This is a genomic window from Wolbachia endosymbiont (group A) of Sturmia bella (genome assembly GCF_964030905.1).
Lineage (GTDB): Bacteria > Pseudomonadota > Alphaproteobacteria > Rickettsiales > Anaplasmataceae > Wolbachia > Wolbachia pipientis.
The window spans coordinates 1,152,849-1,210,519 of the sequence record NZ_OZ034988.1 but is presented as its reverse complement, the minus strand read 5'-3'; the positions used below and the strand labels follow the sequence as shown (position 1 = coordinate 1,210,519).

The window sequence follows — 57,671 nt, the reverse complement described above, 5'->3', positions numbered from 1 at the left end:
ATTGCAGAACAAGGTGATATAATCATTCATCCTATTTGGGAAAATTTAGACATATTTTAAAGTTTTTTTTAGAGTATCTAAGCTTATTGTTATTATAATGATCCGATTAGGTCTGGTAGTATTGTGTTATGGAAGATAAATTGCTTGAATCAGTAAAAAACAAAAGTTATTTCAGTAAAGCAGTCGAATGGTACTGCCATAGGTATCTGTTTTGTGTAGCAGAAAGATCTTGGATGGCATTAATAGTATCGCTTCTCCTAGTATGCTTATGTTTATTAACATTAAACATATACCTGTTATTTCCTATTAAAAAAGATTTAAATTTTGTGAAGTATATGAACCACACAGAAGATGAGTTCTCTGCAATGCATAAGCTTAGTTTCAGTAAAAAGGAAGATGAATACACTTCCACAGCGAGGTACTTAATAAGTAAATACATTGAAATATACGAGTCCATTAAGATCGTTGAACCGAAGTACCAAGAAAATTTTATAAGAAACAATTCTATACATAAAATCTATCAAGGCTTTCAGGAAAAAACGAATAATGAAGCTGGTAATTTGTCTTTATCTAAAAGAAAAATCGCCAACATAAATGTAATAACATTATCTATTGATCGATCGACCAAGGACTTAGTTACATTTGCTGGAAATGCTACTGTAGTTTTTACAACCGAGCAAAATAAGGAGGATACTGTGGAGATTAGCTTCACTTTGTCGAATATAAAAGCAACTCTGGCTGGTATAATACCATTTAAATTTATTGTTAATGGTTATAAATACAGATTTTAAAATATTACTTGGTAGTTAAAAAAAATAACCAAAGTGCACATAGCAGTAATAACTGGAGGTAAAACTAGAAGAATTGGTGTTTTTTTAATAAAGTAATTCTGAGAAGGTTTTAAGAAAAAGGCGTTGTAAATTATCGGTAAAAAGTACAGAGCGTTGAGTATAGTACTAACAATTAACACTAGAGTTACAAACACAGAAAGTATTACATTGCCAGAGTTGAAAACAGCTTGAAAAATGAGAAATTTACCCCAAAAAGTCGGAGCAGGCGGCACCCCTATCATAGACAATGCACCTATAGCAAATGCTGTCATGCTAATTGGCATACTGCGTCCTATACCGTAAATCTTATCTATATATTTCTCACCTGCTCTCGTTATTATTGCTCCGGCAACGAAAAACAAAGTGATTTTTGCAAATGCGTGGCAAACTAATTGAAAAATTGCAACCCTCATGCTGAGATCACTAAAAATTGAAGCGAATAATATAATATACGACAATTGAGAGATGGTAGAGTAAGCAAGCAATTTCTTTAATTCTTTTTGCTTTAGTGCAATCAATGATGCAGTAATAATAGTAAATCCAGCAGCGTACGGAAGCCACCCTCCAGCAAACCAATTTTGCTGCACAAAACGTTGCATATTATCGACGCCGAAAGTGTATAATATAACTTTTATGATGATGAAAACTCCGGATTTCACAACAGCAACAGCGTGCAGTAGTGCACTCACAGGAGTTGGTGCAACCATTGCTTTTGGTAACCAAAAATGCATTGGCATTAATGCAGCTTTTCCTATTCCGTAAATCAGCATAGCAAAACACACTGCAATGAAAGTGATGAGTGAAGTATCAAATTTGAATATTCCACCGCTTACAAAGTCTAAAGTATGAAATTCATGATATAGAAGGCCTATTGCAGGAAAAAATAATACCAAAGAAGAGAAAAATAGCACGCCAAAGTAATAGCGTCCTGCAATCATTGATTCATTTGTTGAGTTGTAAGTAACCAGAGGGTATGTACTAATAGTTAGAAGCTCATAAAAGACAAATGTAGTGAGCAAGTCTCCAGAAAAAGCAATAAACATTGCACAGCCAATCGATATTGAAAAAAAGCATAGAAAACTTGAGTGATTGCTATCAGCATAGTTATTCTGCATATAACATATTGCATATATACTGGTCAGCACCCATAAAAACGATATTAATAAACTGAATATTACTCCGGTAGACTCTAGCTTTAAACTAATGTGCAAATTATTACCAAAATCCATGAGAATAAATTGAGAATGATCACCATATACCCAATATAAAGTGCACAGACACGTATACGTAAACAGAAGTACAGAAGAAGTGACAGTAATACTATTGTTCACTCCGGGCCATTTACCAGTAAAAAAAATAACTAACGCACTTAAAAGTGGAATCAACGCAGTAATTAATAAATAATTCTCAGTAATTGAAAATGGTAAGGAAAGAGACGTTAAAACACAGTCCATTAAATAATTCATCTTTTTGTTTAGGTAAAGCTAGAATTATACTAAAATCATAGAAAAACCGCTATGGTTTTTTGGCAAACTAGTCGTTTGTGTATGCTATAGCTATACTGCGATTCATTCCACAACTGTACGAACATTTGTTTTTGTTAAACACAACAAAGATGTCATCCCAGTGCCCAGACTACTTGGATCCAGGAAAGTTTGCTTGTGAGCAAGCAAACTAGCATAGAAAAACGTTTTCGATGAGATTGCAGAAAACCAGTGTCTGGGCACTGGGATGACAAAGGAGGACAGTGTCAAGCACTGACCATTTGCTGTGCAGTTTACCTTTAAAAATGAATGTTCATACAGTAAGCCATAAGATGACAAAAGAGTAAACTTTATCTGTGTGAGCTATAGACGCAAATTACAACAAATGCAGTAGCGTAATCTCCATCGTCACTTAAAGAAAGATGAATTTTGGAGATAAAATCCTTGCTAACGGTAAGATATGGCTTGCCTCTTACATCATTGTATATTTCTATATCTTTCATTGTAATACCCTGACCACTACCTCGTGCTTTAACAAAAGCTTCTTTTGCTGCAAAGCGTTTAGCAAAATACCTTGCTCGCATTTCTTGACTATTATACTTTCTACTTAGCTCTATTTCCTTTTCAGTGTAGATTCTATTGAGAAATTTTTCCCCGTATTTTTGTAATATTCTCAATATTCTTGGTATATATACTATGTCAGTGCCGATACCGTGTATCATTTTGCGCTAAAGTGATTTATTGCTTCCTCAATCTGCATTTCCTTTACCTCTCCAGTTGCTCTATTTTTTACTTCAACTATATTTTCACTTACTGCTTTCTTTCCGACAATTATTTGCCACGGCAAGCCTATCAGATCCATTCTAGAAAATTTTACTCCTACACTCCCTTCCGTATCATCGTAAAGCACTTCATCGCTCTTCAAAGCTTTGTATATTTTATCTGCAGCCTCCGTTACTTTCGTTTGTAAATTGATTAAACCAATTCTGAAAGGAGCTACCTCCTCCGGCCAGATAATTCCCTTATCATCATGAAAAGCTTCTATTATCGCACCAACAAGTCTTGAAACCCCAATGCCATACGAACCCATATGTATATTGACATTTTTTCCATCTTGAGAAGTAACACTTGCCTTCATAGGCTTTGAATATTTGTCGCCAAAATAAAAAATATGCCCTATTTCAATACCTTTACTAACATTTAACTGCTCTTGTGATATAGGGCAAGTCTCAGGATCATGCATATCATCTGCAACTGCGTATATACTCTTTAAACTTTCAATATCTTCACTCTCTAGTAGTTCAGAAAATTTATTGTCATAATATAAAGTGCTCTCACCAGTGTTTGCCAATATATGAAACTCGTGGCTCAAATTTCCTCCAATTGGCCCCGTATCAGCTCGAACTCCAATTGGAGTAAATCCCATGCGTTTGAAGATTTTTATGTAAGTTTTGTACATCAAATTATATGAATTCAGTGCACCTTCGTAATCTACATCAAAACTGTATGCATCCTTCATCAAAAATTCCCTGCCCCTCATAACACCATAACGTGGTCTTACCTCATCACGGAATTTCCATTGAATTTGGTATAAACAAAGTGGCAAATCTTTGTAACTTTTTACCACATCTCTAATTAAATCAGTTGCTATCTCCTCATGCGTTGGACCAAAAAGCATATCTTCCTCATGCCTATCCTTTATGCGTAGCATTTCCTTACCGTAATCATCGTAACGCCCTGATTCTCGCCAAAGACTTGCTGGTTGCACACAAGGCATTAATGCTTCAATAGCACCGGATTTGTTCATTTCATCTCTGATAATATCTTCAATATTCTTAAGCACTAAGAGACCAAGTGGTAACCACGTATAGATGCCAGATGCTATCTGCTTTATTAAACCTGCACGCAAAGAATATTGATGGGAGATAATTTTAGCATGGGCAGGCTTTTCCTTTAGAGTTGGCAGGTAATATTTGGATAAGCGCATATAATAGGTCTGATTGTATTAAGTAATCTTAATACAATCAGACCTGTAGGTAAACTTATTTTGAAAAGGAAGGGAAGTGCATGGCTGACCATTTCATAGTTATCATAGTCCTTGTACAACATTTTCCTTTTGGCATCGCAACGCTTTTCCACCAAACTGTGCTATGCGATCCTCAACAGAAAGAGGAGGTGAATCTTGCACCTCATTATCCACTGAGTCAACATTATTTACTTGTGGTGAATCAACACACGAACTTGGCGGTACCGGTGACTCCTCTTCACTATCTGAGAATTGCATGACTGCTGCTCTCTCCTTAAGTCTCTTTGTCCAATCTGAATCATTATCATCCGACTTCTTTCTCTCTGCTTGCTCCCTATCTATTCTTGCAGCAAACTCTTCTGGTGTTTCTTTTTTGTCAGTGCCCCACTACTTTCTAATTTTGCTTTCAATTCATTTGTAAAATTTTGTTGCTGCCCACTCTTTTTAACGTAGTACCTCCTCTTATCTGTTCAAACAGAGTAGAATGATTATTATTCTCAGGTTCACCAGCCTTCTTCGGTGCATCATTCTTAGGTTGCTCCGTACGCTTGGAAGCTGTAAAAAAATGCGGAGGCGGAGGTGGTAGTGCAGCATCTTGTGGCAATGGAGGAGGTGGCGGCGGTGGACTTGGATTTGGTTGTGTTCCAAACGTTACTGGAGGTGATTGAGGAGTAGGTACATTTGATTTATTCTCCAGATTAGTACAATTTTTACACACAAATTTTTGTGGTTCTTGAGATGGAGTATGGCCGAATTTCTGTCCATTAAGACCTACTTCTTTCTTATTATCATCTCTAGAAATAGCCAGTTTAACAAGATATGTCACTGAAATAAGTGCAACAACCGTAGAAACAGCAAAAATTGCTAAAGGAACTGCTGCAATAGGACCAGAACCAGAAACTGCTATAATAACATAAGGAAGATATTGACCAGATATGAAACTAAATATAGATAATAATGAAACAGCAATTAAAGGTTTCCATATAGTCTGCTTAGTTTTAGTAAGCTCCTGACTATCTTTTAGCAATGAAGAATTATTGGATATCATCATTTCTTTGCCTCACTTGTTAACGATAATTTAATAATAACCCAATTAATAATTTCTGTCAATAATTAATTATGAAAAACAAAGTTGCAATTTGAATAGATAAGCTATAAGTAATATACGACCAGCAATAGCCATACAATAGACTTCTTGTATAACCCACACTAAGTAGAAAAAAGGTGTCATCCAAGTAGCTGACACTGCTCTCCTTTGTCATTCCAGTGCTTGACACTGGAATGACACCGAAGGGGCTACTGCCGTCTTGGATGGAAACCAGTGTCAGAACTAGTTAACCATGGGGCTTCTTTTGCCTTTTTTTCCATTTGGTAAATTTCTTAAATATTTATGGCTAACATGAAGCTAAGTACGAACTTTGTTAAACATAACAAATGGTGCCATTCCAGTGCTCCTTTTTTTGTCATCCCAGTGCTTGACACTGGGATCCAGTTTTCCATATAATCTCATCGAAAATGTTGTAACCACTTTCTGTGCTAGTTTGCTTGCTTACAAGCAAACTTTCCTGGATCCCAGTGTCAAGCACTGGGATGACATCATAGGGACACTGGGATTACACCCTGACAATCGTCATCCAGCTACTTGTTAGCGGCTAAGAGATACCGCGAATGAATCGCGGTATGACGGTTCGTGGCGGCATGACGATAACCTCGTCTCACTGCCATTAAGTTAAGGAAAAAAGATAGATTTTATGGGATAATGATGTATACCAATAAGTTTAAAGGTAGTATGAGTAAAAAAGGCAGTAATAAAATTTATTCAAAATGAATTGGCAAGTCTAGAATTTATAGAATCCCATAAATCATCTTCAAAAGATTTTATGAGAAAGAGGAAGTTATCTTTTATTGACATATTTATCTTAATTTTAAGAAAAAGTGTAAAGTCGCTGCAAGTAATACTAAACGAATTTATTTTATATAGGAAAAAAGACTATACCGTTACTGCTAGTGCTTTTAGTCAAGCAAGAAAAAAAATGAAACACAGTGCATTTTCAGAAATTAACGAAGGTGTGGTTTCCTTGTACTACCAAGACCAAAAATTTAAAACTTGTTTTGGCTTTAGAGTGTTAGCTCTTGATGCCTCCAAAATCATTTTACCAACAAGCGTTGAAATAAAAAATGAATTTGGCTCAAGAAAAATACGTAACCAAAAACCAAAAGATTTAGGTGATTATGCAAGTGCAACCTTTGCGGTTTGTTAAGATGTGCTAAATAATGTTGCCATAAGGTCAGTGTTAGATAGAGGTAACACTCATGAAATTAACTTAGCAGATGGAATGCTTAAAGTTGTAAATACTAATGACTTACTGATTTGTATATTTATCTTATAAATTTCTTTCTAGCCTTACAAAAAGAAAAATTGCTTATGTCATTCGATGTCCCAGATCATCTTTTAATGAAGTGAATGCTATGTTTGAAGAAAAAAGCCCATCTAGTGTTGAGGTTACCATATGTGCTCAGCGTAAGATAAAACAAGAAAATAGTGGAATAACGCTTCAAAGTGGTACTGCCATCTGGTGAAATTGAAGTGTTAGCTACATCATTAATGGATGAACAAAAGTTTCAAACTGGAGGATTTAAGGAGTTATATTTTTTACGCTGGGGAGTTGAGACATTTTTTGCAAAACTCAAAGGAAGACTAAGTCTAGAAAATTTTACAGGAAAAAGTGTTGAGTCTGTTAAACAGGATTTTTGGTCAGCTATCTTTATTAGCAACCTAGAAAGTGTTATGACAGAAGATGTAGAAGAAGCGTTGAATATGGACTTAACCGATGATAAGCTTAAGAGGAGCATTAACAAATCTGTCTCATTTAACGCGATCAAAAACTTGGCTTTCGACATTTTTGCTACGGAATCAGATACTGACTGCATTATGGATCAATTATCAAAGCTATTTTTGATGAACACTTTGGCGGTAAGAAAGGGAAGGAAAGTTGATCGTCATAAGGTACCTTATCTTCGTTCGTTCAATTACCAAAAAAGGGTTAGAAAACACATATTTTGACTAGAGGTAGTATTCATATCTTCTGATAATAACTGGGTAGCTTATTGCCATAGCTCCTGTAAAATGACTTCTAAACAAACTATTTCTTAAGTAATTTACACTTCAGAGTTTATCTGCTTTAAAGTTTACTCTATTCTGTTTCAGTATTTGTCATAAATCCTTAATTATTTCTGACTTTTTAGTTCAGTTTTTAACCATTCTTTCCTTAACTTAATGGCAGTGAACCTCGTCATCCCGCTACTTGTTAGCGGGATCTCTTGTTAGCGGCTGAGATACCGCGGCGGTATGACGGTTCGCGGCGGTATGGACGTAGGAAAACCTTTCTTGGGTTAGCTATAGAGACTCTCATCTTTAGCGAGCTTCAAGGTAATTGGTTGCTATTTGCGAAAATATTCGCATAATTTAAGTAACATTACTTAATAAAAATTAACTATGGAGCTTAATAAGATTGCAGCATCGATTTTACTTTCTGGGCTAATCATTATGATAGTTAGTAATGTAGTTGATATGCTTTACAGTCCAGAAGAATATAAGATTGAACACCAAACGATAGTAGCTGCTGGCAGCAATGAGTTCCAGCAAAAAATCGAGCAAGTGGCGCTTGATATTGGAGCGCTCATGCAGAATGCTAGCTTTGAGAAAGGTAAATCAGCAGCAAAAAAATGTATAGCCTGCCATAGTTTTGAGAAAGGTGGAATGAATAAAGTAGGACCAAACTTATGGAACATAGTTGGAAATAAAAAGGCCCATCTTGGTAACTCATTCAATTACTCAAAAGCAGTGCTTGAAAGAGGTGGAAAATGGGGGTATGAGGAGCTATTTGCCTTTTTAAAGAACCCAAAAGCCTATATAAAAGGTACACGTATGGCATTTGCAGGTATTTCCAATCCACAAGAAATTGCAGATCTAGTTAGTTATTTGCGTCAATTGAGTGATAGCCCGGTTGCTTTGCCAAAGTAGTATGGATTATTGTAAATTGTTTGATGGAAATAATGGTCACATAGCATATCGAAAGCTACAAGGAAAGAAAGCTTCTGTAGTTTTTTTCGGTGGATTTGCATCCAATATGGATGGAACTAAAGCAACTGCTATTTACAAATTTTGCCAAGAAAATGACGTAGCACTTGTGCTATTTGATTATTTTGGTCACGGTCATTCAAGTGGTAATTTTATTGATTACACGATAAGTGATTGGCAAAAAAATTGTGCTAAAGTAATGAGTGAATTAACTAGCGATAAACAAATAATTATAGGTTCAAGTATGGGAGGATGGCTGATGTTGCTCACTGCCCTTCAATTTCCAGAAAAAATTGCAGCACTAATTGGTATATCGTCTGCTCCCGATTTTACTGAAGATTTGATATTCAAGCAATTGTCAGGCAAGCAAAAAGAAGAACTAGATTCTAAAGGTGTAATAGATTTTACTTCAGAGCATTGTACATACAAAATAACTAAAAATTTGATCGCAGATGGCAGAAAGAACCTTCTTTTAAACAAAAAGACAATAGATATAAACTGTCCTGTGCGCTTGCTGCATAGCATTAATGATAAAGATGTTCCTTATCAAACTTCATTGAATTTAGCTGAAAAAATTAAGTCAACCGATGTTGAAGTACACTTAATAAAATCAGCAGAGCACAATATGTCTGACAATCATTCACTGGAAGTTTTATTTAAGACCATTAGAGAATTTTGTAACCAGACTGCATTCTGTGATTTTTAGCAAAACACGATTTTTCATTTGAGCTTTCTTCAACTTAAAATAAATACAGAAAATTGCTGCCTATAGCTAAACTGACTTAGATTTACCGACAATTTGAAAAACCGTCATCCCGCTACGTGTTAGCGGCTGAGATACCGCGGCGGTATGACGGTTCGCACCATCACACTTTGGAACCTTACAGATATTGAGCAAATCCAATAATATCCTTGATTTCTTTTATATTATGGGTTGCAATTTCTGCTGCTTTCTTTGTGCCTTTTTTTAATATTTCATGTAAATGGAATTGGTCTTTTAAAAGATCATTCATTTTCTCACGTATGGGTGATATAACACTGATAATTAAATCAGCTAACTCTTTTTTGAAGTGCTTCATGTCATGTTTGTTCACTTCTTCACATACTTTTTTCACATTTACATTACTAAGCACTGAATAAATGTTTATCAAATTGCTTATTTCTGGTCGGCACTCTAAAGTAGCAAAGCCTAGAATTGAATCTGTTTTTGCTTTTTCTATTTTTTTGACAATTAAGTCATCCGTATCATCAAGGTTAATGCACGAATGTTCTGAAGGATCAGATTTACTCATCTTGCTTGTACCATCTCTTAAGCTCATTATCCTTGATGTGCAATCCAAAGTTAAGATTTCAGGTACGATGAAATGATACAGCTTATAATGATTGTTAAAAGCTGATGCAATATCACGTGCAAGCTCCAAATGCTGTTTTTGATCATCACCAACAGGAACGTATTTAGTTTGATACAACAATATATCTGCAGCCATAAGTACTGGATAACTATATAATCCAAGAGAGGCTTTTTGTTTATCGCTGCCAGCTTTATCTTTAAATTGAGTCATGCGATTAAGCCAACCAATTGGTGTATAGCACCCAAGCAGCCAGCCCAGTTCTGCATGACCACTAACTGTGGACTGATTAAAAATAATGGACTTTTCTGGATCTATTCCACATGCAATATAAGCTGCTGCTGTTTTGAAAATATTACTTTTTAATTCACTTGCGGGAAGCTTATTTGCTGTGATTGCATGTAGGTCGACAATACAAAAAAGAGATTTGTATTTATCCTGTAAGTCTATCCACTGTTTGATTGCACCAAGATAATTACCTAAATGTAGTACGCCACTTGGCTGGATACCTGAAAAGACAATACTTGTCATTATACATTTACCTCATGCTAATCGTTTCCACAATCAGCAGATTTCTTAGAAAGAATAACCATTGCAGGGCGGAGCAACCTATTTTTGATAGTATAACCAGTTTGTAGTACCTCTACAATGGCGCCAGGCTCTTTTTCATTGTCTTCTCTTTCCACAACAGCTTGGTGTAAATTACTATCAAAAAGCTCACCAAGTGGGTCTACTTCCTCTATTCCATGTTTTTTTAGATCATTTATAATTTTTTGATAAGCTACTTTAATCCCCTCATGAACAGGATCACCGTCTTTCAAAATTTCCATTACTCTTTTTAAATTGTCGCACGAGTCGATCATATCACGTGCAAGTTTTGTGACTGCGTAGTCACTTGCATCGCTAATTTGCTTTTGCATTATACGTTTGACGTTTTCATTATCTGCAACAGCACGGCGTAAATGATCTTCAAGCTGAACTGCACGTTCTTTTAATGTATTGAGATCTTCATTTAAATCATCAGTTTGCTTATGGTTATCACTTTGTTGGTCGTCACCTTTCTGCCTACTTACCATATCAGCAAACTTCTTCTTTTTCTCCTTACTGCTATCTGACATATCATTACCCTTAAGAATCTAATAAATATATAACAATTAATCTGAAAATATCAAGCGCCAGCTACATTCGTCTTTCTATGCTCGCATTTAAAAAGTTAATTAAAGTAGTTTTATAAAAAGAATCAGAAAAAGTACTAATATCATTTTGTGCCATATTAATGTAGTGTCTAGCTTTTTCCATAGAAAGCTGAATGGCATTATGGTGATTAATATAGTGTAATGCTTGGTCAAAATTGTGTCTAGCTGAAGAAAAGCATTTTTCCCAGAATTTTTGCTCTGCTGGACTGCCCTTTTCGTATGCTATAATAGCAGGTAAGGTGACTTTACCTTCGAAAAAGTCTTTTCCGACTTGCTTTCCAGAAGTGCCTTGATTAGCAGTATAATCGAGCATATCATCAACTATTTGAAATGCCATACCAAAATTAAAACCAAAATTCTTTAGCCTCTCTGTTTCGTCATTTGTTGCACCAGATACTGTTGATGCAGCTTCACAGCATGCAGAAAATAAAGATGCTGTCTTTTCTCCAATGATATCAAAATAATTTTCCCTGACTGTGTGGGGGTCAAAGCGTGCTGTCATCTGCTTTATTTCACCCTTCACAAGTAAATGCGATGCTTTAGATAAAATAGAGAGAATATTTAAATTTCCACACTCTATAAGCCATCTAAATGCTAGAGTCAACAATAGATCACCAACTAAAATGCTTGATTTATTTCCCCAAATCTTATTCGCTGTTTTAACTCCATGGCGTGCCTCACTTTCATCGAGCACATCATCATGAAGTAAAGTAGCATTGTGTATAAACTCTACCGATGCAGCAACGTTGATCCTATTCTCCCCAGAATAGTTTAGCATTTTACATATAATAAAAACTAGTTTAGGCCTTATTTTTTTTCCACCTGACCTAACAAGATGAGATATAATATCAGTAGCAAGCTTAGCATCTTCATCATTGACATTTTTGAAGACAAAGTCATTCATAGCTGACAAATCAGAAGATACAATATCGTCTAATTTATCGCTGTTTGTTAAATCAGTATTTAGCATTTTAAGAGACTTATGCCTCTTGCCCTTGTGCTTTCTCGTTCTCTACTTTCTTCTTTTCTGTTTTCTTTGGTTCTGTTTCTAAAGTTACTATGCCTTTTTTGATAAACCACAGTACTCTTTCAGTTGCCTGCGCGCCTACACTTAGCCAATGTTTTAATCTATCAGCTTTCACCACAACACGATTTTTATTGTCTTTTGGTAACATTGGATCATATTGTCCTATTTTCTCAATAAAACGCCCATCTCTTGGTGCTCGTGAATCAGCTACAACTATCCTATAAAAAGGGCGTTTCTTTGCGCCAAACCTCGCCAACCTTATTTTAACTGCCATGTTAACCTTTATTCATATATTAGCCACAATTTTATACAATGAGCCGTTTTAAGTCAAATGAATTATACAGCTTTTGCACCTTATAATATAATTACCAATAATGTAGGGCAGTGCCGGGCGCACAGCTATACGAACATTCATTTTTGAAGGTAAATTGCACAGCAAATGGTGTCATTCCAGTGCTTGACACTGGAATCCAGCCTTTTTTTAATCATTAAAACGTTGTATTTTAACATAAAACGGCTACTTTTATGCTTACCAACTTAATAAAATTCCTGGATCCCAGTGTCTGGGCACTGGATGCGTTTGAAGCAGCTTATAAGATTTTTGATTATATATCATCAAGTATAGCGTGATTAACTTCGACTTTATACTTTGATTCCAGATAGCTAATTAATTGCTCTTTTAGCGATATCATCACACGTTTTCCGGTGTCAAGCGTGTTTAATTTGCCATTTGATGAATGCATTTCTTTTAGAACACCTATTATAATTTCATTATTGTATTGAATAGGATCTGTCACTGAACCAGTTGTTTTCATATTGAAAATCTCTTCTACAAAAGAAAAGGGGTAGTTTTGTTGATCCACTTTATTGCGGTGCATCTGCTGACCTTTAACTAATTCCACACCTTGAATTTCTTCCAAATCTGTTTTTTCTCTTAGTTGAACTGCAACCTCTTGACCGAATTTAAACATTCTTTCTTTTATAAACTCACTACGCCAAAGCTCTACCGCTAATGCCTTGCCTTCTTCAAAACTTTGCAATTTGGGTGGAAAGATATCGACGATTTTTACACTAACAACGGCGTCCCCAACGCCCTTAAAATAACCTTTCTGATCCTTTTCTCGCGAAAAAATGAAAGAAATCAAATCACCAGAATCTCCTACGTTATTACCGCTTTGATCTTTTCCACTCGCATCTACTGGACCAATAGTTTGTATAGGTAAATTATATTCACTCAATATTTCTTCAATTTCTGAACCATTGTATATCTTATAGTTCACTTGGTTTATGAAATCATTGACTCTTTCAAAAGACTTTTGGTTAGTTAGAACTGACTTTATGTCTTTTTTTAAATCAACTAAGTCTTCATCAGAGATTTGATGCGCACTTTCCACTTTTACTATGTGCCAACCAAAACTGCTTGCTAAAACTTCACTTACTTCACCTACTTTAAGAGCAAATACCTTCTCTCTCACGTCTTCTGGTAAAAAATCCTTAGTTATATTATTTACTCTAGTTTCCTCAAGTTTTGCTTTGCCAAACTCTTCTACTATCTGTTCAAAGCTTGTTTTACCCTCCTCAAATGCTCTTCTTGCTGTCTCAGCTTCTTCTTTGGTAGAAAATATTGCATTGAATATATCTCTTTGATTTTTAAGTTCTTGTTGTTCTATTATACCATCAACTTCTTCATCTGAGATCTTGATTTGATCTTCAAAATACTTTTGGCCTAGGGAAATATATTGCGCAGTTCGATACTCAGGATAATAAAAATGGGATTTATTTCTTTCGTACAAATCAAGTAAGGCTTGATCATCTGGTTCAGGAATGTTTGTAACTGCATCTTCAGTTATTTTAACAATATCAACTACTCTAGTTTGGTAGCGACTTTTGTATATCTGCTCATCAATTTTCTCGCCAAAAGTTACTGGATAATTATCTTTAAATAATGAAGTCATGAACATCATTGCAGGCAGGACTTTCTCTAGCTTTGCTATATACTCTTTCTCTGTCATATGCAGGTCATTTAGCGTTTCATAGAATTTATTTTTGTCAAATTCACCTTTATCATTTTGAAAGTATTTGGTGTTTTTAATATGGTTTTTTATAGATTCTTCTCCAACTGTCAACCCCAGCTCACTAGTTAGGTTAAACAATAGTTTTTGCTCTATAAGTACGTTAAGCAAATCATATTTCAGCTTTTTTACTTGTTCTCTACTCGCATCAGATCCAGAAATTTGTTTTCCATAATTTTGATATAGCGACTTATACTCATCTGACGTTATAACTTCTTTTCCAACCCTAGCTACCTCTTCTTTTTCATCATCACCTGATAAAAGGTTGCCAATTCCCATGAAGATTAACAAGCAAGCTAAAAGGACAACGGTTACTTTAGTGAAAAAATTTTTAACATTCATTTTAAACCCAGTTAATTAATGATTAATTATAGAATAGTGATAATTTAATGCTTGTAAACCTGTTGCTTTATTAGCTAATATATATAATATTACAATATATTGACTTAAAATTTAACTCTCTAATCTTAAATAGGAACATATGTTTAACTGAGTTATACTATACCTTAGGAAGGGGAAATATTTTGTTTGAAATATGCTTAAAGGTAAGCGCATTTAATTAACTTAAGAGGTGGGAAGTGACAAACAAAAAGTTATTGAATGACAAAATTAATGCTTTTTTAGTTTTAATAGTTTATATTTTAGCTCTGTATAACAGTAAGGGATACTTTAAATGGGAGATGCTTTTTTGATGTCAATGGAATCTTCTAAGGGCAATAACGATAGAAATAAACAGTTTCTAGTGCAAATAGCTGCTTGGTTAGTAGACAACACTGGTTTAACTTTTAATCAAATAGCACAATGTTGCAGATTGGCCCTTGAAGAAGTACAAGACATAGCTGATGAGGAAATAGAAGTAGAAAAATATAACCCTATTATTTCTGGAATAATTACTGAAAAAGAAATCGATGATTGCAAAAAAAATCCAAATCGTGTACCAAATTTGATTATAAAAAATATAAAAAAAAGGAGTAAAGCGATTGGTAGCATTCTTGGCTTTGCCTCTACGGCAAGACGTAGAGATAAACCTGATGCGATTTATTATTTAGTAAAAAAATTTCCTATCTTGGACAATAACGTTATAGCTAAATTAATTAGTACAACAAATTACACAGTTGAGCAGGTAAGAGATGGATCTCATCATAACATGCAAAATATAAAACCCCAAGATCCTGTACTACTCGGCTTATGTAGTCAAGAAAATTTAGAAGCAGAAGTGGAAAAAGCAAAAGTAGAAGAGGAGAAGCAAGAAAGGTTAAAAAAATATAAAGAATAGCTATTGAAAATCCTCAAATTTTTGTGTTTTGTTAACATTAAATTAACTTGACTTGCTAGTGTTTATTAGTATAATGTAAGTAAAGTACGGGGTTTAATGATAATTAAGCTTAATACGCACTGAAACTAACTCAGCCTAATTTATTATCTTATAGTCACATTTTAGGTTAGTAAGCATCAATTAAAATTTTTGGAGGATTATGACAACAATCAATGAAGATGTTTTGGCAAAAGGAAAGGTTACAGCTCAACCTGAAAAAAGTGAGCAAATTTACAATAACGATACAGTAAAACAGATGGTCAATGAAGGTACTGAGAAAAACAGAAAAACATTAGATCTGAGCGAATTAAAAGAGAAAACAGCAGAAGAATTGTTAGAGTTAGCTGAAGAAAGAAAAATTTCAACTAACGGTAAAAGCAATGGTAGAATGCTAAAGCAGGAAATAATATTCAGCTTAATGAAAAAAATGAGTGAAGAAGGAGGCATAACCACAGGGAGTGGAATAGTGGAAATATTGCCTGATGGTTTTGGTTTCTTACGTTCAGCAAGTGCAAATTATGCCCCAAGTACCGATGATGTTTATATTTCTAACGGGCAAATAAAGAAGTTTAATTTACGTACAGGAGATATGGCATATGGAGAAATAAGGCCACCTGGTGATAAAGAGAGATATTTTACTTTAACTAAGGTTCAAAGTATAAACTCTACTGAAGTAAGTGAATTAAGAAAGTACGTCCATTTTGATAATTTGCTTCCTCTTTATCCTGAGGAAAGCATAGTACTTGAGTGTAATAATGGTGATGATAAAAAAGGCTTAAGCATGCGTGCTATAGATATAGTAGCTCCTCTTGGAAAAGGGCAAAGAGCGTTAGTAGTTGCTCCACCTCGCACAGGAAAAACTGTATTGCTTCAGCAAATGGCTAACTCTATAGCTATAAATCACCCTGAAGTAGAATTAATAGTGTTACTTATAGATGAAAGACCTGAAGAAGTAACAGATATGATACGTTCTGTAAAAGGTGAGGTAGTAAGTTCTACATTCGATGAGCCTGCTTACCGTCACGTACAGCTTGCTGAAATAGTAATAGAAAAAGCTAAAAGAATGGTTGAGCATAAAAAAGATGTGGTAATTCTACTTGACAATATTACTAGACTTGCACGTGCTTATAATGCGGTTATTCCTTCGTCTGGGAAAGTTCTAACTGGTGGTGTAGATTCAAACGCACTGCAGAGACCAAAACGCTTTTTTGGAGCAGCTCGTAATATTGAGAATGGGGGTTCTTTAACTATAATCGCCACAGCTCTTATAGAGACTGGTTCAAAAATGGATGAAGTTATTTTTGAAGAGTTTAAAGGTACAGGAAATGCTGAGATCATACTTGATAGAAAACTTTCTGATAAACGTATATTTCCAGCTATTGATATTACAAAATCCGGAACAAGGAAGGAAGAGCTATTAGTTGATAAGGCTATACTAAATAAAATATGGGTGGTGCGTAGGATACTCAATCCTATGGGACCCGTTGAAGCAATGGAATTTTTACGTGACAAACTACTTTTAACAAAGAGCAATGCTGACTTTTTTAACTCCATGAATCACTAAAAGTAAGCCAGTTATGATGGATATGCTGAGCAAAAAGTAAAACGCTCTTATAGCTAAAATAATTTGGATTTACCAAAATATATTTATAGTTAAGTTGGCAATTTACCTTAAGTTAGCGCGTGACACTGGAATGACACCCTTGGTGGCAGACAGCTAAAGGAAAATATCAACTAGGTTTATAATCTATCACTACCGTGTTTGCAATTTTGTCGTGAAAAGCTTGTTTATGTTCATCACCTACTGCACATACTAAAACTAAGATTAGTATAGCTAAGAATAAAATGGGATTACAAAGTGATATGCAATAAATTATAAAAAGAGCTATAGTCCTTTTCATTGCTTGCATTGTAGTGATTGACTCAAATGTATCTTTGTCTTTTACACGCATGCTAAATAACAAGTGTCCTGGAGTGCCGCCAAATTTTACTAGCATGAATATATGAAATATACATGGTATCATTAAAAATAAAGAAAATACAATCGTGGTGATTACAATTATTGCACCCATGATCCCTTGTATTGCGTGTGTAAGTGAGAAATCCACCGCCATTAAACCAAATGGTATTGCGATAAATAAAATACAATCAACTATAAATGCTAGAGTACGTCTTGTCATCGTTGAGTAGTTTACTTTTTTATCCATGTACTACCTATAAAGAAAAATATCAACTAGATTTATAGTCTATCACTACTGTTTTTGCAATTTTATCGTAAAAAGTCTGTTTGCGTTGATCAAATACTGCAAACAAAAATAAAATTAGCACAATTAAAAGATATAGAAAAGTATAACCATGATAATGCAGATGAAGCAAAAAGCGAAAAATAATCCAGATGCTTCCCTTAGAAATACATCTTATTGTTGCTTGCATAAGGGTAACATTTGTAAATGTATTAGCATCTTTAATATGCATACCACACAATAGTTTTCCTGGGGTACCACCAAGTTTTGTTACCATTAATATTTTGGATATTGTTAGTACTAATGTTGCGACCACTGTAGAAACTATAAATGGTATTTCTGTTGCTAGTTGTGCAAGTTCCTGAAAAGAGTCTTTATCTTGATCTTGTAATGATACGATGAATACACCATAGATAAAACCGAAGATAAAATGAGGGGAAAATATGATGAGGTCAAGTATTTCTGCTACAATACGCCTTGTAAATCCTACATAATTTACTTTAACATTTATTTCAGTATTCATAACCCCACCTATATTTCATAATATCATCATATGATATAAAAATACGTTATTAAATAACCGTAAATATACTAACTTGGGTAATATTAGCTACTTGTGCCACTCTATTATTTAAATTAATATTAAATCATTTATAACTAGGGAAGTTATGTCAACACTAATCACAGTTGCATATGGCGACGGTATCGGACCAGAAATCATGGAAGCGGTGCTGTCGATATTGCGCGAAGCAGAAGCGGAAATCTCAATAGATATTATTGAAATAGGGGAGCGTGTTTACAGTAAAGAATGGTCTCACGGAATTTCTCCAAGTGGTTGGGAATCAATTGAAAGGACAAAAATATTATTAAAATCTCCGACAACAACTCCTCAAGGTAAAGGGCACAAAAGCTTAAACGTTGCACTCAGAAAAAATCTAGGGTTGTATGCAAATATCAGACCATGCATTTCATATCATCCTGTTATAGAAAATAAATTCGATAAGTTTGATATCGTAGTGATACGTGAAAATGAAGAGGACGTTTACACCGGAATAGAGCATAGGCTCACTGGTGACTCTTACCAATGCACTAAAATTATTACTAGATCTGGCTCAGAGAAGATATGCAGGTACGCTTTTGAATATGCAAAAAAACACAACAGAAAAAAAGTAACTTGCCTGACTAAAGATAACATCATGAAAATGACTGACGGAACTTTCCATGCCGCGTTTGATCGCATTGCAAAGGAATACCCAGATATAAAGGCAGAACATTATATAGTTGATATTGGAATGGCGCGTGTTGCAACAGAACCGGAGAATTTTGATGTTATAGTAACCGAGAACTTATATGGCGACATATTATCAGATATAGTCGCACAAACCTCTGGATCTGTGGGGCTTGCCGGAAGTAGCAACATCGGGAATGAATACGCAATGTTTGAAGCAGTGCACGGTTCTGCCCCTGATATTGCAGGAAAAAACATAGCCAATCCTTCTGGTCTTTTAAATGCTGCAGTGCATATGCTAATTTACATAGGTCAAGTGGGTACTGCAAAACTAATCTACGATGCATGGCTCAAGACTTTGGAGGATGGAATACACACTGCCGATTTATATAAGGAGAAAAGAAGTAAACAGAAAGTTGGTACAAAAGAATTTGCAGAAGCTGTTATAGACAATCTAGGAAAAAAACCGAAAACATTATCTGAGCTTATAATTGGCAGTGATCCAAATAGTAAAGTGGATAAAATACAGGATAATTATGAACAGGATTATAAGATTAAAAAACTAGTGGGTAGCGATATAACGCTTGCCTGGAGTAAGCCGGCTGACTTTGACCAAATAGTGAAGTTGTTTGAAACAAGTAATCCGCAGATTATAGCAATATATTCAAAAGGCCTTGCGATTTGGCCAGGAAGTTCAAAGTCTTCAAGTGACCAAATAACCTGCAGGTTCATTGCAAATAATGAAATTACAAATAGTGATGTGAATAACTTGCTAATCAAATTTGAGGAACATAATTTTGATGTGGTGAGAATGGATAAGTTGTATTTGTATGATGGGAAAGAGGGTTTCTTCTCTTAGTGGTTGCTTGATATTTTTATGCTTGTGTGAAACATTAAATATATTATACTAATAGTATCGTGTATTTATGTGAGGTGTAGTAATGAGTCAACATTTTAAGTTAACTGGTCAGGAGTTTTATGATAATAATGATCTGTTTAACGTACTAGAGATAAAAGCTGAACAAATTGTAGGTAAGGATTATCAAGCTCTTAGCAAGTTTCTGAAAAAACAATATAATAAATTGATACTTGTAAACCATCCTGACAAAGGTGGAGACAAAAATAGATTTGATCAGATTTATAAAGCTTATCAAGAGCTAAAAAAGTACATTGAACCTTTAGAGTCAGGAAATCCTTGTGTTAAAGTCAGTGTTGGTGCTGAAAGTGATGGGCGTTTAACGGCAGGAGAGTTTCACTATAGGAGAAGTTTGTTTAATAAGCTAAAAATAAGTTTATAGGAAGATGCTGTAGGTAAAGATTTTGATGGAAAGAAATGACTATTCGTTTAAAAAAGATCTAGAAAAATGCATGAAACTCCAAGCTCAAATAAATAGGATTTTGCAAAATCCAAATTTAGATAATTTTAAGAAGAGTGTAGAAAGTACAAAATTAATGAAAGAGCTATATCAATATATAACAAAGCCAAGCATACAATTATTCAATTATATTACTCCTATAGAAGAAAAGAGAAGCCTAGTTAAAGAAGATAAGAAAGCATTAGCGTTGAAATTTATAGAGCGTAAAAATGCTCTACTGCTTGTCCCAAAAATAAGTCTTCTGCCTTTAGCTCTATTAACTACAGTTACTATAGGTTGCTATTTTTCATGGTGGATCATAGGATTTAATATCATTGCTGGTAATGCCTCTCATTTATTAGTAAATTATTATATGAAAAAGTATAAAAATTCAGAAATTTCCACTGATGAATTCATGAGTAAAATAAACTATATCACGCTAGGCAATAAGCTTCTTATCAACTATCCTTTAGCTGCTTTTTCTGTTTATCTACTTACAACAAATTTCATTGCTAATAGATTAACTGTTGGTGGGACCATACTTGGTTCACTATTGTTATTGGCAGTATTAATTGAAATGTTAGCTCCTGTTTTCTCAAAAGGCTGTGAAATATATGCTGAAAAGCACACAAAAGATTTACTAGAAGAGGATCCAAGAGATAGGGTACAAAAGGAAACTGACCTGTTAGGATGGTATGATCCACGAAAACTGTTAATGCCAATTGTTATGCCTCTTATTAAAAAGTGTTTTGCGGAAGTGGTAAGCGAATTTGCTGAGAGAAATTTTGATGAAGTGAACACTAATGTGTCTGATGTTAATACTGAAGGACTATCTAAGCCTCAAGGAATTGAATTTGCACAGTAACCAGTGTAGTATAGGCTTTTAGCTCTATGCATGGACTCAAAAAAAGTAGAATTGATATTTGAAAAGTTTCAAGAATCAAATTCTGCACCAAAAATAGAGCTAAATTATATCAATCATTATACGCTTCTGGTCGCAATAGTTTTATCAGCACGGACGACCGATGTAAGCGTTAACAAAATTACAAGAGAACTTTTTAATATCGCTGATACGCCAGAAAAAATGCTGAATCTTGGGCAAAACGAGCTAAAAAAACGTGTAAATAGTATCGGTTTATATAATTCCAAAGCAAAAAATATAATCGGGCTCAGCAAAATATTGATTGAGAGGTACAATAGCAAAGTGCCTACTGATTTCGATGATTTGGTGTCTTTGCCGGGAGTGGGAAGAAAGAGCGCTAATGTGTTCTTAAATTCGGGGCTTGGCATTCCAACATTGGCAGTTGATACTCACGTTTTTAGAGTGAGCAATAGAATTGGGCTTGTGAAAGAAAAAGATGTGTTTAAAACAGAGCAATCTCTTTTAAATGTGGTTCCCAAAAAATACCTGCTTTATGCTCATCATTGGCTAGTTTTGCATGGTAGATATGTTTGCAAAGCACAGAAACCTTCGTGTGAAACGTGCATAATTCATGATTTATGTGAATTTGAGTGCAAAAGGTATAAAGTCTAGTATTTCTTCTTTTGTCATCCAAGTAGCTATAGAAACGAAAAAACTTACTTGACACATTTTGCTGGAATGACACCAGTTGTTATTCAGACAACAGTTATGCAAGAGATCTGATTACATCTAAGCTAACAATGGACCACTAGATATATTACTAACTACGTTGACCTGATTCAATATTTTATTAGTGGGATTGAAATAATTTTCTATAAATTCCTTATATATAGCTGTTAACTTGTGTATATCGTTTACTGATACGCATTCGTTTATCTGATGTGCAGTTTTGTTGATTATACCAAATTCAATCACTGGACAAACATCTTTGATAAACGCAGCGTCAGATGTGCCACCACTTGTGCTAAGTATAGCATCAATGTTGGTAACCTTACTTATTGCATCAAGCATAATATCAGTATTTCTATCGGGAGTAGAGAGGAAAACGTCCCTGCTGCTATGCATAGAAAGTTTATAATCGTTAGTTACACTGGAGCATATTTCATCAATCAGCTTATATAAGCCACCCGGTGTTTGTTCATTGTTATATCGAATGTTAAAACGTGTAGTTGCTGAGCCAGGTATTAGATTGCTAGTATTATTTCCAACATCGATAGTAGTAACTTCGCAATGTGAAGGCTGAAAATATTTATTACCATGATCAAAAGTAGTATTTTTTACCTTACTCAATATCGATATTACCTTATATATTGGATTGTCTGCTAGGTCTGGGTAGGCAACGTGCCCTTGTTTTCCATGGCAAATTAATTCAAATGTTACAGAACCTCTTCTGCCTATTTTTATGGTATCACCTAATTTCTCACTACTGGTTGGTTCGCCAACCACACAAAAATCTATCTTTTTCTGCTTATTTTTCATCCATTCCAAAACTGCCTTTGTTCCATATTCTTCCATGCTTTCTTCAGCACTGGTAATCAATGCACTTATTGAACCATTAAATTGAAACTTCTCTGCAATCAAATTTACCATAGCAGCAATAAATGCAGCTACTCCGCTTTTCATATCAGCGGCCCCTCTTCCATATAGCATTCCATCCCTCACTTCTGGTTTAAATGGACCAAATGCCCAATCTTTTAACTGACCCGGTGGTACAACATCAACGTGCCCAGCAAAGCACAAATTTGGTACTCCATTTATATATTTCGCATAAAGATTTTTAACTTTATCACCAAATTCTAAAATCTCACAATCAAAGCCGCTCTTCTTGAAGATTGTTGCTATATACTCTATTGCCCCGCTGTCTTCTGGTGTTATACTCTCAAAAGAGATCAATTTCCTAGTTAGCTCTACAGGGTCAATTTTCATGTCAATCTTAAAATACTTATACTGCTATATTGTAAACACTCTATGCACTATTTAAAACAAATATTACATCAAACCGAACAAACTTTTCTAAGGGAAGTAATAACAGATTACCACCTTGCTGATGATATCTATGAAATATGCACACAACACGGAAATGACATCTTTCTAGTTGCAGATGAAAATACAGCAAAACTTTTAAACAAAAACGTATTTAATAAAATTTCTCATTTAATTATTCCAACCCCACCTGCCATTCCAGTGTCACGCGCTGGGATGACATCAAGTAGAGAAATGACACCAAGCAGAGCTGCCTCTCTTGAAACCGTAAATCTAGTGAGAAACAAAGTAAAAGACAGTGACTTAATAGTTGCATTTGGTAGCGGCACCGTTAACGATATCTGCAAATATGCAAGCTACCTCGAGAAAAAAGATTATATATCCTTTCCAACAGCCGCTTCTATGAATGGATATACATCCGCAAATGCTTCAATATTAGTAAATGGATATAAAAAATCGTTCAAAGCACATCTTCCAAGAGCAATATATATAGATATAGACATACTTGCCAATGCGCCACTGCGCCTCACATTAAGCGGATTTGCAGATTTCATTTGTCGTTCAACAGTTCAGGCTGACTGGCTACTATCTCATTTGTTGCTTAGCACAGAATACAATGAATTACCTTTTACACTTGTTCACGATTTGGAGCAAATTTTGCTAAGAGAATATACGGCGCTTACTAAAAGAAGTGGAAAAGAGGTCCTATTACTTATGGAAGTTCTACTAATTTCAGGACTTGGAATGGTGATGTCAAAAGGCAGCTATTCTGCAAGCCAAGGAGAGCATATGATAGCTCACGCAATGGAAATGGTAACAAAAGATTATTCCTCACTACATGGTGAAAAAATTGCTGTCACAACGATTACTATGGCTAATTTACAGGAAAAGATATTATCAATACAAAAACCGATTATCAAACCGACCACTTTAGATGTAAAACATATAACTCAGTACTTTGATAATATCGAATTTGTAAGAACTTTTGAACAGAAGCAAATTATGCAGCAAAAAATCCAAGAGATTATTTGTAAAGAATGGCATAATATTTCCAGTTTAATTAAGCAAAATTTACTACCTGCAAAACACCTGCAAAAAATATTTGAAGATCTATCAATTCCACACTTACCAGAGCACCTCAGTTGGAATAAAGAACAATATTGTAAAGTGGTCGATCTTGCGTTTACAACAAGAGATAGATTCACCTTTCTTGACTTAGCTAACTGCATAGAAGAAAGTTAAGTTTTGTAGTGAAATTCTGTCATTTAAAGAGATCATAGGCCAAAAGCTAAACCCTTTTCACAATCTCTTATCCATTGTCTCCTCACCTGAGTGGATATACAACTCATTCCAAGTAACTGACACTGGGTTTCACCAATAGCACTGCTTTGCTAAACATAGTTTAGTTCGAGTGGCTGAGGAGGGACTTGAACCCCCGACCAAGAGATTATGATCCTCCTGCTCTACCAACTGAGCTACTCAGCCTAATTAAAAACCTTATTATACACACGATCTATATGTTTCGTATAATACTTCAAATCAAACAAAGATTCAAGTTTTTCCGAGTTAATAACCTTAAGTAAGGGTTTATCTTGTTTCAATTCGGCCAGAAAATCACTGTTGTTTTGTTTCACTTTCATTGCATTGCTCTGAACAATTTTATACGCCTCTTCCCTCGCCAAACCACTATTTACTAACTCAAGCAATACACGCTGTGAGAAAACTAAACCTTTTGAAGAATTTAAGTTCTTTTCAATGTTTTCCTTATTGATCACCAATTTATCTATCAAATCTGTTAATCGCACTAAAGCAAAATCAATTGTTATACAAGCATCAGGAGCAATGCATCTTTCCACAGACGAGTGTGATATATCACGTTCGTGCCACAATGCAACATTTTCTAACGCAGGAAAAACATAACTGCGTATTAAACGTGAGAGTCCAGTCAGATTTTCACTTAAAATAGGATTACATTTGTGTGGCATAGCAGAGCTTCCCTTCTGCCCAGTGGAAAAATGCTCAGAAATTTCGCCGATTTCAGTTCTTTGCAAATGACGAATTTCAACAGCAACATTTTCTATTGAACTTGCAATTACTCCCAAAACTGAAAAGAACATGGCATGTCTATCACGAGGAATGATTTGAGATGATATGGTTTCAGGTATGAGTCCCATTTCTTTCGCTACATATTCTTCAACAAACGGATCAACATTTGCAAAATTGCCTACTGCACCTGATATTTTACAAATTGAGATCTCTTTTTGCGCGCTAATTAATCTCTGATAATTGCGTTTAAATTCAGCATAAAATCTGGCAAATTTTATTCCAAGAGTTGTTGGTTCTGCATGCATTCCGTGACTGCGTCCAACACAAACAATATCTTTATAGTCCTCAGCTTTTTTTTTCAATGCTGCAAGTAAATTTTTTAGATTCTCGAGCAAAATATCACAGGACTCTTTCAGTTGCACCGCAAGGCATGTATCCAAAACATCAGAACTTGTCATTCCATAATGAAGATAACGAACATCAACTCCCGCTTTTTTAGCAATATATGTCAGAAAAGCTATAACATCATGTTTTACAATGGATTCAATTTCGTTGATACATTCAACATCAAATTCAATAGCACCAGAGAGGTTCTCAGCAATATTATTCGGAATCACTCCTAACTTTGCTTGAGCTTCACACGCTAATTTTTCTATTTTAAGCCATATATTAAATTTATTATTTTCCTCCCAAATGGAAGACATTTCTTTTCTGCTATAGCGGGGAATCATTTTTGATTTATTCCAATAATGGTGTCATTCCAGTGCGTGACACTGGAATCCAGATATAAAAGTATTTGCAAATTATTCAATGGACAACGGATTCTAGAAGCATAAAATAATGTCCATGATGAAATAAACTGGATCCCAGTGTCACGCACTGGGATGACATGAGGGAAGCACTGGGATGACACCAGCTTAGCCATGGCAGAAATTTCTTTACGGCTATAGCGTGGGATCATTTTTGATTTACTCCAATAATGGTGTCATTCCAGTGCGTGACACTGGAATCCAGATATAAAAGTATTTGCAAATTATTCAATGGACAACGGATTCTAGAAGCATAAAATAATGTCCATGATGAAATAAACTGGATCCCAGTGTCACGCACTGGGATGACATGAGGGAAGCACTGGGATGACACCAGCTTAGCCATGGCAGAAATTTCTTTACGACTATAACAAGGGATCATCTTTGATCAGCTATCATCACCATCAGTAGCTTCTTTATTCGCATCTTGCTCTGCCTCTTGTTGCTCAGACTTCTGATTTTGCAATTTTACTTGCCTTAGCTCATTTGCATCTGTTTCGGATTTCACGACGTATATAGTAATTGGTACTACTACTTCACTATGTAATTCTACGTTTACTTGGTATTCACCCAAGTTTTTGATGCTTACTCCACCAAAAGATAAACTACGGTGATCTATCACATGTCCTTCTTGTAGTAAAATTTTCGCAATTTCACGTGTTGTTACAGAACCAAAAATTTTACCATCCTCTGAAGCTTGCTTTATTAATACCACAAACTTATCATGTAGTGACAACGCAAGCTCTTTTGCTACATTTAATCTTTTTATATTCTCTTCTTCCAGTAATAAACGTTGCTCCTCTAGCTTTGTTAAATTTTCCTTGGTAGCTTTCACCGCTTTTCTTTGTGGAAAAAGAAAATTACGTGCATAACCTGGTTTAACTTTGACAACTTCACCAAGCTTACCTAAAGTCCTTATATTTTCCTTTAAAATTATCAACATAAATTACCTAAACTTTTTTAGTACAGTAAGGAATAAGAGCTAAAAAACGTGCCCTTATGATCGCTAAGCGTAACTTCCTTTGTTTTTTTGCACATACGCCTGTTAATCTTCTAGGTAATATCCTACCATAGTCAGAGGTAAACTTGGATAATAAATCTATATTCTTATAATCTATGTCTTCATCTTTAGACGCAGCAAGAGGGCAAACTTTAGAACGCCTAAAGCCAGTCCTATTATGTACAGATACGTAAGAATTATTTAAACTATTTCGTCTTTTCATCATTATGCGCTTTGCTCCTCAATTTGTTTATTCATCATATGAGATTTACCTTCAAAAATTTTATCAACCTGCACAGGAAAGTGGCGAATAACGTTCTCATTAAGTTTCATTCTACGCATAAATTCATCCAGAATGCTTGCAGTAGAACTTATGCACATTATACAATAATGACCGCTCTTCATTTTATTTTTGTGATATGCAAAATCCAAAAGACCCCAATGTTCATACTTGATTAATCCTGATGCTTCAATGTTTTTCAAAAGCATTTCCAACGCTTTGCTCGATTGAGTTGGACCGTTTATTCTAAAATCTTTCAAAATATCTTGAAAAATCTTTATTAGATGTTCTGAAATATTTCTCTTCAAAGCATTTACTGCGTTATGGATAAACGCACTTTTAGTACTGCCTCCTAGAAATTTTGTAAAATCTTGCGTTATTCCTAAATCTTTTAGGTCATCTTTCAACTCTTTATCGATTTTTGACTTCACTTCTTTCAAATTTGAAAGATCTTCTTCTAATTCAACCCATAAAATTTTTGTAAGATCTTCCAAGAAATCAGAGTAAGCAACTAGACTTTCTTTAATGTCCTCAGCACGCACTTCTAACTCTTGTTTTGTAAGCTTGTCATTTCCTTTTTTCAGAATATCCCTGATTTGCTGGAACATAATATCTGCTTTAATATTTTTCAATGAAACAGCTAGCTCTTGGACCATCTCCTCTACTTCTTGCTGTAACAATCCTTGTTGTGCTATAAAAGTAAATTCATAAAGATTCACTATATCTTCCTTTAATACCGATTAAATATTTCATTATATAAAGCTTTTTTATATAAGCAAGTTATTTGTATTAATTTCTACGCCTTTAATCCAGCTTAAATTAGATATTTCATAAATTACTTGAGGAGCAATTGAGTATGCACCTGGTAATAAGATGCTCACTTTATGTTTTTCGAGAAGAAGTTTTAGCATTATTTTGGTTCTGCCTTCATCTTTCAATATTGTGGTTAATTCCATAGCGGCTTTTTGCGAATCCGTGCACTCAGTGGTGAGAACTAATTCTTTTATTGTAGAAGTGACTCTTTTTGTAAACTCAGATATATCCTTGCCTGCTAATCTTGTTGTATTTTCCGAAGCTTCAAGATCAATTATCACAAATGTTCCTGGTGAAAATAAATCTCTTTTTTCTTCTATTATTTCATTATTATAGAATGCTATTTCAGAAACGTTATGGGGATCAGAAAGTGTGAGGATAACAAACCTTCCACGCTCTGAAGTTCTCATACGTGCATTTAATATTACCCCAGCAGTTTTTGCTGTTCTATTTTCTCCGATAAACCCAATATTTAACTTTTCCAGAAGAGTTCTAAATTTTTCAAGCGGATGATTAGTTAAATAAAATCCTAGTGAAAATAACTCATGTTCTAATTTTTCCTCTTCATCAAAATCTTCCACATTCTCAAGTTTCGGTTTGAGGACATCAAGACTACCAAACAAAGCAGCTTGACTTGATTCTCTATCCTGTTTGTTTTTATTTGCAAAGTAAATCAGCGTGTCCATTGACTCATATAGCTGCTTTCTGTTCTTATGCACGCTATCGAATGCTCCGGATTTAATCAGGCTTTCTAGCGCTCTCTTATTTATTATATGACCTGAATTTTGAATGAATTCCCATATGTCCTTACAAGCGCTTGAACGTACGTTCACTATTCCTTCCGCTATAGAAAAACCAACATTCCTCAAGGCAGCAATACCATAACGTATGCGTTCATCCTCTATTGAGAATTCAGCTTGAGACTTGTTTATATCAGGTGAAAGAACGGTAACGCCACTAAACTTTGCTGCATGATAAAATAAATTCAGTTTATCTCTATCATCAATATTCAGATTCATTAGTGCTGTAAAAAATTCTAATGGATAATTAGCTTTAAGGTAAGCCGTTTGATAAGATATCACCGCATATGCTGCAGCATGAGATTTATTGAACCCATAACCAGCAAATTTTGCAACAAGGTCAAAGATATAACTTGCCCTGTCGTAATCAACGCCATTCTTCGTTGCCCCTTGGATGAAAAGTTCACGTTGTTTATCCATCTCTTCCTTGATTTTCTTACCCATAGCACGTCTCAGCAAATCTGCTTCCGCTAAGCTATACCCGGAAAGAATACGGGCTATTTCCATCACTTGTTCTTGGTAAATTATTACCCCAAATGTCTCTTTTAATACTTCCTCAAGTAACGGATGAATATAATCTGGCTTTTCAAGTCCGTGTTTTCTTGCAACATAAGTTGGAATGTTATCCATAGGTCCTGGACGATAAAGGGAAATTAAAGCGATAATATCTTCAATGCAGTCCGGTTTTAGTTTAATTAAAGCTTCTCTCATTCCCGAACTTTCAAGCTGAAACACTCCAATTGAATCACCGCTTGAGAGTATCTCATAGGTTTTTTGGTCATTTAAAGGAACTGAAGAAATATCAATCTTTTTTCCATCACGATTAATTAAACGACATACATGATCTATTAGCGTTAGCGTACCAAGCCCAAGAAAATCAAATTTTATTAGCCCAGCTTTCTCCACATATTTCATGCTGTATTGAGTGATTGGCAAAGCCGAATTTGGATCATAGTACACAGGAACAAAATTTTCCAACTTTTGATCACATATTACAATTCCAGCAGCATGAGTTGAAACGTGACGATATATTCCTTCGAGCCTTAGCGATATATCAAGAAGCTTTGCAATTACCTCATCACTATCCCGCTCTTTCTGCAGGTTTTGATCAAACTCTATCGCTTGTGATAAAGTTACAGGATTTACTGGATTAAATGGAACCATTTTAGATATTTTATCCACTTGAGAGTAAGGCATTTGCAATACTCTACCAACATCACGCAATACTGCCCTTGCCTGCAATTTACCAAAAGTGATTATTTGAGCAACATAACCGTACTTTTTCTGAACATAATCAATAACCAGGTCCCTTTTCTCTTGGCAGAAATCGATATCAAAGTCAGGCATCGATACACGATCAGGATTCAAAAATCTTTCAAATATTAGGCCAAACTTTATTGGATCAAGGTCTGTAATCTGCAAGCCCCAAGCAACAATTGATCCAGCACCAGAGCCTCTTCCTGGACCAACTGGAATGCCATTTGCTTTGCTCCAACGAATGAAATCAGAAACTATCAAAAAGTAGCCAGCGTAGTTCATCGAAGTTATCACACTCAGTTCGTAATTCAGCCGATCGTAGTATTGTTTAAGGTCTATGTCTGTCTCATTCGCAATACGGAATTCTAATCCTGCAACTGCCTGCTCCCTCAGTTCTTCATTCTCAGTTTTATTTTCTCGACAAGGAAATTTAGGCAAAATAGGCTGCCTGCTTCTTGGCATGTAAGAGCACCGCTTAGCTATCACTAAAGTGTTATGAATTGCTTCGGGAATGTCGCTGAACAGCTCCTCCATTTCTGCCACAGACTTGAAGTAATGCTCGGTAGTTAACTTCTTTCTGTTATTCTCCAGGGCATAACTCCCCTCCGATATACACGTTAATATATCATAAGCCTCATAGTCAGACCTATTTGGAAAAAACACATCGTTCGTTGCAACTAGTGGTATATTGCGCTGATAAGCAAAGTCTATCAAAGCTTCTTCAAGCTCTAGCTCTTTATTCAGCCCATGACGCTGCAATTCAACATATAAATGACCATTAAATGCTGAAAGCAGTTTTTCAACCGTTTCTTTATCTTGCCCCAACAATAGTTGAGCCAAACATCCACCGGTTAAAGCGATCAGACCCGTACTTAAATTCAATAGCTCATCAAAATCAACGTAAGGAATATCGCTGTTATTCTTGCGCTTTCTAAAAGACTCACTCACCAAAGTGACTAAATTAGTGTACCCTTGCTCATTTTTTGCAAGCAATAATATAGGTAAATTTTGTTCTGAATGTTTAACTATAATATTGCATCCTATTATTAGCTGTATTCCCCTACTTGCCGCATATTCTGCAAATTCAAGTGAGCCAAACAAGTTACCTGAATCAGTAATTGCAACCGCTGGCATTTTATTTCGCAAACAAAGGCCGATCAGCTCCTCAATTTTAACCGAGCTTTCAAGCAGCGAATAAACACTATGAACACGCAAGTGTATGAACATAAAAAACTTTAGATCAACAAAAAAGGATAACATTAATTTACTCATGAGAACATAATTTTCATGAGAACAAAAGCCTATAAAATTCTAAAATTAAAATACAAAAACTTACTTGACAAACTCCGCCAGCTCCCTTATCATGATAGTGGAGCTATTGTATTTGCTTTCGCCAATCTGCAGATTAAAAGGTAAGGATTACTTAATGTATCGGCGTCTTATGTTCAATTTTTTGCAGTATATAGATACTGTATGTCTTTACAAAACTTCATCTACATCTAGGTTTTTATCTAAATAAGCTGAACGCGCTTATAAAGCGTTACAAGACATCAAAAAATGCCAATACTCGACAGAGATAGTAAAAGACTAGCTAACTCGGGGATTCTTTGTCTTTTTTTCTGCTTAGTAAATTTCTTAAACATTTGCAGCATAAGTTAGTTGCAATTAAAAGCGGCTGAATCTCGCTTGTCAAGCGTTTAAAACATAAAAAACGCCAATATTTTAAAGCGGATAATAACCACGGGGCTTCTTTTGCCTTTTTTTTCGTTTGGTAAATTTCTTAATGTTTATGGCTAAACGACAACCGTCATCCCGCTGCTTGTTAGCGGGATCTCTTGTTAGCGGCTAAGAGATACCGCGAATGAATCGCGGTATGACGTAGGGATTGCATTAGCTATAATTCTTTAGTTTTCACTTTTCTTTTAACCTTGCAATGATATTTTCTTTGCCGATAAAAATTAATAGTTTAGCGAGCTCTGGTCCTGTTTCTGTTCCTGTTAAAGCTGAACGCAACTGCGTAAATAGGTTTTTTGCCTTTATATCCACTGTTTGTCGAATAGTTTTGACCCATTCTGACAACGTGTTTTCATTACAATCACCTTGGGGCAATGCATTGAACGCAATTTTTATAAGCTCCTTATCAAGAATCACAGGCTCTATATCAGATTTGCATATTTTCCACCACTTGGCCACCTCAGAAAACCTTTCTATATTGTTCCTTATAAAATACCAAAACTCTGAGGAGCCCACTCCAATTTGATTTAAACGGTCTTGCACCATTTCAAATAGCATTTGTTGCAGCACTTTGCTATTTAGCTTATACATTTCACTCAAGCTGAATTGTGCAGATGCTGAGCTAAATTTTTTAATGTCAAATGAATCAATCAAAGATTGCATACAGGCGCAAGCTTCAATTGGATTGGATGTTCCAAGCTTCACTAAATAACTAACTAGTGCCATCGGTTCAATTTCATCTTCTTTTATAGATTTGATATCCAGCCCGCCTTTCCGTTTCGATATCTTGCTATCATCAAAATGTAGCAAAGGCAGGTGAGCAAATGTAGGGATTTTCGCTTTTAATGCTTTAATCATTTGGATTTGCACTGCGGTATTAGTTACATGATCTTCCCCGCGTACAATATGAGTTACATTAAAGTCAACATCATCAGTAACAGAAGGTAACATGTATGTGTAAATTCCATCTTCTCTTTTTACCACAGGGTCGCTGACGCTACTGGTTGCAATATTTATTTCACCTTTAACTTCATCATTCCATTTTACAACTTCATTTCTATCCAATTTAAATCTAAAATGTGGTCTTCGTCCTTCTTGCTCATAACGAATTTTCTCTTGCTCAGTTAGAAGTAACGCGCTTCTGTCATATACCGGGGGAAATCCTTGTTTTAACTGCAATTTTCGTTTAATGTCTAACTCTTCTCTTGTTTCATAGCATGCATAAATATGCCCTTCTTTTATTAACTGCAAAAACACCTCATTGTAACGCTCAAAGCGCTCTGATTGCTTAAAACTTGCATCCCAATCTATGCCAATCCATTTTAGGTCTTCTATGATATCATTTATATATTTGACATCTGAACGCTGAAGGTCAGTATCATCAAAACGGAGTAAAAATTTTCCGTTTTGATTGCGTGTGTACATCCAACAAACCAAGGCAGTTCGTACGTTTCCTACGTGGAGGTAGCCAGTTGGGCTTGGAGCGAATCTTGTTAGCATTTAAATAGCAATATTGTTTACTCTAATTTATTTTAATTTTATATAAATATATGGCTAGAGCAAGCGAGATCTGCTAATACAATTGAGCAAGAGAAGAATAAGTATGGCTATAGCATTGTGGCACCTTTGATATTTGATGGATTAAGACCATATGATAAATTCAAGAAAATTCACAGCTTGACGACAAAGGCTAATGTAGCATTATATTGGTATCATGACTAACTTAGAAAAGATGAGAGAAAAACTGCAAGATCAAATAAATTATCATAATGTTTTGTATCACCAAAAAAATAAGCCAGAAATAAGTGATGCTGAATATGATGAACTGAAGAAAAAGTTAGCTGAAATAGAGCCAGAAATTTATGCAACACAAGATAGTGTTGGTGCTCCACCTGATGAGAGGTTTTCTAAGGTGGAACATCAAGAACCTATGCTTTCCCTTGAGAATGCTTATGATGAACAAGGTGTAGAGAAATTTTTGTCTAAAATAAAGAGGTTTTTAATTGAGGACAAAATAGAGATATTATGTGAACCAAAAATTGATGGGTTGTCGGTTTCTGCTATTTATGAGGATGGAAGATTTGTTAAAGCTGCAACTCGAGGTGATGGTTTTGTAGGGGAAGATGTCACTCACAATGTTGCAACAATAAAAGGCTTTCCTAAGTTTTTGCAAGGTGTGCAAGGAAGACTAGAAGTAAGAGGTGAAATATACATCAGTAACAGCGACTTTTTAAAGTTAAATGAAAACGATGAATTTGCCAATCCTCGAAATGCAGCCGCTGGTTCTCTAAAGCAATTGGATGCAAACATTACAGCAAGCAGACCTCTTAGATATTTTGCTTATTCTTTGATTGGTGGAGCAGAGAAAAGTCAAAGTGAGGTACTAAATAAGCTTGAGGCACTTGGTTTTTGCGTAAATGAGCATCAGTCCTTAACGAGTAGTTTAGATGGAATGCTGAAGTTCTATAATGAAGTCTATAACTGTCGCTATAACTTGGATTATGATATTGATGGAATAGTCTATAAAGTAAATGATTTGGTACTACAAAATCGTCTAGGGAATACTCACAAAGCACCGCGCTCAGCACTTGCATACAAGTTTTCTGCGGTTTATGCAAAAACAAAGTTAAACAAGATATTTATACAGGTGGGCAGAACAGGGGTTTTAACTCCAGTTGCAGATTTAGTGCCAGTCAATGTTGGTGGGGTGCTAGTTAGTAGAGCAAGTCTGCATAACCAAGATGAGATAAAACGTAAAGACATAAGAGAGGGAGATATTGTAACAATCAAAAGGGCAGGTGATGTAATTCCCCAGATCGTTGAAGTAAGCAGAGATTCTCGTCTTCCAAATACACCTGAATTTGTGTTTCCTGAAGTATGCCCTGAATGTGGTAGTAAAGTACGTCAGGTTGAGGGAGAGGCAGCAGTAAGATGTCCTGAGGAATTTGCCTGTAAAGCTCAAATGATAGAAAAACTAAAGCATTTTGTATCGAAAGATGCATTTGACATTGTTGGCCTTGGTGATAAGCAGATAGAGTTTTTTTACGACCTTGGTATGATAAAACAAATCCATGATATTTTTACTTTAGAAGAAAGATTGGATGAATTTAATCTGGAAGAACAGTCTGGTTGGGGCGAGAAATCTATAGCTAATTTGTTAAATTCTATACAAAGCAGAAGGGTAATAACTCTGGATAGGTTTATATTTTCTTTAGGTATTAGATTTATTGGCCAAGTTGCAGCAGAATTGCTTGCAGATTATTATGTTTCTTATAATAACTGGTATAATTCGATGATTGAACTGTCATTAGATAATACTGAGCTAGTAGGTATAGATGGCATAGGAAAAAAAGGGGCTGAATCTTTGGAATCATTTTTTTCTAAGGAACATAACATCAAAATGTTAAATGATCTTACTGCTTGTCTTCAAATTCTTCCTGTGAGCTCCAACTCTAGTAACTCTGTTTTAAATAATAAAATTATAGTGTTTACTGGTAAGCTACTTGCTATGAGTAGAGGAGAGGCAAAAGTAAGAGCCAAAACTCTGGGAGCAAAGGTCAGCTCACATCTTTCTGCTAAAACTGACTACCTAATTGCAGGAGAAAAACCAGGATCCAAATATAAAAAGGCAGTGGAATTAGGTGTAGAAATTTTAGATGAAGACCAGTGGCATAAAGTGATAAGTTTGGGAGTGTTCAAATGAAACTTGGATTGTATATTAAATCAAAGTTGCAAGACTATTTAGAGAGTAGCCAATTCTTTCCATCCAAGAATCATTTTATTGACTTGCCTCAATTTTTCAACAGAAGGCAAGTCTTCTGTGCTGAGCGGTAGGCGGACAGTTTGATGTTCTATGAGCCCAATATCATGCAAAAGTGCTTTAGTGGGTATTGGGTTGCTGGCAATAAATAGGGCTTCGCAAGCCTGTTGCCAGATATCTGCCTGAGGGTTCCTGCCATTGAGGCACTTCTTAACATATTCATGTGCTACATATGGCCAAACATTGGAAGCAACGGAAACCAGGCCAGCCGCACCATAAGCGGCCATATCGGATATCATATTATCATCTCCACAAAAGACCTCAATATTTGGTGCAACTTTCTTATACTGAGCTAAAGTATCAACAGTGCCACTTGAATCTTTGATAGCCCAAAATTTTTCGTGGCTGGATAAGTTGCGTACAGTTTCAGCGTGAAGATTTATTCCTGCTCTTGATGGAATATTGTAAAACATAACCGGCACATGTGCTTTCTCAAGCAGCTTTTCAAACCATAAAGTCTGCCCCATAATTCCGGGCTTTGCATAAATGGGAGTTGTCATTAGATAGCCATGAATAGGCATACCCTTGCAAAAATCAAGCCATTCAAGAGTCTGATATAGATTCACTCCTGGTACGCCAATTATAATTTTCGTATTTAATTTTAGCTTACATACGAATTCAACTAATGTACGCTTTTCAGAATCAGTAAGCGATAGGCTCTCACCTGTGCTACCCAGCAACACTACGCCATTTTCAGCTTTAACTTGCATTGTCAGTAAACGCTGCAAACTGCTATAATCTATACTATCTCCATTGCAATTAAAAGGAGTAACACAAGCAGTCCATAAAAATGTAGATTTCAATTTAAATTGTTAAAATGGTATTTCATCGTCGAGTAGTTCATCTTTTATATCGTTGTCAAAACTTTCGTGTTTATCTTTTTGTTCTGTTTCACCTTGTTTGTATTCACTTGGCTTGTAATCAGAATTTGGCGCACTATTTCGTGAATCCAAGAGAGTAAGAGCGCTATTAAAATTATATAGAACCACCTCTGTTGTGTATCTTTCACCACCGTTTTGGTCAGTCCATTTTCTAGTTCTCAAAGAACCTTCAACATAAACTTTACTGCCTTTACGTGCAAAATCTTTGACGATTTTTACTAATCCTTCACTAAAAATTACGATATTATGCCACTCTGTCTTTTCAGAGCGCATACCGGAAAGTTTGTCAGTCCAACTTTCAGACGTGGCTATTGAAAAACTTGCCATTTCTTTTCCATTTTGTGTAGTCCTAATTTCAGGATCTTTTCCTAAATTACCAACTAGTATGACTTTGTTTATGGTACCACCAGACATAATTATGCTCTAAATAAATCCTTTTATTATCTTATGTGAAAATACTATTGTCAAATTTAATTAAAAGTGCGCTTGGAGGGATTCGAACCCACGGCCTTTGCCTCCGGAGGGCAACGCTCTATCCAACTGAGCTACAAGCGCATATATATTTAAGTTATTTAATAGATAAGCCATCCAAGTCAAATTTTTGTTTTGGATAAAGCGTAAACATAATACTCCCATATCCAAAATATACATTTTGAGAATCATTCGCATGCTTTTTTATTGCTTTTTGATCTACGGTCCATACAAAAGTTACATAATTTTCAGTGACTGAGTGCACTTTTAAATCCTTAGTATTTATAAACAGTTTTCCATTTACCCATATTTTCCATGTATCGGGAGAAAGATATAAAATTGAGTCTAAACTCACTACCTTACCGTTGAAATTATCTGATACCTCCTCTTTTGCAGCTCTTGAAGATCGTAAATTGAACTTTTCCATTTCATTGACCATTCTATTAACTGGCTCTTCATCAAAAAAAATGCTTTTTACGTTACTATATTGTGATAAAACGTCAAAGTCACTTTCCACTGCTTCTCTTATTATATCGTCCCGATCTGTATAGCTTAGTTTTTGATTGTTGATAAAGAAACACTCTTTTGCACGCAAATTTGCTATATCAATAAAATCGTCGATTTCTTGATTGCCAACTTTAAGAATACTTTCAAAATATCTTTTTTCTATCATCATTCCATACTGAGAATGATGACAAACCATTTCATCATTACCTTGTTTTTCTATATATACGCATAAATTTCCACTATTTAATCCTAATATTTTATGCTCAATAAAATCTTCATTGCCAATATATTGTCGGCAAGAATACTCCTTACAAATTTCTATGCTTTCTATGATATCTTCACAACTGCAATATGCATTAACATTGGAAATGAGTAGCGTAAAAATAAAAAACAGCTTTATGTTCATCACCTTATCTACTTAATATAGTATACCAATCAAAGACTATATTAGCTCTCACTATCTCTATCATATTACCATTCAAAATCTGATTCATAGTTGCAGCATCAATATTTCTCTGCTTATTTAAAATAAGAGATTTGATCATAACATAACCTGGCAGATTTGGAATAGACTGTAGAAATAAAAAAATATGCTTATCGCTGATTGAGCTTAAATTTAGGATCACTTCACTTTTTATTACTTTTGTGCGTTCACTTTTGTTGTGGAGCTCAACTTCTTCGGGTATAGAAATTGATATTTCAGGTTCTAATATATAGTACTTTTTATATAACTTGCTAAGCTCGAAATTTAAATTTGCAATGTATCTGCTACTATGTAAATTTGAAGAGGAAATTTTTTTCCATAAATCTAGGTTTTTATTTAGAACAACTTCCTTTTTTTGAATTCCAGTAATCTGTAAATTAATAGAACGTATTTTATCAATCGCAATTTGGTTTTTATTATAAATCTTTTCGTTATAGATAACAACATATGTTAATAACCCTATTAATCCAACAGATAATAACAAATACGGTATAAACTGAATTGTAGCTTTTCTTTTTAATTGAGAGATAGTCATTAATCTACATTGCCTCTCCTATTTCAACATCAATAGATAGATTTTGCTCTTTAGCAGCAGGTAAGCTAGAAATATTAATGTCATAGGTACGAAAATTATCGTTTAAATTTTTTCGTAGTTTCTCGTATTGATGAGAAATATTTTTACCGGATTGAAAATTAAACTTTAAAGTTGTGGTAATATAACTTTTTGCCTCATTATAATTCCATTCAAATGATCGAAGCTCTATACCTGGTATTTTTAACTTTTCTACATACTTAACTTGTGTAAGAGGAGAGTATTCTATTTTTGATAAAATATTATTGATATTAATAAAATCATAAATTTCATCTATTTTTTTTACATTATAGCTTTGGCTAAGTTTTGTTAATTGGTTATTTAAGGTGTTCTGCTTTGCTGATAAATTATCAGCGACATTGAAATTTGAATACAAATTTAGCAAACAAAGGGTGTTTGTTATAACTAAAACCAGGGCGAAGTATAGAAAAATTCGAGGAGAGTTTAAATAAAGGTAATTGAATAGATAAAATTCTTTAGTTTCCTTTGTATTAAAAATAGCTGCTAATTTATTCTTAAAGCTATGAAACAAAATTATGGTATCGCAAAAGTTATCTTTTTCACTTATAGCTAGTTCTGCTCCTAATAGTTTGCCTAACTCATATGGAGTTAATATGTTCACACTGTTCTCTGAAAAATTTATGACTGATAAACTAGCTTTGATATCTTCTGACACTATGATACAAAGGTCGATAGGGTTATTTTTTTCAAACCCAAACTTAGTTAAGGATCGAATAGTATCTTGCACTTCCTGATATATTCCACCAGCGATAATTCCTGGTAAATTATCATTAGTAAATGATGTTAAGCGCGTAAATACCATTTTATTCTCTTTAAGAACCACTTGTCTATAGCCTCCCGTTTTAGTTGCAGCAACTATAATTTTCCAATTATTAGGATCTTTATGTAGAATCTTTTTTGTTATATTACTTATTTCTATAGGAAACATTAATATTCCCTTAAAGTTGGAGCCTATCTCAATAAACACATTCAACCAATATTCTACTAAATGCTTTGCTTTTGATGAAACAAGAAGATAGCACCAGTTTTGATTGAATTTGTTTGGCTTCTCAACCAAAAAAACTGAACTTATGTCATTATTACGAGAAAAATGCTCCATCTTTGTTTTTGCTGATAGATAGGCACTAATCTTGTTTGCCCTTGTAATAAACTGTAGCGAGTAATTTTGATCTGCATGATTAAGCACCAGGTATAAAGGTGCTTTTTTATCTGACGAAAGACATGAAATTAAATCGGAAACTGCTTTATCGTTTTTGCCCTTAACAAAATACCTTTTATTTAAAGTATTATTTTTAAAATATAGTAACATTATGCCTTCTTCTCCAATAGAAAGCATAAACTTACTTTTGGATTTTGAACTAAACATATTAACAAAGCATATACTTATCTAGAATTAAAAAGGCAATTTATTGAAATTCATTAAACGTTAGAGGGAAATATTGTTATAAATTTTCGCAGCAACATTATTTATATTATAATTTTTTTATAAAATTACCACTAATATTAAGTGATTTAGATAACAAATTAAGAAAATTCATTAAGACGAATTTGTTGTTTTTCAAATTGTAGGTAAACCTAAGCCACTTTAGCTATATCTGCCGCTTGACTTTAATTAATAAGAGTTATTAATCTATTTACTATTCTTGTAATATTATTTCTAATGGTAAAGAAATATATATTTTTCTGGAACAGTTGTTATTTCAGATACAGAATTTATTGTAAGTAAACTAACCATTTGCTGAAGAGCGCTCATCTTCTGTGGTACTTGATGATGGAGCAACTAATTTGCTCAAAATCTCATCTTTTGGTCCCATAGCGTAAATGATACCATCTGACATGAGGATCACCTTATCAACTACGGACAATAACGGTAGCTTGTGAGTGATGATAACAGTAGTAGTATTTTGTTTTCTTGCAATGCCAATTGCATTAATTAAGCATGCCTCTCCATTGCTATCTAAGTTAGCGTTTGGTTCATCAAGTACTAAAAGTTTTGTGTGACCATAAAAAGCTCTGGCAAGTCCAAGAAGCTGTTTTTGGCCGCCAGAGAGCGTTACTCCTCCAGGACCTCCTATTGTTGTATCATATCCATTTGGTAAGCTTAGTATTAGTTCATGTATTCCTGCAATTTTTGCTGCTTTGATTATTTCTTCAGGATTTGGATCTGGCCTCATGCGAGCAATATTAGCTTTGACACTAGTGTTAAATAACTCAATATCCTGAGGTAAGTAGCCAACATAATTACCAAAATTTTCTCGATTCCAAGTATACACATCAGCGCCATCTAGTCTGACTACACCAGATATTGGCTTCCATACACCAACAGTTAATTTTGCGATAGTGGATTTACCAGAAGCACTTGCACCAATAACACCAACTACATCTCCAGGATCTATAATGAATGATATTCCTTTTACTGTCGGCTTATTGCTTCCATAAGGAGTAAAAAATACTCTATCAAATTCCAATTTTCCTTCAGGTTCTGGTAGAGCCATCGTTTGCTCTCTTTTTGGCGATGTTAATATAAGTCTTTGTAGCCTTCCATATGATATTCTAGCCTGATTTAAAAACTTCCAAGTATGAACCGCAGCGTCAAATGGTGCTAATACTCTACCCATTAAAATTGAAGCAGCGATGATGCTACCGGCAGTCTTATGAGCTGTGATTGCAAGTAATGCACCTGTTCCAATTACTGATATTTGCAGAGTTGAGCGCAAAAATTTAGTGATTCCAGTAATTACATTAGAGCGATTTTGTGCTTTAATTTGCATTGCTCGGTTCTGATCATTTCGTTTACACCAATCAGAGACTATGAATTCTGACATGCCCATAGCTTCAACCACTTCTGCATTTCTTGTTGCAACATCTATAGCATTGATATTCCGTATAGTTTCTTCGTTGGTTTCTTGTAATATTCGTTTAGTGGCAAGTTCATTCCATATTGCCATAGAGACTAATATAATAATTCCAGTAATAGCTATAAACCCCGTGGAGGTATGTATCATGAAAATCACAACAAGGTAAATTAACGACCATGGAGTATCAAACAGTGAGAATATACCATTTCCTGTAATGAAATTTTTTATCACTCCGAGATCTCGTATTGCTTCACCACTTGAAGTTGAGCTCTGCACTGACGTTAGCCTGATTGACCTTACTATCAGATCTGGTGTTGCAGTTTTATCGATCCAATCACCTATTTTTGCCATGGCTAAATATCGACAAGTTTCAAGCATTGCAGAACATGCAAATGCAGATAAAGTGATAATTGTCAGCATAGTTAGTGTTGATACACTTTCGCTCGATATCACCCGATCAAGCACTTGAGAGGTATAAAGTGGTAGGAATAACATTAATAAATTGATTCCCGCACTAAACCAAAAGATAAACCAAAATGCACTTTTGCATTTTTCTAGGCAAACATATAGAGTACTTTGCTTCAATTCTTTTTTTATTGATGGCGTAATTTCCACAATCTTCCTCTTAATTTGATTACATGCACCATATACAATTTTTATTACAAAAATATTAATAACGGTAGTTAGCTTACTTTAAGTGAGTAAAATATTAATATATGTGAATAGGAAATATAAACAATGGTAAAAAGAAGTATAGTTAATATTTCCTTCATTGCCTATAGCGAAGCTACGTCATACCGCGATTCATTCCATAGCTGTACGAACATTCATTTTTGAAGGTAAACTGCACAGCAAATGGTGTCATGAAAGTAGCTGACACTGGGATGGCTTTGTTGCATCGCTACTTATGAAAGGCTAACTATAATTAGGATTATAAGCAACTTATTGAAAATCTTGTTTTTTTTGCAATCAATCTGATCAAATTTAAGAATAGTAACTTGTTATTTATATTAATAAATTTAATTCTATTGAAAATAGCTAAAGCATTGAAATTCTTGAATTTTAGCCGGATTAGTGAGTGGTAGTGAAATTTCTTTTACTCAAATTTAGGTATTCACTGACCGTTGACTGCTAGTACAACATTGCATAATTCTATTATGGCTATTTTGATCAAAATTTGCAAGATTTTTTATGCGAAATACTATATATAGGTGATTGTGGTTGATTTCAATTTGATGAATTAACATTCTAATAATATTTTGCTTAGTCTGCCAATCTACCAGATCAAGCTTTGATTCAACACTTGAGGAAAAGTTTTTCAAGCTATCTGTAACAAGGCTCAATTCTTGTTGTAACTTCTTTTGATCGAGTGTTCTTTCTTTCTCTTCTTCAATTTCTTTCAAATGCTGTTTCATTGTTGTGATTCTTGGTTCAAATTCTTCTTGGCTTATAAACCCTTTGGCATAGCTATCAATAAATTTTTTGATACTTAATCTTAGCTTACTTTCTTGCTTTTCACGTGTTTGATTATGTAAAGGTTTTTTGTTCTCTGACAATCTACGTTGATATTCATTTGCAATCCTATCTGGCTCTTTCAGGATACTCTTGACTTCTTCCCATATAACTCCATCTAATACATCAGTGCGTATTGATTTATTATCGCAGATTTTATTGCCATTGAATTTGCTAGAGTTTGTACCAGAGCAACGATAGTAATAATATGTCGACTTTTTATGAACGTGGTTTGTACCACAATAAGTATATTGACAACGTTGGCATACCATTAAACCTTGTAATAAATATGTTTCTCTTCTTTGCCTTACTCTTGCTCTTTGTCTATTTTCAGCTAATTGTGTTTGCACTGAATCAAATAAATTTTCATTGATTATTTTTGGTACTGGAATATAAGTCCAGTTCTCTTTATCACTGTTAAAGCGACCACTTTTAAGTTTACCACAAGTTCCTTTTTTTGACTTTTTTACTTGTGGTTTTGAGCATGTCCTAGTTTTACCATAAGCTGCTTGTCCTATATAAGCAGGATTTTTTAACATGTTCCAAATAGTGCTCCTTTTCCAATACCTTTTTCCTGTTCGTGTTATTACCGGTATCTTATTCAGTTCATGTACAACTTCTCCTATACTTGCTCTTTCTTGGCCAACCCGACTAAATATTTTACGCACTATATTTGCCTCTTCTTCATCAACCTCAAATTGAGCACTTCCTTCACCTACATGTTTTGCTATGTAGCGATAACCGTAAGGCGCCCTACCCATCACACTTATACACCCAGCTTTGGCCGCATGAAGTTTACCTCTACGGTTTCGTTCCATAATCTTTGCACGTTCATACTCTGCTATTGCTCCCTGAATCTGTAGAAATAAATGGGAATCAGGATTATCATCAAACTTATGATTCAAAAATACTATTTCAGATCCAGCCTTTTTAAACTCTTCGAGTAGGATCATTTGATATGAAAATTTCCGTGATAGCCGATCAGGTGAATGAATGTATATCTTATCAATCTTACCTTCTGCTACTCTATCACGTAAACTCTCTAAGCCAGGACGTTCTAAGTTTGATCCACTGTAACCATTATCAACAAACCTATGCTCATCTAATAATTCATGTCCATCACTACTAATGCGACGCTCCAATTCTACAATCTGACTCTCTATCGTATTCTCCTGTGCCTGTTGTCTTGATGAAACTCTTGCATACAAGCTTACGGTTGTCATTTTCTTCTACCTCCTTTATTTTATATTTCAATAATTGTTCATAAGCATCTGCCAAATATGTACCTGCCAACCGACTGGGCTCATAACGGCAATTAATAGTTAATTCCCCTTTTTGCATGTTTTTCTTCCTGTGAATTTTCTTATAGGTTAGGAGACTTCTATTGCCATAGCTAAAAGAAAACGTTTACCATTTTAAACTAAACACCTTATTTAAAAAAGCTGTCTAGTTTGCGCAAACAAGAAATTCTCCCTAATAAATATACAAGATTTGAAGAAATTATGTCCAAAAAATCTTTGCCTAAATCATCATATTACGTATAATATGGCTTATTTAATATGTTATGGAGATTTATCCAAGTCATAAATTCTGGGAGAGCGACTTAGAAGTTCCTGTTAACCTTTTATTAGATCGTTTTCAGGATTCTAATATACGTCAATCTTGGTTAGATTCCCTTTCTGGTAAACAACTGAGCATCATTTTTCAGCATTGCTTTAAAAATCATTTAAATGGGCAACTTTTTCAGGATGGAGATTATGACGATAGATCCACTCAGCAAAAACGTAAGATACTTACCAGTTACTCTGACTCTCTTTTTGACTATTATCTCATTAGCTACTTTGATCGTACAAAACTTGAGGCTACAGTTAGTGAAGTAGCAAGATTTGCTCTGACTGAGAAGTTAATGAGATCGTACCTGGTAAAAAACAATACCAAGTATGATAAAAGATCCTTATTGTTTTTACTATTTCACATAAATTGTGAACTTCTAAAATCTGTCTATCACTTTGATAAAGTACAAAAGAAAGGTTTCGTATCATTTGCTTTACAGAAATCACCAAGACAAATACATACTTCATTTAAGGAATTTATGTCACGAGAAGCCGTAGAGCAGATACTTAAGGATGATGACCAGTTGCAGGGTTTTTTCCATCATCAAGATCGGATATATATGTTTGTACGTCGAGGAAGTGACATGGATTTACTGCTTAATTCAAACAAAGTTGTTCATGGCCATAAACCTGAGTGGATGATTTTAGATTTTTCGATTGATGGTACAAAGGTTAATCTCTGTGCTAAAAATACCAATAAAGCTGTGGAAATAGCAAATAGTATTGTAAGTGGTTATTTTAACTGCGAATGTACTTTTGTAAATATACAGGATAAGAACTTTCTACTACAAGTGCATAAATTCCTTCAAGCATGTATAGAGGGTTCTGACCCTAATATTTGTATATTTGAGTTAAATTTTAAGTCAGATTATTTTAAAAATAGTAATACATATCTTACTTTGAGTGTAAAGCCATATGATCCTATTGCACCAGAGTTACATATTTTAAAGCCAGCTATTGGCAACATACTACAATCTATTCAATCAGCTAAAGTAATGTTCCAAAACAAAAAGGTAACATTTTCTTTCAAAATAAGTGGGGAAGTTTATTATTCAGAGCATCCACTCAATAAAAAAGAAAGAGAGGACCTGAAGAAACATATGGAACAATCTTATGGTCTTAAAATTCTTTCACGAGCAAATTGCTGATCTTTTAAGTTCAAATAGTTCTTGGGTAAATCCAAGCCAAAATCATATTAAAGCAGCAAGATACTTATTTGATCTTGGATGGATAAAAATGCAAGAAAGGTATTATATTGTTTGTTCTCGTGAGGAAGATCGTCTTGATTGGCCAAATGTAGTTGATCCAAGTTGTAGCAATGAGATTTTTATTGATTCAGACTTTGATGAAGCATGTGATGACGCTATTTGTGAAAACTGTTCTCGTCATATTTTACCTAACACTTATCAAAAACAGAGATTTCATCTCTTATCCATATACTTAAATACAGAAAAGGTCATAGACTGGTTTGAAACAAAGTTGAATGATTCAAGACTTATGTGGGAAAAAGTGGAACAAGGAGTTTATTATATTTGTAATCAAGGTCGTATTGTAAATCTAATAATCCTTGATTTTTGTACTGATGCGATATTTTTAACTATAGATAAACTTAGAGTCCACCCTACAGTTCTCATTACTCTAAAAAAAGATATACCAAATCTATTACTGAATCTATATGTAGTGCCAATGGTGAAACTGTTTTGTCAGCTTAAGACTGTAACTGAGATATTCCGAGAGGCAGCTAAAAGAGGAGTAGCAAAGGTAGTAGAAAATACTTCTTTGCAAGTTTTACCAGCTTCATATATTTCGCTTAAACGTGTTGAACCAATTATACCAACAAAGCTTTTGGAGTTACAGGTAGTTAAAGGTATGGTATATGTTAATAGTATTGAAGTTATAAATAAAAAAGCTGCATCATGTCTTAATATTTTTCGAATATTGTTCAAGCAATTTTTACATGACTGTGAGAAAGAGTTACCACCTGAAAAACATACACTTCTCAATATTAATCAGTTAGAAAAACTCTTGGGACTTAGTTTAGAAGCAGATTTAGAACATCAAATCAGAAAACCATTAAACAAGATGCAAAAAACGATCAAAGCTACATTGGCTGAGAAATTAGGATTAAGTATTGAACGTGATGATGTAATACAAACCCTTGGTTGGCAAAGATCATCACATGGTTATCGTATTAACCCTTTTACTTTGACTATAAAAAAATAGAATTTCCTGATTTTAAAAATTTTCAGCTCCATGAGTAAATTTTCCAACTCCACGTGCAAATGGTCCTGTTTTTACATCAAGCCATTTATCTTCTTTTGAACCATTAGCCATTCCTTTAACTATTTGCTTTGCTTGTAAAAGCTCTTGAACTATACGCTCTAGTCTATCCCTTCCCATACTATGAAAAACTTCAGGCAGTCTATGCCGTTGTTTATGTATTCCTGCACTTCCTGTATGAGTAAATGGATGTCCTGAAATAGCAGCTCGCGCAATTGAATCAATAAGATATATTTTAAGATCCTTATTACTAGTATTTTGAGCTTTTAATTGTTCAGTAATGTCTTCCAATAGTCCTGTTTCTTCATTTCTTAGGTAAGTGCGTATGGTACGATCAGCAAGGCCATTTGCTTTAACAACTGCTCCATAAAATAGTGCATTTTGTCTTGGGATTTTTCCAATTGACCTAAAAATCATCGGTTTAGTTATATCCTCAACAGGCCAAAAAGCAAAAGAACACCTGACTCCATTTACCAGAGCAGAAGTACCTCGAATAGCATCTCGTGCTTGCTCTACTGTTGATATAGGCTTTTCTCCCTTCAGCTTTCTCATATGATGTGCAGTAATTATTGAAGCTCCAGTGCTACATGCTAAATCAGATAATAAACACATGAGATAATCCCCTACTGCTGGGTCAGCATTTAAATCTGCATGAATGAAAGAAGCAAGGGGATCAAATATAATGAGCTTTAAATCCTTTATCCTGCTCAGCTGCTTCATTACAGACTCAAATTCTGGAGATATTTCTACAACTTTACCGCGAACATTCTTAAGTATGGCAAAAGATCCTCCTATATTTGGCAGTGGTACAATAAATAGCCTATCTTTATATTTTAATCTTTCACATTTGGGATCAAGTCGTTCTAAGCGACGATGTATTTCATTTGTATCATCTTCTGCAGAAAATACCACCACAGATCCATGTTCAGTAACAAGTGGACCAAATCCGCATACCTGATCTATGCTACCCGCAACCTTGAGGGCTAGGTCAAGAAGTAGCATACCTTTACCAGTATCACCCATTGCAGCCAAAATAGATGTTACACCCAAAGGAAATAATCCTTCAACCAAGAATCTTTGCTTTGGTACTGGGCCTACAAAACGCTCTACGCTCCAACTAAAAATATCAAGTGGTGGTTTAATAATTATTTTTCTTGAGTTTTTTTCGATAAATTCTTCAATATTTATTCCCTCTAACACATAATCAGCAGCATCCCAACTCTTTGGTTTATTCGGTGGAATCTTAAGCATAGCAAGTGATGCAACACCAAGTTCTAAAAGTTTCTTTTCAACGTTTTTGGCATATTTATTACCTGCTTCATCGTTGTCTGGCCAAATGATAACATGTTTACCTCTAAGAGGAGTCCAATCTGTTCTATCAATAGGTGCATTTGCTCCAAACATCGCAGTTGTAGCTGTAATTCCTTTCTCTATAAGTGCTTCTGCGCATTTTTCTCCTTCAACCAGAATAACCTTATCGGACTTTAAAATACCTGGAATGTTGTAGAGTGGCCTGATCTCTGGCTCTTTGAATTTTTGTCTTTTAACATCAAATGGTTTAAACTGTTTTTTCTCTAAAGGAGGATCATAACGATAGACTATTACAATCAATTGGTTATTTTCATCGTAGTAATTCCAACTACAAGTCAGATATTGTTCTAGATTTCTGATATTGTTTTGTTTCTTAAGACCAAGCCATTCACTTATTGAAGCCATTACTTCAGGAAATTCTATTTTGGCATTTTTCCCATGTACCGTTGCCCAAAGATCAATAATGTCACCGCCTTCTCCTGTTGCAAAATCTTTCCATAATCCAGCTCTTTCGCCTGTTAATTCTATTACAGTACTTTTGCCTTTGTTACCCTGTACATCACCTACATAAAACTTATCACCACGAAATGTCCCTCTTGGTAGTAGATGAAAAAGACAAGATCTGATATTTTGCAAAAGCTGAGTCTTTAGCTCTACCATAGTATCCGTTTTTTGCGGACAAGTTAAGCCGTAGCTATAATTTTAGAATTCTGCCAACGCCCATTTACCCTGCTAATGAATTTTGCTGGTATTGATTTACCGTTTCTTAGTTCATATACTACTTGCAAGACATTTGCACGTTTACTTGGTTGAAACATTACCATACCAGATGTATAAAAGCTTCTTAAAGCATTAGCACCAATTAAAGCTTGAAAAGGGCTTTTTGCGAGTGTAGCTGTCGATACTTTTCTGGTGTGACGTGTAATAATGATTCCAGCCATAGGATTAATTATAGAACGTAGTTTTTCTACTCTGCTTTGCAGGCCAGAAAACATATTTTCATAGTCAAGAGAATCCAAGACGATAAGGTCTATTGTTTTAAATTTTTCTCCTATGATCTCTTTTATTCTCTCTATACCTTCATCGTTTAAAGTTAATCTCATCTTTGTAGTAACAATCAAGTTTTCTTCTGCTAGATTTGGCAGCCTTTGATTGGTTATGATTTGTTGTATTCGTTCCCTGATGTAATTGTACTCCATCTCATTTTGCAGATAGATTATTTTTAGTGGCCTTGCTGATTTCATCTTAAGAAACGACACTCCTGCTGCAAGATGTGCAAGCAAAGAGAGAAGAAAATAACTTTTGCCAACCTTTGGAGTACCACCAATGACTAAAAGACCACCTGGAGTGAGAATTCGTGGAGCTATTATGTCTTCTGGTATTGGTGATTGATCACTCAAGTACTGCTTTACAGAAAATATTTTTTCTTCTCTTTTCCCCCCTTTTTTTTCTCCACTCTTTGATTTTTTATTGAGCCACTTTCTAGCAGAATATATATCACCCTTAATTAAAATCCAAAGATCAATAATATCACCACCAGTTCCTTCAGTAAAATTACGCCAATCACCAGCTTCCTTACCTACTATTTTAACTGTAATTGTATTTCCATTTAAGTTTCCAATATAAGTTTTATCTCGGTAAAACTCACCATTTGGAAGTAGGTAAGAAACACACTCTTTGATATTATCAATTAATAATGCTTTTATCTTTTCTTGCTTTTTAGACATAAAACTCCCATACATATTTTTCATACGTGTAAAGTTGAGATTAGCTAGCTCACAAACAGTTTCAAAAGATTTTGAATTCAGCCAATTAATTGCTTCTTCTCTTAGCTTTGGGTTTTTTCCTACTGCGTCCTGAATACCTCTAGTAACGACAGCAGACCAAAGCTTTTCCTCGTCGTACTTCAAAACGGGACCCAATCAGATTCAATGCTATTGTTTTGTTCTGGAGTAACAACTGCAGTAATTCTGTTCCTGTCTCCGTATCTACTATCAGCTTCAATACCAACTTTTGCAGTAAACTCTAACCCGTTAAAATCAGCTATAGAGTTGATTTTTCTAGCAATAACTGCTTTCTCTGAAGTGTCATGTGCATGAATATTTCGTGCTGACTCCAAAATACTTCTAAGCATGGAACGACCAGATTCTCCCCAAGTATCTCCTTCAACGCTTGCTTTGCCACTTTTAATACCAATTACTTGAAAAATCTTGCGTTTTGCGTATGGACCTTCAGTGACAATAAATTCAGCGTTTAAATAGATGCTGCCGGTAGCATAGCTTTTAGTAAACCAATTTTCATAACCTCCAGGCTTGATTGTCATTTTTACCTTTACTATTGTACATTTTGGTATTAATCTACTTTGCGGTTTTACAGTGTTAAAGTCAGTTAACAGGTCTTCTAACATATATCATTCTCCATGTTTAAATTTTAAAACTTGCTTTTAATCTTTGTAAGCAGCTTGCCTAAATGCGGTTCTTCAACCATACTCAGGCGTCCACTGCGGTCTTTAGCTGGGTATCCCCAAGGGTTTAAAGTGTGGCAAACAAAAGAGCGCTTCTCCGTTCCATCATCTTTCTTGATTCCAACCATACTGATTACTTCGTCAACTATCCCAGGAATTTCACTAGCAGTTTTAGTTCCTTCGCATTGAGGTAGCCAAACTGGACGATTGCAGTCATCGAGATATTGACCTAAAGTGCCAACTATAATGATGTCTTTGTCTCTGATGTGTTGAAATTGATTGAGCCAAGCCATCATTTCCTGAGCAAGTAACCCATAGGCAACTCTCATATCCTGTTTTCCTGATCTCTCAGAAAAAGCTTCAGGTTGCATTTTTGCCCATAATAGACATAAACGTGAAGCAACGGTTATGCTATCTACAAAAATGCATCGGTACTTAGAAAACTCAGAGGAAAAATCTTTGTATTTACTAGATACATGTTCATAGTGTCTTTGGCTGTATGCTTGATCAGATTTCAGTGCAGGATTAGGCCCCCCTATAAGACAAGCAATATCTCTAGCCTCATTCCAAGTGCGAATCTCAGTTGAATCTCCTTTCCAGTCTTGTACAGCTAGAAGTCCTGCTTCAAAATCAAGACAAAGTGTTGGTTCATCTATGGTCTTTAGGAGACTTGTTTTACCAATACCATAAGGACCAAAGATGACCATTTTTACAGTTGATATTGTTTGCAATCTTTCATTATTATTCAAAATTTTAAGAACCATTATTTATCCATGCTACGATGTATATATATACAAGAAAGGCAAAAATTTTGTTCAATTTTTCTTTTTGCCTGCGTAGTAAATAGAAGAAAGTTTGGCACGTATCTTCTTGATAATATTGTTTAAAGTGGTTCTTGAAACGTTGTTCATTTTGGCAACTTCATGTAAGTTGAAAAATTTAAGTTGCTCACATATATTTTGCCATTCCTTTGGTAAAACCGAGATCATATAGTCTACATCAATGCGTTTTGTTATTTCACTCTCAAGTAGCTCTGTTACATCGATACTAATATAGTTATTGATATCGCGTTTTGCACATCGCTGTTTCTTTAGCAAGTTAATAGCTTTGTTTTCAGTTAATCTTGCTACGAAAGTGTTAAAGCTACTTTTATCTTCATCATATTGATCAAGACATGGCCAAATTTCACAGAAGAGTTCTTGCTCAAGATCTTCGTGAGCTTCATTAATAAAGCACTTAGCAAGTTTCAGTCTATAAGCTTGATATTTTACATTTTTAATAACTATATGGTAGTTTTGTAATTTCATAACTTTCCTTAAAAACAAATTGATGCTTTTAAGGATGAGAGTTATTAATGCCGTTATGTAGGACAGGAGCAAAAATAAATAATACTGATGCGATTTTTAATCTATTGATATTCTGTTATTTTTTTTTGAGAATAATACCGGTGCAATTTAAAATAATACAGTTCAGGTTTTTGGAACCTATTTTGAATGGATTTCAAAGAATGGGTAGCTCAGACTTCCTAAAATTATATTAAAAATATATAAGAATTTCATATTTTGAAATTCAATATCACCTAAAGAGCTAAAAATGTGGATTTCGCTATTAAAAGAATAGCTTAAATTTTTAAGAGGAAAATAGTTGAAAAGTATGCTCTCTATAACCTTAAGTTCCGTTCCTAATTACTGGCTTCCTAAATCAGGAATTAGGAATCAGGAATCTAGAATTAGCCTGTATGGCGGGTTTTCACCATGCGTTCCTAAAACCGTTCCTAGGAACGGCATATCTGAAGTCCGCCAATATGGAGGATTCTAGCTTCCTGAAACCCTTATATATAATATATATATATAATACATATATAAAAATATACACATATATAAAAACATATAAAATATCAGATTAGAATAATAAAAGAACCTCTGAAAGTAGAAAAATCATGTTTAGAAGGTTTTTAAATAAACATCTTCAAGAAAGAGTTAATTATAAAAAATTTTCAAAAATTGAAGATTTTTTGGACGTAATTTTTTCAAATCTTGTATATATACGTACTCGGCAATTGAAAGATTTGGTAAACAAACTGGCTGTAAAAGAGTTTTCATATTAGTTGTTAAATTTCGAAAATTAAAGATTTTTTGGACATAATTTTTTCGAATCTTGTATATATATGTACACAACAACTGAAAGGAAATGCTCACCCTAGATCTTGGCAAACAAACTGGCTGGACTATTTTAAATGATGGAATAGTGCAAAGTGGAAGTAAGAGTTTTCATGTTAGCAGGTTTAGTGGTGGTGGAATGCAGTTTTTAAATTTTCGTAATTGGCTTAATTCACTTAAGTATAAATTTCCAGGCATTGAAGTTGTGTACTTTGAAGAAGTGAGAAGACACTTGGGAACTGATGCTGCACATATCTATGGAGGGTTTTTAGCACACCTTTCTGCTTGGTGTGAGGAAAGCAATATTCCCTATCAAGGTGTTTCGGTTAAGACTATTAAACGTTTTATAACTGGCAAGGGAAATGCAAGTAAAGCTGATGTTATTGAAGCAGTGCAGAAAAAGGGTTTTTGTCCAACAGATGATAATGAAGCAGATTCTTTAGCATTAATGTTCTATGTTATGAATTTCAGTAAAGATTTTAATACATTAAAAGTATCATAAAAAGTGGGTCCTTTTGGCCAGAATAGCGGATTTGGTGGTCCTGACCTCGGGCCTTCTTTAGCGTTAGACATATTTCAAATGTTAACTACTTACGAAATTATAGCTGAGAAGTGCTTGAGCAGTGCTAAAAAAGGAGAAAAAAAGGTGAGAATTACGCAAGCAGAGTGGGCAAGGGAAAAAGGATTTTCGAGGCAATATGTCTGTTCTTTAGTAAAAAAAGGAATAGTTGAGCTGGAAGATGGACTTATTGACCGAGAACAAGCAAATGAAGCGGTAGCAGCAATAAGAGATCCAAGTCAACCACTGAGGAGAAAAGAGCGCGGAGAAACACTTTCAACGATATTGCTAAAAACGCGAATAAAAAATGAAACCGAGCGTGGTAAACTTTTGGAAGCTAAAGTGAAAGCTGAAATAGGCAAATTTGTGTCAATTGAAGAGGTAAAAACTGAAGCATTTAACGTAGCAAGAGTTGTTCGTAATAATTTGCTTAATATTCCAAATAGAGTTTCAGCACTACTTGCATCACTGAGTGACACTGAAAAGATTCATATGGTACTAACTGAAGAGATTACAAACTCACTCCAAGAATTATCTAATACTAAATTTCAAATATAAAAAAGATTTTGAATATAAAATGGCTGATAACTTAAGTTTGGAGTTAATAAAGTGTCTCATTAATCAACCTGGATTAGATGTTAATGTCAGAGGGTTAAACGGAAAAACTCCACTGCATTGCGCTATAGAGTTTGATGAATTAAGCATGGTGGATTTGTTACTCACGAAGAAGAATATTAATCCTTTTGTGGAAGATAATGAAGGTAAAACATCTCTTGATTACGCCAAAGAGGGGAAAAAAGCAGAAATATTACAAGCACTAATTAATAACAAATACGGATCAGAGCAAGATAGTTTACTTCATTTAGCTGCAATGATAGGTGAAGTTAATGCAGTTAGATATTTGATCAGAAAAGGTATTGACGTTAATGTACGAAATGCTCTGCATCATACACCATTACATCTAGCAGCAGGGATAGGACATGCAGAAGTTGTAAAGATTTTGATAAGAGAAGGAAAAGCTGAAATAGATGTCTTTGATGCACGAAATCAGACACCAATGCACTATGCAGTTAATAATAAAAAGTTGGAGATAGTAAAGTTACTGCTGAAGCTTGGAGCAGATGTGAATAGTGCACGCATGGGACAAAACTCAATGAAATTGTCGCCTGTTCATATAGCTGTAAGTAATACTAATTACGATGAAAGAGACTTATGTCTTGATATTCTCAAATGCTTAATAAGGGAGCCTAATGCTCAAGTCAATTTACAAGATTACGAAAATAAAACACCACTACATTACGCTGAAAGACTGAAAACAATAGAGGTTTTACTAACACGAGAAGACATAGACCCTCTGGTAAAAGACGATAGCGGCAAGACACCATTTGATTACGCTGAAAATAGACCTGAGATAAAGAAGGTTTTGATGAGTAGTAAATACGGCTCTGAAAAGAATAGTCTATTGCATTTAGCTGCACAGAAAGGAGTTGTAGATACAATTTTAAAAGAAGAAATCGATATTAATATCTTAAATAACAAAGGTCACTCTCCGATTTACCTTGCTGCGGAAAAAGGACATTTACATGTAGTAAAATTACTACTGAAAAAAGGAGCAAACTATACACCTGTTTTGCACTTAGCAATCAAGTCAAATAATTTAGAATTGCTAAAAACTTTATTTAAAGAAAAGAGTATCAAATTACCAGATGAGATAGGCAGATCTGTACCAATTTATTATAGGTGTATAGAACGTAGAGATGCAAAAGTAAGAAAATACAATAATGTGATCTGTGTTTCTACCTCAGTAAGTGCAGTAGCAATAGCGGTATATATAGGGTTAACAGCAATAACAATAAGCAATGCAATCATTTTTGCAACAATAACAGGGATATTTGCACTTATTATAGCACTAATGATAAGTGAGGTGAGCAAAAGATATATAGAAAACGAATTTCAGAAAAAGATGTTTATGGAACTGGAGGAGTGTAGTTCTACTGTTAATGATGTTGAGATAGAACCAGTTATGAGTAGATGCAGATAATGATATACGCTAGAGCTTTTTCTGAAGGTTTAAGACCAGACCCGCAACTTAAAGTATCAGAGTGGGCGAATGAGTATCGAGTTTTAGCGCCAACTGCAGCATCAGAGCCAGGAAAATGGAGAACAGAAAGAACTCCTTATTTAAAAGAAATCATGGATTCACTATCTCCTTCTTCACAGGCTGAAAAAGTAGTATTTATGAAAGGAGCACAGATTGGAGGAACAGAAGCTGGTAACAACTGGATAGGCTATATCATCGATCAAACACCAGGTCCAATGCTAGTAGTACAGCCAACAGTTGAAATGGGAAAGCGCTGGTCAAAAGGAAGATTTGCACCGTTAATAGAGAGTACACCATGTTTAAAAAGTAAAGTAAAGGACCCAAGGTCAAGAGATTCAGGCAATACTGTACAAAGTAAGGAGTTTCCAGGTGGAATAGTAGTAATAACTGGAGCAAATAGCAGTGTAAGCCTCCGATCTATGCCAGTAAAGTATCTCTTTCTTGATGAGATAGATGCCTATCCAGGAGATTCTGGAGGTGAAGGAGATCCAGTTTTACTCAGCATAGCCCGTACTAATACATTTGCACATCGAAAGATTTTTTTAGTGTCAACACCAACGATTCATGGAATAAGCAGAATTGAGAAAGAATTTGAAGCAACAGATAAGAGATACTTTTTTGTACCATGTCCGCATTGTAATTATTACCAAGTATTAAAGTGGTCACAAATAAAATGGGAAAATAATGACTCAAGAACAGCACATTATGTCTGCACTGAATGTAGCGGCAAAATAGAAAATCATCAAAAGACAGAGATGCTTGAACGTGGAGAATGGAGAGCTACAAATCAAGTACACAATAGCAAAGTAATAGGATTTCACCTTTCAAGTCTTTATAGCCCAGTTGGGTGGTATAGTTGGCAACAAGCAGTAGAGGATTTTCTGCATGCAAAGGAAAGTGAACAATTACTGAAAGTTTGGATCAACACAACGCTTGGAGAAACCTGGGTAGATAAGGGAGAAGTACCAGACTGGAAGCAATTATTTAACCGAAGAGAATTTTTTCCCGTAGGCACAGTGCCTAGGAGAGAAGTGGTACTTACAGCAGGAGTAGATGTCCAAAAAGATCGGTTAGAAGTAGAAGTTGTAGCATGGGGAAAAAGCCGCGAAAGTTGGTCAATAGACTACCGAGTATTTGAAGGTGATACTGGAGGCGGAGAAGTATGGGGAAAACTCTCTGAGCTCTTAAATCATCATTTTATCGGTCAAAATGGGCTTGAATATATGATAAGTATGATGGCAGTTGATGCAGGGTATGCAACGCAAGAAGTATACAATTGGGTAAGAGGTCATCAAGGAGCTGGAAGAGTAATGGCAGTTAAAGGTGTAAATAAAGCCCTAGTACCACTTAGCAGTCCAAGTAGAGTAGATATAACAGTTGGTGGTCAAAAGCTAAAAAGAGGAATAAAGCTATGGCCAGTGGGAGTATCGATATTAAAGTCAGAGCTTTTTCAATTACTTAATATTTTAAAAGAAGAAGAAGGAAAAGCTCTACCTGGATATTGTCATTTTCCCGAGTATGCACCTGAATATTTTAAACAGCTAACGGCAGAGCAATTAGTCAGCAAGGTAGTGAAAGGATATACCAAACAAGAGTGGCAGAAGGTAAGAGAAAGAAATGAAGTGTTAGATTGCCGAATTTATGCCAGAGCAGCATCTATTGCGCTTGGAATCGATCGTTGGCCAGAGAGTAAATGGAATAGTTTAAGTGAAAAGCCAGAAAGCAAAAAACCTAAAAAAGTGAGACAAAGCAAATGGTTGAATGAGAAGTAAGATGTACAACGAAGAGTATTTAATTCAAGTCGAAGAAGCGATAAAAAAGCTGCAAAGCGGAGAGCGAGTAGTATCAATTGCTTATGGTGACCATGTGGTGAGATATGCTGAAGTTCAAATAAATGATTTATTGAATTTAAGACAACGAATTAAGGCTGAGTTAAAAGTTGCAGGTATGAAGCCAAAGAGGAAAATTGTTTTTTCAACGAGTAAAGGGATCATATAATGATAAAAATCGTTGAAAGGAATTTTATGACAAAAGTTATAGCAAAAGAATATACAGAATTTTTAGAGCAGCTGAAAGAGCAGATCGCTACTAGTCGTTATAAAGCAGCATTAGCAGTAAATAGCAAGCTTATTGTGCTTTATCACCATATTGGCACAGAGATCTTAAAGCGGCAAAAAGAACATGGTTG

General features: G+C 34.8%; 53 protein-coding genes, 2 tRNA genes and 3 pseudogenes (2 of these 58 cut by a window edge). 21 read left to right on the top strand and 37 right to left on the bottom strand.

Annotated features, from left to right (window positions below; genetic code table 11):
• Both ACQH3L_RS05710 and ACQH3L_RS05705 read left to right on the top strand, forming a co-directional pair.
• Nucleotides 1-60, top strand: partial view of a hypothetical protein gene (locus tag ACQH3L_RS05710; protein WP_022626354.1) — the 3' end only. Its footprint begins 735 nt before the window's first position; the window shows 60 of its 795 coding nt (coding positions 736-795); the start codon falls outside the window, past its left edge; the stop codon is at nucleotides 58-60.
• A 68-nt stretch (nucleotides 61-128) separates the two neighbouring features.
• A complete protein-coding gene (locus ACQH3L_RS05705; protein WP_010082435.1) occupies nucleotides 129-791 on the top strand; it encodes a hypothetical protein in 663 nt (220 codons plus the stop codon).
• Here the strand turns inward: ACQH3L_RS05705 and ACQH3L_RS05700 are convergent.
• The 7 genes from ACQH3L_RS05700 to ACQH3L_RS05670 all read right to left on the bottom strand — a co-directional run bounded on the left by ACQH3L_RS05700 (nucleotide 788) and on the right by ACQH3L_RS05670 (nucleotide 5,926).
• On the bottom strand, nucleotides 788-2,284 hold the full coding sequence (locus tag ACQH3L_RS05700; protein WP_425384756.1) for a proton-conducting transporter membrane subunit: 1,497 nt from the start codon (nucleotides 2,282-2,284) through the stop codon (nucleotides 788-790). The genes ACQH3L_RS05705 and ACQH3L_RS05700 overlap by 4 nt on opposite strands.
• 114 nt (nucleotides 2,285-2,398) lie before the next feature.
• On the bottom strand, nucleotides 2,399-2,653 hold the full coding sequence (locus ACQH3L_RS05695) for a hypothetical protein (RefSeq protein WP_425384755.1): 255 nt from the start codon (nucleotides 2,651-2,653) through the stop codon (nucleotides 2,399-2,401).
• 11 nt (nucleotides 2,654-2,664) lie between these two features.
• Nucleotides 2,665-3,036, bottom strand: coding sequence for a holo-[acyl-carrier-protein] synthase (locus ACQH3L_RS05690; RefSeq protein WP_010082456.1), 372 nt, complete (start codon nucleotides 3,034-3,036; stop codon nucleotides 2,665-2,667).
• Nucleotides 3,033-4,301, bottom strand: coding sequence for a proline--tRNA ligase (proS, locus tag ACQH3L_RS05685; RefSeq protein WP_022626352.1), 1,269 nt, complete (start codon nucleotides 4,299-4,301; stop codon nucleotides 3,033-3,035). Before proS ends, ACQH3L_RS05690 begins: the two co-directional genes overlap by 4 nt.
• 102 nt (nucleotides 4,302-4,403) lie before the next feature.
• Entirely contained in the window at nucleotides 4,404-4,598 is a 195-nt protein-coding gene (locus ACQH3L_RS05680) for a hypothetical protein (protein ID WP_425384754.1), read from the bottom strand.
• Between the two features lie 148 nt (nucleotides 4,599-4,746).
• Complete coding sequence (locus tag ACQH3L_RS05675) at nucleotides 4,747-5,391, bottom strand: hypothetical protein (RefSeq protein WP_010962848.1); 645 nt, start codon at nucleotides 5,389-5,391, stop codon at nucleotides 4,747-4,749.
• A 412-nt stretch (nucleotides 5,392-5,803) separates the two neighbouring features.
• On the bottom strand, nucleotides 5,804-5,926 hold the full coding sequence (locus ACQH3L_RS05670; protein WP_425384753.1) for a hypothetical protein: 123 nt from the start codon (nucleotides 5,924-5,926) through the stop codon (nucleotides 5,804-5,806).
• Nucleotides 5,927-6,148: 222 nt separating this feature from the next.
• Here ACQH3L_RS05670 and ACQH3L_RS05665 point away from each other — a divergent pair.
• The 4 genes and pseudogenes from ACQH3L_RS05665 to ACQH3L_RS05650 form a co-directional block, all read left to right on the top strand.
• Nucleotides 6,149-6,846, top strand: a pseudogene (locus ACQH3L_RS05665) (IS4-like element ISWpi18 family transposase); the annotation flags it as partial.
• Between the two features lie 51 nt (nucleotides 6,847-6,897).
• Nucleotides 6,898-7,404, top strand: a pseudogene (locus tag ACQH3L_RS05660) (transposase); the annotation flags it as partial.
• A 432-nt stretch (nucleotides 7,405-7,836) separates the two neighbouring features.
• Nucleotides 7,837-8,364, top strand: a complete 528-nt coding sequence (locus ACQH3L_RS05655) for a c-type cytochrome (RefSeq protein ID WP_425384752.1) — start codon at nucleotides 7,837-7,839, stop codon at nucleotides 8,362-8,364.
• Nucleotide 8,365: 1 nt separating this feature from the next.
• Nucleotides 8,366-9,127, top strand: coding sequence for an alpha/beta hydrolase (locus ACQH3L_RS05650; protein ID WP_010082470.1), 762 nt, complete (start codon nucleotides 8,366-8,368; stop codon nucleotides 9,125-9,127).
• 175 nt (nucleotides 9,128-9,302) lie between these two features.
• Here the strand turns inward: ACQH3L_RS05650 and trpS are convergent, their stop codons facing one another.
• The 5 genes from trpS to ACQH3L_RS05625 all read right to left on the bottom strand — a co-directional run bounded on the left by trpS (nucleotide 9,303) and on the right by ACQH3L_RS05625 (nucleotide 14,407).
• Nucleotides 9,303-10,301, bottom strand: a complete 999-nt coding sequence (gene trpS, locus ACQH3L_RS05645) for a tryptophan--tRNA ligase (protein ID WP_425384751.1) — start codon at nucleotides 10,299-10,301, stop codon at nucleotides 9,303-9,305.
• A gap of 17 nt (nucleotides 10,302-10,318) precedes the next feature.
• Nucleotides 10,319-10,888, bottom strand: a complete 570-nt coding sequence (locus tag ACQH3L_RS05640) for a nucleotide exchange factor GrpE (RefSeq protein WP_425384750.1) — start codon at nucleotides 10,886-10,888, stop codon at nucleotides 10,319-10,321.
• A gap of 61 nt (nucleotides 10,889-10,949) precedes the next feature.
• Complete coding sequence (locus ACQH3L_RS05635) at nucleotides 10,950-11,936, bottom strand: polyprenyl synthetase family protein (RefSeq protein WP_010962840.1); 987 nt, start codon at nucleotides 11,934-11,936, stop codon at nucleotides 10,950-10,952.
• A 10-nt stretch (nucleotides 11,937-11,946) separates the two neighbouring features.
• Nucleotides 11,947-12,267 (bottom strand): 30S ribosomal protein S16, encoded by a 321-nt coding sequence (gene rpsP, locus ACQH3L_RS05630; RefSeq protein WP_006279266.1) that lies wholly within the window; start codon nucleotides 12,265-12,267, stop codon nucleotides 11,947-11,949.
• Nucleotides 12,268-12,598: 331 nt separating this feature from the next.
• Nucleotides 12,599-14,407: a SurA N-terminal domain-containing protein gene (locus ACQH3L_RS05625; RefSeq protein WP_425384749.1), complete on the bottom strand. Its 1,809-nt coding sequence runs from the start codon at nucleotides 14,405-14,407 to the stop codon at nucleotides 12,599-12,601.
• 331 nt (nucleotides 14,408-14,738) lie between these two features.
• Between ACQH3L_RS05625 and ACQH3L_RS05620 the strand changes: the two genes are divergently transcribed.
• Together ACQH3L_RS05620 and rho are read left to right on the top strand one after the other, a co-directional pair.
• Nucleotides 14,739-15,341 carry a cell cycle transcriptional regulator TrcR gene (locus ACQH3L_RS05620; protein ID WP_010082495.1) on the top strand — a complete coding sequence of 201 codons (603 nt, stop codon included), beginning with the start codon at nucleotides 14,739-14,741 and terminating at the stop codon, nucleotides 15,339-15,341.
• Between the two features lie 199 nt (nucleotides 15,342-15,540).
• Nucleotides 15,541-16,944: a transcription termination factor Rho gene (rho, locus tag ACQH3L_RS05615; protein ID WP_007549497.1), complete on the top strand. Its 1,404-nt coding sequence runs from the start codon at nucleotides 15,541-15,543 to the stop codon at nucleotides 16,942-16,944.
• A 166-nt stretch (nucleotides 16,945-17,110) separates the two neighbouring features.
• Here the strand turns inward: rho and ACQH3L_RS05610 are convergent, their stop codons facing one another.
• A complete protein-coding gene (locus tag ACQH3L_RS05610) occupies nucleotides 17,111-17,587 on the bottom strand; it encodes an RDD family protein (RefSeq protein WP_010082496.1) in 477 nt (158 codons plus the stop codon).
• Between the two features lie 22 nt (nucleotides 17,588-17,609).
• Nucleotides 17,610-18,146, bottom strand: a complete 537-nt coding sequence (locus tag ACQH3L_RS05605) for an RDD family protein (protein WP_006279799.1) — start codon at nucleotides 18,144-18,146, stop codon at nucleotides 17,610-17,612.
• 145 nt (nucleotides 18,147-18,291) lie between these two features.
• Here ACQH3L_RS05605 and icd point away from each other — a divergent pair, with 145 nt between their 5' ends.
• The 3 genes and pseudogenes from icd (at nucleotide 18,292) to nth (ending at nucleotide 21,740) form a co-directional block, all read left to right on the top strand.
• Nucleotides 18,292-19,710, top strand: a complete 1,419-nt coding sequence (gene icd, locus ACQH3L_RS05600; protein ID WP_010082497.1) for an isocitrate dehydrogenase — start codon at nucleotides 18,292-18,294, stop codon at nucleotides 19,708-19,710.
• A gap of 82 nt (nucleotides 19,711-19,792) precedes the next feature.
• Nucleotides 19,793-21,071: pseudogene (locus ACQH3L_RS05595) on the top strand (molecular chaperone DnaJ).
• A gap of 30 nt (nucleotides 21,072-21,101) precedes the next feature.
• The gene (gene nth / locus ACQH3L_RS05590; protein ID WP_010082499.1) at nucleotides 21,102-21,740 is read left to right on the top strand and encodes an endonuclease III; all 639 of its coding nucleotides are present in this window, start codon (nucleotides 21,102-21,104) and stop codon (nucleotides 21,738-21,740) included.
• A gap of 117 nt (nucleotides 21,741-21,857) precedes the next feature.
• Here nth and dapE read toward each other — a convergent pair whose 3' ends face one another.
• Nucleotides 21,858-23,054, bottom strand: a complete 1,197-nt coding sequence (gene dapE / locus ACQH3L_RS05585) for a succinyl-diaminopimelate desuccinylase (protein WP_010082500.1) — start codon at nucleotides 23,052-23,054, stop codon at nucleotides 21,858-21,860.
• Nucleotides 23,055-23,096: 42 nt separating this feature from the next.
• On the opposite strand from dapE, the gene ACQH3L_RS05580 reads away from it, so the two are divergent.
• A complete protein-coding gene (locus tag ACQH3L_RS05580) occupies nucleotides 23,097-24,353 on the top strand; it encodes an iron-containing alcohol dehydrogenase (RefSeq protein ID WP_425384748.1) in 1,257 nt (418 codons plus the stop codon).
• A 170-nt stretch (nucleotides 24,354-24,523) separates the two neighbouring features.
• On the opposite strand, the gene ACQH3L_RS05575 is transcribed toward ACQH3L_RS05580, so the two are convergent.
• The 9 genes from ACQH3L_RS05575 to gltX all read right to left on the bottom strand — a co-directional run bounded on the left by ACQH3L_RS05575 (nucleotide 24,524) and on the right by gltX (nucleotide 33,350).
• Nucleotides 24,524-24,596: transfer RNA gene (locus ACQH3L_RS05575), tRNA-Met, on the bottom strand.
• A complete protein-coding gene (purB, locus tag ACQH3L_RS05570) occupies nucleotides 24,596-25,888 on the bottom strand; it encodes an adenylosuccinate lyase (protein ID WP_425384747.1) in 1,293 nt (430 codons plus the stop codon). Before purB ends, ACQH3L_RS05575 begins: the two co-directional genes overlap by 1 nt.
• Nucleotides 25,885-26,082 carry a hypothetical protein gene (locus tag ACQH3L_RS05565; protein WP_236717745.1) on the bottom strand — a complete coding sequence of 66 codons (198 nt, stop codon included), beginning with the start codon at nucleotides 26,080-26,082 and terminating at the stop codon, nucleotides 25,885-25,887. Before ACQH3L_RS05565 ends, purB begins: the two co-directional genes overlap by 4 nt.
• Nucleotides 26,083-26,114: 32 nt before the next feature.
• Nucleotides 26,115-26,312, bottom strand: a complete 198-nt coding sequence (locus ACQH3L_RS05560) for a hypothetical protein (RefSeq protein ID WP_264329665.1) — start codon at nucleotides 26,310-26,312, stop codon at nucleotides 26,115-26,117.
• Between the two features lie 42 nt (nucleotides 26,313-26,354).
• The gene (rplI, locus tag ACQH3L_RS05555) at nucleotides 26,355-26,909 is read right to left on the bottom strand and encodes a 50S ribosomal protein L9 (protein ID WP_006279792.1); all 555 of its coding nucleotides are present in this window, start codon (nucleotides 26,907-26,909) and stop codon (nucleotides 26,355-26,357) included.
• Nucleotides 26,910-26,916: 7 nt separating this feature from the next.
• Nucleotides 26,917-27,192 carry a 30S ribosomal protein S18 gene (gene rpsR, locus ACQH3L_RS05550; RefSeq protein ID WP_425384746.1) on the bottom strand — a complete coding sequence of 92 codons (276 nt, stop codon included), beginning with the start codon at nucleotides 27,190-27,192 and terminating at the stop codon, nucleotides 26,917-26,919.
• Nucleotides 27,192-27,965 carry a 30S ribosomal protein S6 gene (locus tag ACQH3L_RS05545; RefSeq protein WP_010082465.1) on the bottom strand — a complete coding sequence of 258 codons (774 nt, stop codon included), beginning with the start codon at nucleotides 27,963-27,965 and terminating at the stop codon, nucleotides 27,192-27,194. Before ACQH3L_RS05545 ends, rpsR begins: the two co-directional genes overlap by 1 nt.
• A 48-nt stretch (nucleotides 27,966-28,013) precedes the next feature.
• Complete coding sequence (gene dnaE, locus ACQH3L_RS05540) at nucleotides 28,014-31,343, bottom strand: DNA polymerase III subunit alpha (protein ID WP_425385018.1); 3,330 nt, start codon at nucleotides 31,341-31,343, stop codon at nucleotides 28,014-28,016.
• A 684-nt stretch (nucleotides 31,344-32,027) separates the two neighbouring features.
• Entirely contained in the window at nucleotides 32,028-33,350 is a 1,323-nt protein-coding gene (gltX, locus tag ACQH3L_RS05535) for a glutamate--tRNA ligase (protein WP_010962828.1), read from the bottom strand.
• A gap of 214 nt (nucleotides 33,351-33,564) precedes the next feature.
• Here gltX and ligA point away from each other — a divergent pair, with 214 nt between their 5' ends.
• A complete protein-coding gene (gene ligA, locus ACQH3L_RS05530) occupies nucleotides 33,565-35,553 on the top strand; it encodes an NAD-dependent DNA ligase LigA (protein ID WP_425384745.1) in 1,989 nt (662 codons plus the stop codon).
• 38 nt (nucleotides 35,554-35,591) lie between these two features.
• Here the strand turns inward: ligA and dapA are convergent, their stop codons facing one another.
• The 8 genes from dapA to ACQH3L_RS05490 form a co-directional block, all read right to left on the bottom strand.
• On the bottom strand, nucleotides 35,592-36,473 hold the full coding sequence (dapA, locus tag ACQH3L_RS05525; RefSeq protein ID WP_038199100.1) for a 4-hydroxy-tetrahydrodipicolinate synthase: 882 nt from the start codon (nucleotides 36,471-36,473) through the stop codon (nucleotides 35,592-35,594).
• 9 nt (nucleotides 36,474-36,482) lie between these two features.
• The gene (gene ssb / locus ACQH3L_RS05520) at nucleotides 36,483-36,965 is read right to left on the bottom strand and encodes a single-stranded DNA-binding protein (protein ID WP_010082448.1); all 483 of its coding nucleotides are present in this window, start codon (nucleotides 36,963-36,965) and stop codon (nucleotides 36,483-36,485) included.
• Between the two features lie 67 nt (nucleotides 36,966-37,032).
• Nucleotides 37,033-37,106: transfer RNA gene (locus ACQH3L_RS05515), tRNA-Arg, on the bottom strand.
• Between the two features lie 13 nt (nucleotides 37,107-37,119).
• Nucleotides 37,120-37,935, bottom strand: a complete 816-nt coding sequence (locus tag ACQH3L_RS05510; protein ID WP_010082449.1) for a hypothetical protein — start codon at nucleotides 37,933-37,935, stop codon at nucleotides 37,120-37,122.
• Between the two features lie 4 nt (nucleotides 37,936-37,939).
• Nucleotides 37,940-38,548 (bottom strand): hypothetical protein, encoded by a 609-nt coding sequence (locus tag ACQH3L_RS05505; protein WP_425384744.1) that lies wholly within the window; start codon nucleotides 38,546-38,548, stop codon nucleotides 37,940-37,942.
• Nucleotides 38,549-38,552: 4 nt separating this feature from the next.
• On the bottom strand, nucleotides 38,553-39,992 hold the full coding sequence (locus tag ACQH3L_RS05500; RefSeq protein ID WP_015589193.1) for a hypothetical protein: 1,440 nt from the start codon (nucleotides 39,990-39,992) through the stop codon (nucleotides 38,553-38,555).
• A gap of 361 nt (nucleotides 39,993-40,353) precedes the next feature.
• A complete protein-coding gene (locus ACQH3L_RS05495; RefSeq protein WP_425384743.1) occupies nucleotides 40,354-42,099 on the bottom strand; it encodes a type I secretion system permease/ATPase in 1,746 nt (581 codons plus the stop codon).
• A gap of 491 nt (nucleotides 42,100-42,590) precedes the next feature.
• Nucleotides 42,591-44,219, bottom strand: coding sequence for a recombinase family protein (locus tag ACQH3L_RS05490; RefSeq protein ID WP_425384742.1), 1,629 nt, complete (start codon nucleotides 44,217-44,219; stop codon nucleotides 42,591-42,593).
• Between the two features lie 341 nt (nucleotides 44,220-44,560).
• Between ACQH3L_RS05490 and ACQH3L_RS05485 the strand changes: the two genes are divergently transcribed.
• Complete coding sequence (locus tag ACQH3L_RS05485) at nucleotides 44,561-45,757, top strand: hypothetical protein (RefSeq protein ID WP_425384741.1); 1,197 nt, start codon at nucleotides 44,561-44,563, stop codon at nucleotides 45,755-45,757.
• On the top strand, nucleotides 45,723-46,832 hold the full coding sequence (locus tag ACQH3L_RS05480) for a hypothetical protein (protein ID WP_425384740.1): 1,110 nt from the start codon (nucleotides 45,723-45,725) through the stop codon (nucleotides 46,830-46,832). Before ACQH3L_RS05485 ends, ACQH3L_RS05480 begins: the two co-directional genes overlap by 35 nt.
• A 12-nt stretch (nucleotides 46,833-46,844) precedes the next feature.
• Here the strand turns inward: ACQH3L_RS05480 and ACQH3L_RS05475 are convergent, their stop codons facing one another.
• Genes ACQH3L_RS05475 through ACQH3L_RS05455 form a run of 5 tightly spaced genes read right to left on the bottom strand, consistent with a single transcriptional unit; the run spans nucleotide 46,845 to nucleotide 51,971 of the window.
• A complete protein-coding gene (locus ACQH3L_RS05475) occupies nucleotides 46,845-48,860 on the bottom strand; it encodes an AAA family ATPase (RefSeq protein ID WP_425384739.1) in 2,016 nt (671 codons plus the stop codon).
• Nucleotides 48,861-48,883: 23 nt separating this feature from the next.
• On the bottom strand, nucleotides 48,884-50,110 hold the full coding sequence (locus ACQH3L_RS05470; RefSeq protein WP_012673264.1) for an AAA family ATPase: 1,227 nt from the start codon (nucleotides 50,108-50,110) through the stop codon (nucleotides 48,884-48,886).
• A complete protein-coding gene (locus ACQH3L_RS05465; RefSeq protein ID WP_007549622.1) occupies nucleotides 50,107-50,607 on the bottom strand; it encodes a hypothetical protein in 501 nt (166 codons plus the stop codon). Before ACQH3L_RS05465 ends, ACQH3L_RS05470 begins: the two co-directional genes overlap by 4 nt.
• 23 nt (nucleotides 50,608-50,630) lie before the next feature.
• Nucleotides 50,631-51,428 (bottom strand): ATP-binding protein, encoded by a 798-nt coding sequence (locus tag ACQH3L_RS05460; RefSeq protein WP_007549624.1) that lies wholly within the window; start codon nucleotides 51,426-51,428, stop codon nucleotides 50,631-50,633.
• A 51-nt stretch (nucleotides 51,429-51,479) separates the two neighbouring features.
• Nucleotides 51,480-51,971, bottom strand: coding sequence for a sigma-70 family RNA polymerase sigma factor (locus ACQH3L_RS05455; RefSeq protein ID WP_425384738.1), 492 nt, complete (start codon nucleotides 51,969-51,971; stop codon nucleotides 51,480-51,482).
• Between the two features lie 883 nt (nucleotides 51,972-52,854).
• On the opposite strand from ACQH3L_RS05455, the gene ACQH3L_RS05450 reads away from it, so the two are divergent.
• The 6 genes from ACQH3L_RS05450 to ACQH3L_RS05425 all read left to right on the top strand — a co-directional run.
• A complete protein-coding gene (locus tag ACQH3L_RS05450; RefSeq protein ID WP_425384737.1) occupies nucleotides 52,855-53,325 on the top strand; it encodes a Holliday junction resolvase in 471 nt (156 codons plus the stop codon).
• A gap of 144 nt (nucleotides 53,326-53,469) precedes the next feature.
• A complete protein-coding gene (locus ACQH3L_RS05445; RefSeq protein ID WP_007549853.1) occupies nucleotides 53,470-53,940 on the top strand; it encodes a hypothetical protein in 471 nt (156 codons plus the stop codon).
• 19 nt (nucleotides 53,941-53,959) lie between these two features.
• The gene (locus tag ACQH3L_RS05440; protein ID WP_425384736.1) at nucleotides 53,960-55,423 is read left to right on the top strand and encodes an ankyrin repeat domain-containing protein; all 1,464 of its coding nucleotides are present in this window, start codon (nucleotides 53,960-53,962) and stop codon (nucleotides 55,421-55,423) included.
• Entirely contained in the window at nucleotides 55,423-57,255 is a 1,833-nt protein-coding gene (locus tag ACQH3L_RS05435; RefSeq protein WP_425384735.1) for a phage terminase large subunit family protein, read from the top strand. The genes ACQH3L_RS05440 and ACQH3L_RS05435 overlap by 1 nt, the downstream gene beginning before the upstream one ends.
• Before the next feature lies 1 nt (nucleotide 57,256).
• Nucleotides 57,257-57,481 carry a gpW family head-tail joining protein gene (locus ACQH3L_RS05430; protein WP_007549008.1) on the top strand — a complete coding sequence of 75 codons (225 nt, stop codon included), beginning with the start codon at nucleotides 57,257-57,259 and terminating at the stop codon, nucleotides 57,479-57,481.
• 26 nt (nucleotides 57,482-57,507) lie between these two features.
• A protein-coding gene (locus ACQH3L_RS05425) for a PDDEXK nuclease domain-containing protein (protein WP_039963965.1) crosses the window boundary here: on the top strand, nucleotides 57,508-57,671 show its 5' portion. Its footprint extends 868 nt past the window's final position; 164 of the gene's 1,032 nt are visible here — the first part of the coding sequence; it begins with the start codon at nucleotides 57,508-57,510; its stop codon lies beyond the right edge, outside the window.

Excerpts from the sequence above, each read along its gene's own strand:
- ACQH3L_RS05480 (WP_425384740.1), top strand. The coding sequence starts at position 45,723 with ATGGTCTTAAAATTCTTTCACGAGCAAATTGCTGATCTTTTAAGTTCA.
- rplI (WP_006279792.1), bottom strand. The coding sequence starts at position 26,909 with ATGTTGATAATTTTAAAGGAAAATATAAGGACTTTAGGTAAGCTTGGT.
- ACQH3L_RS05605 (WP_006279799.1), bottom strand. The coding sequence starts at position 18,146 with ATGAATACTGAAATAAATGTTAAAGTAAATTATGTAGGATTTACAAGG.
- rho (WP_007549497.1), top strand. The coding sequence starts at position 15,541 with ATGACAACAATCAATGAAGATGTTTTGGCAAAAGGAAAGGTTACAGCT.
- ACQH3L_RS05500 (WP_015589193.1), bottom strand. The coding sequence starts at position 39,992 with ATGTTTAGTTCAAAATCCAAAAGTAAGTTTATGCTTTCTATTGGAGAA.
- ACQH3L_RS05610 (WP_010082496.1), bottom strand. The coding sequence starts at position 17,587 with ATGGATAAAAAAGTAAACTACTCAACGATGACAAGACGTACTCTAGCA.
- ACQH3L_RS05675 (WP_010962848.1), bottom strand. The coding sequence starts at position 5,391 with ATGATGATATCCAATAATTCTTCATTGCTAAAAGATAGTCAGGAGCTT.
- rpsR (WP_425384746.1), bottom strand. The coding sequence starts at position 27,192 with ATGATGAAAAGACGAAATAGTTTAAATAATTCTTACGTATCTGTACAT.
- ligA (WP_425384745.1), top strand. The coding sequence starts at position 33,565 with ATGACTAACTTAGAAAAGATGAGAGAAAAACTGCAAGATCAAATAAAT.
- dapE (WP_010082500.1), bottom strand. The coding sequence starts at position 23,054 with ATGAAAATTGACCCTGTAGAGCTAACTAGGAAATTGATCTCTTTTGAG.
- ACQH3L_RS05565 (WP_236717745.1), bottom strand. The coding sequence starts at position 26,082 with ATGGCTAAGCTGGTGTCATCCCAGTGCTTCCCTCATGTCATCCCAGTG.
- ACQH3L_RS05475 (WP_425384739.1), bottom strand. The coding sequence starts at position 48,860 with ATGGTAGAGCTAAAGACTCAGCTTTTGCAAAATATCAGATCTTGTCTT.
- ACQH3L_RS05640 (WP_425384750.1), bottom strand. The coding sequence starts at position 10,888 with ATGTCAGATAGCAGTAAGGAGAAAAAGAAGAAGTTTGCTGATATGGTA.
- ACQH3L_RS05705 (WP_010082435.1), top strand. The coding sequence starts at position 129 with ATGGAAGATAAATTGCTTGAATCAGTAAAAAACAAAAGTTATTTCAGT.
- trpS (WP_425384751.1), bottom strand. The coding sequence starts at position 10,301 with ATGACAAGTATTGTCTTTTCAGGTATCCAGCCAAGTGGCGTACTACAT.
- ACQH3L_RS05655 (WP_425384752.1), top strand. The coding sequence starts at position 7,837 with ATGGAGCTTAATAAGATTGCAGCATCGATTTTACTTTCTGGGCTAATC.
- ACQH3L_RS05625 (WP_425384749.1), bottom strand. The coding sequence starts at position 14,407 with ATGAATGTTAAAAATTTTTTCACTAAAGTAACCGTTGTCCTTTTAGCT.
- ACQH3L_RS05455 (WP_425384738.1), bottom strand. The coding sequence starts at position 51,971 with ATGAAATTACAAAACTACCATATAGTTATTAAAAATGTAAAATATCAA.
- ACQH3L_RS05620 (WP_010082495.1), top strand. The coding sequence starts at position 14,739 with ATGGGAGATGCTTTTTTGATGTCAATGGAATCTTCTAAGGGCAATAAC.
- ACQH3L_RS05700 (WP_425384756.1), bottom strand. The coding sequence starts at position 2,284 with ATGGACTGTGTTTTAACGTCTCTTTCCTTACCATTTTCAATTACTGAG.
- rpsP (WP_006279266.1), bottom strand. The coding sequence starts at position 12,267 with ATGGCAGTTAAAATAAGGTTGGCGAGGTTTGGCGCAAAGAAACGCCCT.
- ACQH3L_RS05635 (WP_010962840.1), bottom strand. The coding sequence starts at position 11,936 with ATGCTAAATACTGATTTAACAAACAGCGATAAATTAGACGATATTGTA.
- nth (WP_010082499.1), top strand. The coding sequence starts at position 21,102 with ATGGACTCAAAAAAAGTAGAATTGATATTTGAAAAGTTTCAAGAATCA.
- dnaE (WP_425385018.1), bottom strand. The coding sequence starts at position 31,343 with ATGTTCATACACTTGCGTGTTCATAGTGTTTATTCGCTGCTTGAAAGC.
- ACQH3L_RS05460 (WP_007549624.1), bottom strand. The coding sequence starts at position 51,428 with ATGGTTCTTAAAATTTTGAATAATAATGAAAGATTGCAAACAATATCA.
- purB (WP_425384747.1), bottom strand. The coding sequence starts at position 25,888 with ATGATTCCCCGCTATAGCAGAAAAGAAATGTCTTCCATTTGGGAGGAA.
- ACQH3L_RS05510 (WP_010082449.1), bottom strand. The coding sequence starts at position 37,935 with ATGAACATAAAGCTGTTTTTTATTTTTACGCTACTCATTTCCAATGTT.
- proS (WP_022626352.1), bottom strand. The coding sequence starts at position 4,301 with ATGCGCTTATCCAAATATTACCTGCCAACTCTAAAGGAAAAGCCTGCC.
- ACQH3L_RS05435 (WP_425384735.1), top strand. The coding sequence starts at position 55,423 with ATGATATACGCTAGAGCTTTTTCTGAAGGTTTAAGACCAGACCCGCAA.
- ACQH3L_RS05430 (WP_007549008.1), top strand. The coding sequence starts at position 57,257 with ATGTACAACGAAGAGTATTTAATTCAAGTCGAAGAAGCGATAAAAAAG.
- ACQH3L_RS05440 (WP_425384736.1), top strand. The coding sequence starts at position 53,960 with ATGGCTGATAACTTAAGTTTGGAGTTAATAAAGTGTCTCATTAATCAA.
- ACQH3L_RS05490 (WP_425384742.1), bottom strand. The coding sequence starts at position 44,219 with ATGACAACCGTAAGCTTGTATGCAAGAGTTTCATCAAGACAACAGGCA.
- ACQH3L_RS05650 (WP_010082470.1), top strand. The coding sequence starts at position 8,366 with ATGGATTATTGTAAATTGTTTGATGGAAATAATGGTCACATAGCATAT.
- ACQH3L_RS05580 (WP_425384748.1), top strand. The coding sequence starts at position 23,097 with ATGCACTATTTAAAACAAATATTACATCAAACCGAACAAACTTTTCTA.
- ACQH3L_RS05690 (WP_010082456.1), bottom strand. The coding sequence starts at position 3,036 with ATGATACACGGTATCGGCACTGACATAGTATATATACCAAGAATATTG.
- ACQH3L_RS05465 (WP_007549622.1), bottom strand. The coding sequence starts at position 50,607 with ATGTTAGAAGACCTGTTAACTGACTTTAACACTGTAAAACCGCAAAGT.
- ACQH3L_RS05560 (WP_264329665.1), bottom strand. The coding sequence starts at position 26,312 with ATGGCTAAGCTGGTGTCATCCCAGTGCTTCCCTCATGTCATCCCAGTG.
- ACQH3L_RS05450 (WP_425384737.1), top strand. The coding sequence starts at position 52,855 with ATGCTCACCCTAGATCTTGGCAAACAAACTGGCTGGACTATTTTAAAT.
- icd (WP_010082497.1), top strand. The coding sequence starts at position 18,292 with ATGTCAACACTAATCACAGTTGCATATGGCGACGGTATCGGACCAGAA.
- ssb (WP_010082448.1), bottom strand. The coding sequence starts at position 36,965 with ATGTCTGGTGGTACCATAAACAAAGTCATACTAGTTGGTAATTTAGGA.
- ACQH3L_RS05680 (WP_425384754.1), bottom strand. The coding sequence starts at position 4,598 with ATGCAATTCTCAGATAGTGAAGAGGAGTCACCGGTACCGCCAAGTTCG.
- ACQH3L_RS05505 (WP_425384744.1), bottom strand. The coding sequence starts at position 38,548 with ATGACTATCTCTCAATTAAAAAGAAAAGCTACAATTCAGTTTATACCG.
- gltX (WP_010962828.1), bottom strand. The coding sequence starts at position 33,350 with ATGCTAACAAGATTCGCTCCAAGCCCAACTGGCTACCTCCACGTAGGA.
- ACQH3L_RS05485 (WP_425384741.1), top strand. The coding sequence starts at position 44,561 with ATGGAGATTTATCCAAGTCATAAATTCTGGGAGAGCGACTTAGAAGTT.